Genomic DNA, 57494 nt, shown 5'->3' with positions numbered 1-57494 from the left:
TGGCGAATATAGAGATAAACAGTATGTTTAGAGATATTTAGGCGATCTGCAACTTGGTTTATCGCATCTTTGATATCAAAAATCCCTTTTTCATAAAGATTCAGGACAACCTGTTTATTTTTCGCATTATTTGACACATTACGATCAGAGCTAACTTCTTCAATTGTATATTCTAATGTTTGTGCAACCAAATCATCGACTGAGGAGGCAAAGTTAACGTCTGAAGTCACATCTTGCTTCTCTTCAGGGACAAAACTTTTGATGATTTCTGAGAATGGCACATCAAGATTCATGTTAATACACAGTAAGCCAATGACACGCTGATTGCGGTTACGAATGGCAATCGTAACCGATTTCATTAAATCACCGCTTTTAGCCTTGGTGAAATAGGCTTTTGATACATTAGATTCTTCATCAGCCATGTCATGCAGCATACGCAATGCAAGATCCGTGATTGGTGAACCAATTTTACGCCCTGTATGTTGCCCGTTGGCTATTCTGACGGCTGAACATTTTAAATCTTCCAGAGAATGAAGGACAATTTCACAATGTGCACCTATCAACATAGCTAAGCCATCAACGGCCGCTTCATACGATTTTAGAATTTCATGATCGGTTTGGGTGAAAGGCTCATTATTAAGTAAATTAATATCACTGTGATCATTTGAAAGTACTGAGTTAGACATTTTTAAACACCATCCTTCAAGTGTACGAAAATTCACCAATCTGACTAATGAGGCGTTAATTGTTAGAGGCTTTTGCCTGCATTTCATTATAAAGCGTCAGTAAATAAGGCGAAGAAATAATAAAACGTTATATAGTGAAGTTAAAACTACGGGGCGCTGCCGTCAAGCGATTGCATGCAAGACAGTTTGTTTTATCACAAGTTTTAAACAAAATAAGCATTATTTTTAGCAAATAATCAATAAACTTATTCGAAATCAAATTCCAGATGGCTTTTCTTAAATATGTCAGTATAATCAACTAATTATTTATTATATCTTGTTTAACTTTTTCTTCGCAAAAAATAAGTTGATCCCGCCTTAACGTAAAAAACCCAGACAATGCTGGGTTTTTTAAACTACTGCTTAAAAGTTATTTGCCTGTTGGCTTGATATCTAACAATTCAACATCAAACACCAGTGTGGAGTTAGCAGGAATACCTGGAACACCATTTTCACCGTACGCCAGTTCTGCAGGGATCACTAACTGGATTTTCCCGCCTTTTTTCACGTTAACTAGACCTTCGGTCCAACCTTTAATCACTGAATTCAGTGGGATTGTCAGAGGTTCATTACGTGAATATGAGCTATCGAACTCAGTACCGTCAACTAATGTACCTTTATAATGAACAACAACGGTATCATCTGCTTTAGGTTTAGCGCCAGTACCTTCTTTTTCAATTTTGTATAACAGACCAGATTTCGTTTTCACTACGCCTTTTTCTTTCGCGTATTTTTCACGATATTCAGCACCTGCTTTTTCGTTAGCCGCTGACTCATCTTTCATTTTTTTTTCAGCTGCTTCTTTCACTTGGCCTTCAAACTGACGCAAAGTTTCTTCAACTTCTGCATCCGTCATTTTACTTTTGTTGTTAAACGCATCTTGAACGCCTGCAAGCAGTTGCGCTTTATCTAAATTGATACCAATATTTTTCTGCTCATCCAGTGAGTTTTGCATATAGCGGCCTAAAGATGCCCCTAACGCATAGGCATTACGCTCTTCGGCTGATTTAAATGCGCTACTTGTTGGCGCTTTCGTTGTCGTTTCAGCGGCCATAACTTGTGGTGCTCCGAAAGCTAGCGCCAATGTCGTTGCCAGAAGACTTGCCTTAAACAGTGATTTCATCCTAATCTCCGATATCTATTATAAGTATGCGTTGTTACTTACTTCATAATCTTTAGTATAGAATAGTAAGCAACAGAATTGACTACTTAGACAACATTAACAAAAAGAGGTTTCAACGCCTATCCTTTTAACTAAAACTTATCTATTGATTTGTAATGTTCAGTTATTATGATGATTTTTTTATGATGAAAAACCATAAGGAGCCACTAAATGGATTCATCGGACGCTTTTGAACAACGCCTTGAGCTTTTGGAAAGCAAAGTTGCTTTTCAAGAGGTAACGATAGAACAGCTCAACCAAGTCATTACGGACCAACAAATGCAACTGTCTAAATTACAAGAGCATATCCGTATTGTGGCTGAAAGACTAAAATCTTCACAATCCTCGCACCTTGCGAGGCCTGAAGAAGAAACACCACCGCCACACTATTAAGTTTTCACCCATTATAAAAACAAAAAAGGAAAGCTATTTCAATGCTTTCCTTTTTTAATATTGATTAATTAGTGGCAGCCACAACCGCCGTGTTTGTGACCATGTCCGTGACCTTCGCCACCACCACAGCAACCACCTTCTTCGCCATGGCTATGACCGTGACCACCGCCACAGCAACCCCCTTCATGGTCATGATCATGACCGTGAGCGCCATGTGCGTGACCATGAGCTAATTCTTCTTCTGTTGCTTCACGAATTGCGATGATCTCAACATTGAATTTTAGGTTTTGGCCAGCCAACATGTGGTTACCATCAACGATCACTTCATCACCTTCAATACCGGTAATTTCAACTGGCACTGGTCCCATATCTGTATCAGCCAAGAAGCGCATACCAACTTGTAGTTCTTCAACGCCCATAAACACATCTTTTGGAACACGCTGAACTAAATTTTCATCGTATTGACCATATGCGTCGTCTGATGCCACTTCAACGTCAAAGTGATCACCCACCGCACGGCCTTCTAGCGCTTTTTCCAAACCTGAAATTAAAGAACCACGGCCATGTAGATAGTCGAGTGGCGCATTTGCCGGGGACTCATCAACTAAAACACCGTCTTCTGTTCTTACTTGATAAGCCAAGCTGACTACCAAATCGTTTGCTACTTTCATGACATCTCCTACTACCCATAGAGGGGGAAAAAATTTTGCTAATTGTACCGGAAAACAAGACGGCTGTATTGAGAATTGACAAAATTCTCTTACTCAGGTGTAAAAATTCCGATAACTTGTTCCTGCTTGCGTACATGAGGCGTTGCACTATCGTCAACTTGGCGCTGCTGATCCCCACAATTCACACATTCGACGACATCAATTTTATCTTCACGCCACATCATAAGAGTGTCTTGTGACTGACATTTAGGGCATGTTGCCCCTGCAATAAATCGCTTACGTGTTGACGACATTGTCCTATCCTTTATTCATCGTGATTCCAGCTATGAGGCTGGCGGTGCTCTCTAAGCATCTCTTTTTCGAACAGCTCATTTAATTCTCTACGAGCCTCTTTCACACGGGAAATTTGACCACTATCCCCTTCATTTTCAGGGATAATCTCTCTTAATACCCGCATATCTAAGCGCCTAAAATGCTGTTTTGCACGATAGGCTTTATGAGGGTGCATTCCCGTACTGATTAACGCCTTGCTGCCAAGCTCTAGAGCACTGGAGAACGTTTCACGGCTGAAATCTTTAACGCCGCTTTGCAATAATTCATGGGCTTCAACGCGCCCTTTCGCTCTAGCAATAATATGCAGGTTAGGGAAATTTTCTTGGCATAAATGAACAATTTCCATGACCTCTTCGGGAACATCGCTCGTGATCACAATCGCCTTCGCTTTATCTGCCCCAGCAGAGCGTAGCAGTTGTAATTCGCGCGCATCCCCATAATACACCGTATAACCATAACGGCGCATGGTACTAATTGCCGTGACATCCTGCTCAAGTACCGTAATTTTAACTTTGTTCGCCATCAATAAACGCCCGACGACTTGCCCCATCCGCCCAAAGCCAACCAAAATAACGTGTGGGTCGTTATCTTCCACAAAGGGCTTCTCCGTGGACGTTGGCTGGCGATTATAACGGTAGTTGAGGTAGGCATCTATCAACTGCATCACAAGTGGCGTCGTCATCATAGACAAGGTGACGACGACTAACAGTAAATCCATTTGCCTTTCATCAATCACGCTTGCCCCAGAGGCGGTCGCAAAAATAACAAAAGCAAATTCACCACCTTGGCTTAATACCCCTGAAAATTGAGCTCTCGCGCCACCGCGTAATCTTGCTATCCAACTTAAGATATATAAAACCAATGCTTTAACCGTGACTAAAGCCAACACCCCAAGCAAAACTTGCGGTAGGTATGACCAAAGGACTTGTAAATTTAACGACATCCCTACTGAGATAAAAAATAGCCCCAATAATAGCCCTTTAAATGGCTCTATATTGATCTCTAATTCATGACGAAATTCCGTTTCCGCCAGCATTACACCAGCCATAAACGTACCTAATGCCATAGAGAAGCCAAGGCTTTCCATAATCAGTGCAGAGCCAAGCACCACGAGCAATGCCGCCGCGGTAAAAATTTCATGTACGCCAGATTTTGCAGCAAGACGGAACATTGGGCGTAACAGATAGCGTCCTACAACCCAAAGGCCAGCGAATGCCACCACTTTTATCCCTATACGATACCAATCATTACTTGCTGTATCGCCGGCTAACAGTGGGATCAACGCCATTATCGGGATCACCGCCATATCTTGGAATAGCAAAACCGAAAACCCTAGCTGCCCGCTCTCTTTGTTGGACATCCCTTTTTCGTTCATGAGTTGCAATGCCATTGCGGTTGATGACATCGCCATACCAAGACCACCCACAACGGCAGCTTGCCAAGAGAACTTAGCTAAAAAGAGTAAACCTGCCATTAAAGCAGCCGTCACAACGACTTGAGCCGTTCCTACCCCGAAAATTGAGCGGCGTAGCTCCCACAATTTGGATGGTTTCAGTTCCAATCCAATCAGAAACATCAAAAAGACAACGCCCATTTCTGAGAAATGGAGAATATCGTCAACGTTATGGATAAAGCCAAATACAAATGGCCCGATCACAATCCCTGCGAGAAGGTAACCCAGTACCGCCCCTAAACGAATTTTTTGTGCGATGGGCACCATCACTACACCAGCACACAAGAAAATAATCACAGATTCAAAGATATCGAGTTGCCCCATTAGGATAGCCCCCCAATTTGTAGCGGCTGTTGAATCCACTCGCGATATCCCGCAATAATCTGTTGTAACTGTTTTTTATCTTGCCGACGTGCTGCATAAATCACACTTGGCTCTAACCATTGCATATCACACATCGCTGCCGTTAATTCAAAAGGCCGTAAAATATCGCTCAAAGGGTAATGGTTATACCCTCCGTATTGATAGGCCTCTTGAGGTTCCCCTGTAGTAATAATGGAACGCCAATATTTCCCTTTTAGCTTTTGATATCCCATATCCGTTGCGAAACGGCGAGTTAATACCCTATCAAACCACTCTTTTAATAAGGCCGGACAGCTATAGGTATAAAGTGGGTGTTGAAATACAATAATATCGTGCTGGCATAACAATTTTTGCTCTGCCGTCACATCAATAAAATAGTCAGGATACGTCGCATACAGATCATGAATTGTGACATGTTCTAAATCCTCAACGGCTTTGAGTAAAGCTTTATTGGCGACGGATTCATCAGGATCTGGGTGTGCATAGAGCACCAGTATTTTCAATTTATTTGACATCTTTCCCTCCTCAAAGGCGTGTCAGACGGATAATTTTCCGTTACCATGCAGCTTTTGGTAAAGCGCTTTTATTTTTACGCCCCGTCATTTTCATATGGCCATACGCTTGTTGAAAATCTGAGGGTATTCATTATTTAATTTAACATATTTTCAACTGACGGCTGCTATGATTGTTTTCTCTTCCTTACAAATTCGCCGTGGCGTACGTGTTCTTCTGGACAATGCCACCGCTACAGTTAACCCCGGTCAAAAAGTTGGGCTCGTGGGGAAAAATGGCTGTGGCAAATCCACACTGCTTGCGTTACTCAAAGGTGAATTACAAGCAGAAGCAGGCTCAGCTAGCTTTCCCAGCACATGGTCACTGGCATGGGTTAATCAAGAAACACCTGCGCTGGATGTTCCTGCTCTAGAATATGTCATTGATGGTGATCGCGAATTTCGTGCGCTTGAACAACAGCTACAACTTGCCAACGAAAAAAATGATGGTAATGCAATCGCGGCCTTGCATGGTCAACTTGATGCAATTAATGCTTGGAGCATCCGCTCTCGCGCCTCTAGCCTATTACATGGCCTAGGTTTTAGCCAAAACCAGTTACAAGAGCCTGTAAAATCTTTTTCAGGTGGATGGCGTATGCGCCTTAACCTTGCTCAAGCGCTGCTATGTCGCTCAGACCTCTTGCTGTTGGACGAACCGACCAACCACCTTGATTTAGATGCTGTTATTTGGCTAGAAAAATGGCTCAAAAGCTATCCCGGCACATTAATATTAATTTCTCATGACCGAGACTTCCTCGATCCTATTATCGATAAAGTGCTGCATATTGAACAAGAAACAATGTTCGAATATACGGGCAACTACTCCTCATTTGAACGTCAACGCGCCACGAAACTCGCTCAGCAACAATCTCTCTATGAGAGTCAGCAGGCTAAAGCGGCTCACTTACAAAGTTATATCGACCGATTTAGAGCAAAAGCCACCAAAGCGAAACAAGCACAAAGCCGTATTAAGATGTTAGAGCGTATGGAAATGGTGGCACCTGCACATGTGGATAATCCGTTTCATTTTTCATTCCGCCAGCCAGAGAGTTTGCCAAATCCATTATTAAAAATGGAGAAAGTCAGCGCGGGTTATGGTGATAAAGTCATCCTAAACTCAATCAAATTGAATTTAGTACCAGGCTCTCGTATTGGTTTATTGGGCCGTAATGGCGCAGGTAAATCGACACTGATTAAACTACTTGCAGGTGATTTGCAGCCTCTGCAAGGCGTAGTATCGCTAGCGAAAGGGATTAAACTCGGCTATTTCGCACAGCATCAGCTTGAGTACTTGCATGCGGATGAATCCCCTTTACAGCACCTAGCACGAATTGCGCCACAAGAGACTGAACAACAGTTACGTGATTATTTGGGAGGGTTTGGTTTTAAAGGCGATCAAGTTACTGATCCTAGCGGGCGTTTTTCTGGAGGGGAAAAAGCACGCTTAGTGTTGGCATTGATTGTTTGGCAACGGCCGAATCTGTTACTACTCGATGAGCCAACCAACCATCTTGATTTAGATATGCGCCAAGCCTTAACAGAAGCTTTAATTGATTTTGAAGGTGCATTAGTTGTCGTTTCCCATGATAGGCACTTATTACGCTCAACAACGGATGATTTGTATCTCGTGCACGACGGTTTAGTAGAGCCTTTTGATGGTGATTTAGATGATTACCAGCAATGGCTAGCAGAGCAAAATAAACTGGAGTTGCAGCAGGTTCGTGAATTGCAAGAAAAAGAGCGACCAACCAATAACGCAACGGTCACTGCGCAAGATAGGAAAGATCAAAAGCGCCGCGAAGCAGAATTTCGCCAACAAACTCAGCCTATCCGTAAAAAATTGATTGAGTTGGAAAAGAAAATGGAGAAACATTCAGCGCTGCTAGCAGAATTGGAAGCAACATTATCTGACGCTGCAATTTATGAGCAAGAGCGTAAAGCTGAATTGACCGAGTGCCTGAAAAAGCAAACGGAGCAAAAAAACGCATTAGAAGAGGTAGAAATGGCGTGGATGGAGTTGCAAGAGCAGCTTGAAACCATGACTAGCGAATTTGAGGCCAACGCATAATTGTTTGATTAAGATAGCCCATTTAATATCGGGCTATCTTTTATCGCTTATTCATCACATGTTTTCACACACATCACATAATATTGGCCATCAATAATTTCTGTTCCTTCTGTTTCATGCTCAAACCCGGGAAATTCACTATCCCATGCCTGTAAACTCCGTAGATAATGAATATGCGGGCTATTTTCATCACCAAAGTTCTCCCCCGATAAGAGCATCGGGATCCCCGGTGGATAAGGGATAATCGAGTTTGCAGCCACTCTCCCCATGAGCTGATCAACGGGTACGGCTTCAACACGGTTAGCGACTATTTGTTGATAGGCATCGCGTGGAGTCATCATCACTTGAGGTAATTGCGAATAGGCCTGATTTAATCGTGCACCCGGATTATTTTTTTGTAGATAGGCAAACATTTTATCGCCGAGATCACGTAACCCCATTTCACCATAAATTTCAGGTGCTGACGCCACGACTTCGGGTAACACCTTTTTCAAGGCAGTGTTGTTATCATAATGGCGTTTAAAGGAAAGTAACGTATTAACTAATGTTCCCCATTTTCCTTTGGTGATGCCCATGGAGAATAAGAACATAATTTGGAAATCCGTCGTTCTTGTTGGCACAATGCCATAGTGATTCAGCCATGCTGTCACGAGAGCGGCAGGAACCCCTGTATCTAACAGCTTTCCATCGTCTCCCATACCGGGAGCAAGAATACTCACTTTAATGGGGTCTAGCATGGCCCAATTATCAGGAATATCATTAAAACCATGCCATTTATCTTCAGGGTGCATTACCCAACAACTCTGTTCCCTCATCAATAATTCAACAGGTGCATCTTCAAAGGCGTATCGTTTCCCTGTTGCGGGGTCTTTCACCATCTCCTGATTCCAAGGTTTGAAAAACCATTCATCATCATTGAGAAACTCTTTATATAGGTAGGCTAAAGATTGCCTAAAGTCGATAGATTCTCGGATCACTTCATCCGTCAGTGAACGTCCACTATTGCCGTCCATCATGTCGGCAGCAATATCATTAGATGCACAAATAGCATATAGCGGTGAGGTTGTTGAGTGCATTAGATAGGCTTGATTAAAACGATTAAAGTCAATGGCGTTACGCCCGTTACGCACATGAATAAACGACGCTTGAGACAGCGCATTGAGTAATTTATGGGTGGAATGGGTAGCGAAGATAGTCGGCTCGTTTTCTGTCCGCTCTTCGTCACGCATGGCAAAGTGGTTACGATAAAGCGGGTTAAAGCGCGCGTAACCATACCAAGCCTCATCAAAATGAATACGGTCTAAAGAGCCATCGAGCAAATCTTGCACTTTACGTGCGTTATAGCAGACACCATCATAAGTACAGTTAGTCACCACACTATAAGCGGGTTTTTGCTTTACTTTACCTTTCGTTAACGGGTTAGCCGCGATTTTAAATTTAATCGCATCTGGGGTCATTTCTTTTGGGTAAATTGGCCCGATAATACCGTAACGGTTACGACTTGGGATCATATAAACGGGTTTTGCTCCCGTTAAAATCAAGCCCTGCTCGATCGATTTATGGCAGTTACGGTCAATCACCACCACATCATCATCGGTCATACAGGCCTGCATAATTGTCCGATTAGAGCCGGACGTACCGACCACCACGGAATAAGATTGGTCGGCGCCAAAAATGCGAGCGGCGTTCTTTTCACACTCACCAAATGCACCGGTATGATCCAGTAGCGATCCCACTGCCACCCGTTCAATACCAATATCTGTACGAAAGAGATTTTCACCAAAGAAATCATGGTAAATACGTCCAGCAGGCGTTTTGGTAAAACCAACACCTCCTTGGTGCCCCGGCGCTGCCCATGAATATTCATGAACATCACTGTATTTAATGAGGCTTTTCATGAGCGGCGGGAGTAGTTGTGAGCGATAACGTTGGATAGCGGCAAGTACTCGACCCGCAATAAAGTCGGCAGAGTCCTCCAATATCCATGCGAACTCGTCAACTTGCTCCATCATATTGCGGTCAAAGGCGACCAATGCCTCTTCACGGTCACTAAGCAAGAAAACCGGTACATCTTCTTGCCTTCGGTGTAATTGCGTAATTAAGCGATGTGCTTGGATTTGTTCGTCACGATCCGACATATCGCGACCGTATAACAAGCAATCAATACTGGTATTTGAACGGATATAAGCGAGGCCATCTTCAAAGTCACGAATAATGACAGTTTCCACATGCTCATCATTCAACTCACTGGCAAGTCTTGCTACGGCATGGCTAATCACGGAATCTTTATCCGTTAGCTCGGTATAAACAATTAGTGCCCTCATTAATAATGCCCCTATAAATTACGTCAAATTATTCACTCACTACATTAGTCTTAACGCAAATAGGTACTTTTTGCAAAAACAAGCGGATTACTAATTGATAAAAAACAGCTTTATTTTTATTCATCTAGCCTGTTGATCATGACTCGCGCATTCATCACCAACATTTTCGCCCGTGCTTCACGTTTTTGTAATAGCGCCATAAACAGCAGATCGGTTAAGGTATTTTGTGCCGTGCGTGAGGAAATCGATGAACTGCGCCATTCATTTTCTTCCGCGATACTCTCAAGCACATAATCAGCTAATTGAGCAAGCGGTGACAGCCGACTACGGGTGATTGCAATCACATTCGCACCTTGCTTACGCGCAATACTCGCGGCGGTCAGCATGTCTTTACGTTTGCCCGTAAAAGAAATGACAATCTGTGTATCTTGTGGGGTCAATGTCAACGCTGCAGCAATTTGCACATGATGATCGGACTCCACCAATGTGGTAATGCCTATCTTTTGTAATTTATAGCTTAAATCCTTCGCGGTTAACCCCGAGCCGCCAATGCCAACAATTTGTACACGCTGGGATTTATCAATGGCATCCACAATTTTTTCAAACAGTTTGAAATCGATATGGCGAGTTGTTTCAGTAATCGAATAATTTTTTTCTAATGCTAATTTTTGTGCAACTACCATCAAGTTATCATTTTGCGTGATACGGTTATGCAACGCCGTATGCGGATTGGCCTCATCAAATTGCTGCCGTCCGATGATCTCACTTAACGCTAACTTCAATGCTGGATACCCTTTGACACCGACTTTTTGGCTAAATTTCACCACAGCGGATTGGCTCACATTTAATGTTTCCGCTAACTGCTGTGACGATAAGCTCAGTACACGCTCTGGCTTCTCAAGAATAAACTGAGCGATCCTACGTTGGTTTTCCGCAAGTCTTGGCAGCAAACAAGTGATGGTATCCAGTAAAGTCATCCTTAATTCCTTATTTGTTGAATATAATAAAAAATAAATTATTCCTATTAGAATAACTTCATTACTTAGTTTTAATCCTTTAAATTCAATAAGTAATTTATTTAAGCAATCTAAATTATCCGAAAATATTCTTTCATATTGGCAATTCAGAATAGAGAACGCCGTGATCATTATCACATCACTGGAATAAATAATTCCTTAATATCGCCTCATTAACTGAGGTAGGAGTAATTTATTATGACCATTGACTTAAGCAGAATGGTAACTGAAAGCCGTAACGCCGCGAGCACCAATATCGATCAACTGTCGACCATCGATATGTTGCAAGTCATTAATAACGAAGACAAGCAAGTGCCTTTAGCGGTTGAGAAAGTCCTGCCGCAAGTTGCCCAACTTGTCGATAAGGTGGCCCAAGCATTTCTTAATGGTGGCCGCTTAATTTATGTTGGTGCTGGCACTTCTGGCCGTTTAGGAATTTTAGATGCCAGTGAATGCCCTCCTACCTACGGTACACCTCATGAGCAGGTGGTCGGCTTAATCGCTGGCGGTCACCAAGCTATTTTTCGCGCTGTGGAAAATGCCGAAGATAAGCCAGAGCTGGGTGAGCAAGACCTGCTTAATATTCAATTTAACGATAAAGATGTTTTAGTGGGTATCGCGGCAAGTGGGCGTACACCTTATGTACTCGGGGCACTGGCTTATGCGCGCAAGGTCGGCGCAGTTACCGCTTCAATCAGCTGTAATCCGAATAGCCCTGTCGCAAATGCTGCCGATATCGCCATCACCCCTATTGTCGGGCCTGAAGTCGTGACTGGCTCTTCACGTATGAAAGCAGGTACTGCACAAAAACTGGTGCTCAATATGATCACGACTGGCGCCATGATCCGTATCGGAAAGGTTTTCGGTAATTTAATGGTGGATGTCGAAGCAACCAATGCCAAATTGGTTGAGAGACAAGTCAAAATTGTCATGGAGGCAACTGAGTGTGACAGGCAAACTGCGGAGCTAGCACTACAACAATGCCAAAGACACTGTAAGACTGCAATTTTGATGATCTTATCTGGGCTTGATGCTCAGGAAGCGCGTCAATTGCTATCGGACAACCAAGGTTTTATTCGTACAGCTCTTAATGTCGCAAAGTCCGTTTAATACACGGGAACTGATAGGGTAAATGGCATGGCTAAAATAACAAAAGAAATGATGCAGGCAATCCTGCAAAATGTCGGGGGTAGTGAAAATATTCGTCATGCAGGAAACTGTATGACACGTTTACGTTTGACCCTCAACAATGACCAACTTGTCGATAAAACAGCAATTAAACAGATCCCCGGCGTTCTTGGTGTGATTGAAAGTGAAGATCAATTGCAGATTGTACTCGGCCCCGGCAAAGCACAAACCGCCTCTGATCTCATGAATCAGCTCTTAGAAAGCGATGAATCTGGTTTCTTTTCTAACATCGATACATCATTAGAAAATAACTTAAATGCCCTCGCTTCATCCAATAAACAGCAAATGAAGCAAAAGCAAACAAGTGCAATTCATCGTTTTTTATCTAAGTTTGCGACCATTTTTACCCCTCTTATTCCGGGCTTTATTGCAGCAGGCTTATTACTCGGTTTTGCTACGTTAGCAACTCAAACCCTTTACCCTGGGGGTTTACCGAAGTCGCCTGAACAACAGACATTCGCAGTTCATCTGATCCTGTATATGTCAGTGTTTAGTAAGGGGCTATTTAGCTTTTTAAGCATTCTGATTGGTTATAACGCGCAAAAAGCATTCGGTGGAAGTGGCGTCAATGGTGCTATCATCGCTGCACTATTCGTCCTTGGTTATGACCCAAATGCCACTTCAGGGGTCTTTTCTGGAATGACCAACTTCTTTGGTTGGGATATCGACCCGCGTGGTAGCATTATTGGCGTGTTAATCGCTTGTATTTTCGGTGCATCGGTTGAAAAACAAGTCCGTAAAATCATTCCTTCTAACCTCGATATGATTTTAACATCAACCATCACGTTGCTTATTGTTGGTGCTGCCGCTTATGTTGTCATTATGCCACTAGGAAGCTGGTTATTTAATGGCATGTCATGGCTGTTTATGCACTTAAACGGTAATCCTTTCGGAACGGCAATATTAGCGGGTTTATTCTTGATTGCGGTGATGTTTGGTGTACACCAAGGGTTTGTTCCCGTCTATTTTGCCCTAGTGGATGCACAAGGCTTCAACTCCCTATTCCCTATTTTAGCAATGGCGGGGGCAGGACAAGTCGGTGCAGCATTAGCGCTCTATGCGAAAGCGAAGAAAGGCTCTATCTTACGTAATCAAATTCGTGGCGCTATCATTCCGGGTTTCCTCGGTATCGGCGAACCGCTGATTTATGGTGTCACCTTGCCTCGAGTAAAACCTTTTGTAACGGCTTGCTTGGGGGGTGCTGCGGGTGGTTTCTTCATTGGGCTAATCGCTTGGATGGGGTTACCTGTCGGGCTTAATACCGTATTCGGGCCATCGGGTCTTGTCGCCATTCCGCTAATGACATCAGCCCAAGGCGTATTTGCTGGAATGGCTGTGTATGTTGGTGGTATTGCTGTTGCTTATGTGTGTGGATTTATTTTCACTTACTTATTTGGCAGCAAAAATATCGATTTAACATAAAGCCAATCAATGCAATGGGGGGTTGTCTATCCCCCCTTTTTTATTCGAGCCAAATTAATGGCACACACGCCGCGGTTAATAGCCCCATCACTAAGTTGAAAATAAACCACGCTCTGCGACTTTTTAGAAAATGGCCGATCAACGCTCCGCCCGCCATCCAGATTAGCCCTGCCACAAAATTAACGGTAACCACCGCAATACTCATGATGATAATGGATTGCACAAACAGTTCTCCGGGTAGACTATAGCTCCCCACAGCACCTAACCCCATCATCCATGCTTTAGGATTTAAAAATTGTAACAAACCACCTTGATACCATTTGATATTTTTTGTTGCTGTCGTTTCTGTTTTTAGTGGCGAATAACGAGCCGTAGCGGTTTTCCATGCTAACCACAATAGGTACGTACTACCCGCGATTTTCATCGCCACATGCAAAGCAGGATAAAGCAATAAAAGCGCTGCAACACCGAAAGCGGAGAGGTAAAGTATTGATTGCATGCCTAACATAATCCCTAATAATAAGGGAATACTGCGACGAAACCCATAATTTGCCGTGCTTGATGTTAATAGCATGTTATTAGGGCCAGGTGTTATTGCTGCAATGAATAGAAATGTAAAAAGAGAAAAAACCAGCCCTAGACTCATTTATAATCAATCCTCAAAAATTGAGCATACTTGCATCATAAAAAAATAACAGTATGTTATGTGCCCTACAAGGGAATTACTAAATTAAATTAAGGCTATGTCAGAAAACTTTCGCCCTATTAATTGGGCTAAAAATCCACATCTTCAAACATTATTGCCAAGAATTTTTCGTAGAACGCCGAAAATCAAACCAATTTGGCAACGGCTAGAGCTACCTGATGGCGACTTTATTGATCTTGCATGGAGTGAAGCTCCCGAACAGGCAAGCAAAAAACCTCGTTTAGTCATCTTTCATGGCTTAGAAGGTAACTTTAAAAGCCCCTATGCGCATGGGATGCTTGAAAGTGCCCAAAAGCAGGGATGGCTGGGTGTGATTATGCATTTTCGCGGTTGCAGCGGCGAGCCTAACCGCCAAAAACGGATCTATCACTCTGGCGAAACCAGTGATGCACGTTACTTTTTGCATTGGTTAAAGCAGACTTGGGGGGATGTTCCGACAGCGGCTGTTGGTTATTCTCTTGGTGGCAATATGTTAGCCTGCTATTTAGCAGAAAATGGTGATGACGCCGATATTGATGCAGGTGTTGTTGTTTCCGCACCTTTAATGCTAGAGCCTTGCTCAATCCGTATGGAAAAAGGGTTTTCTCAATTTTACCAACGCTATTTACTTAATGGATTAAAGCGTAACGCAACACGTAAACTCGTTCGCTACCCGGGTTCATTACCGCTTAATTTGCTACAATTAAAGCAGCTAAAACGTATTCGTGAATTTGATGATGTGATCACCGCAAGAATTCATGGTTTTGAGAATGCGACTGACTATTACCAGAAATGCAGTGCATTACCAAGGCTGCCTCGTATTACAAAACCAACATTAATTATTCACGCAAAAGATGACCCTTTTATGGCACCTGAAGTCGTGCCAGATATCTCACGTTTACCTGCTAATATTGAATACCAAATGACAGAGCATGGTGGGCATGTTGGTTTTGTTAGTGGTAGTTTAAGAAAGCCAGAAATGTGGCTAGAGAAACGTATTCCACAGTGGCTAACACCGTATTTGGATAAACAATCATGATTATTCCTTGGAAAGATTTAGCACCTGAAACTTTGGAAAACCTAATTGAAGCTTATGTGCTCCGTGAAGGAACGGATTACGGCGAGCATGAAAAGACGTTACAGCAGAAAGTGGATGATGTGAAACGGCTGTTAGTTTCTGGGGAAATTGTGCTAGTCTGGTCAGAATTGCACGAATCTGTTAATTTTATGCCTAAAAATCAGTTTCGCCCGTAACCCCGTTTCGCTCATGGCTTAAACAGCGTGGACGTAACGCAACACAGGGAGTCCACGATGTCAAAAAAGCACCCCATTATTGCAATTACCGGTTCTAGTGGTGCTGGAACCACCTCAACAAGTCTGGCATTTCGTAAAATATTCCACCAATTAAATATTCAAGCCGCAACCTTAGAAGGTGATAGTTTCCATCGTTATACTCGGCCTGAAATGGACATGGCTATTCGCAAGGCGAGAGAGCAAGGCCGCCATATCAGCTACTTTGGTCCAGAAGCCAATGACTTCGCCTTATTAGAGCAGACACTGTTAGAGTATGGCTTACATGGTAATGGTAAATCGCGTAAGTACCTGCATACCTATGATGAAGCGGTACCGTATGGACTTCAACCCGGTACATTTACGCCATGGGAGTCCCTGCCTGCGAACAGTGATATTCTTTTTTATGAAGGCTTGCATGGCGGGGTGGTGACGCCAGAAAATGATGTTGCACAACATGTTGATTTATTGGTGGGCGTTGTACCAATTGTTAACCTTGAATGGATTCAAAAGTTGATCCGCGATACGACCGAACGCGGCCATTCACGTGAAGCCGTCATGGACTCCGTCGTTCGTTCAATGGGGGATTACATCAACTATATTACGCCGCAATTTTCACGTACGCATATTAATTTCCAACGCGTCCCCACTGTCGACACATCAAACCCATTTTCTGCGAAAGCGATCCCTTCACAAGATGAAAGTTTTATTGTGATCCGTTTTAGGGGGCTAGAACAAATTGACTTCCCATATTTACTGTCCATGTTAAACGGCTCATTTATATCAGCAATGAATACCATTGTTGTTCCTGGCGGTAAATTAGGCTTAGCCATGGAATTAATTATGACACCTCTCGTTGAAAAATTAATAAAGCAGAAACACGATTAAGCGCCGATGATGCTTATTATTATTTAATAAATAAGCATCATGAATTAAAAAAATTATATAATTAATAAATAAATTATTGATTCTGGATTTCAAAACTGTGGGTAACTTTAACCGCTTTTTCTAACATTAAAGAGACTGAGCAATATTTTTCAGCCGAAAGTTGAACTGCACGTTCAACCGCTTTTTCCGTTAAATCCGTTCCAGTTACAATAAAATGTAAGTTGATATGGGTAAAATAACGTGGAGCTTCATCGCGGCGTTGTGAGGTTAATTTAACTTCACAACCTTTTACGTCATGGCGGCCTTTTTGTAGAATAGACACAACATCCACTGAACTACACCCCCCAACCGCCATTAACACCATTTCCATTGGACTTGGAGCTTTATCACCTGAATTGCCATCCATCATAACTTGATGGCCTGATGCTGATTCTCCTAAAAATGAGAGACCTTCAACCCATTTAACTCTTGCTTCCATATTTAATTCCCCTAGGAAAATATTTTCTAAAAGATAACATTGTTGCATAAATACTTTCAATCAAATAGCTGCTTTAAGATGCTGAACCGATAAAAGCAAGACTTTCTCGGTTGAATATGTTACAAACAAAGTTCCACCTGATAGGGTTAAGATCAAAACTCAAGGTTTCAATTGATAATATTATAGTGTTGGTATTAACTTGCTCTATAATGCGAATTAATATGCTAAGCTAGTGACTTTAAAAACCAGCCGTTCTCGTTACAATTAACTGAATGGCTGTATTAACATACAGAGGATAACGCTAATGGTTCTCGGCAAGCCACAAACAGACCCTACTCTTGAATGGTTTTTGTCACACTGCCATATTCATAAATATCCATCCAAGAGCACTCTGATTCATCAGGGTGAAAAAGCAGAAACCCTTTACTATATCGTTAAAGGCTCAGTGGCTGTTTTAATCAAAGATGAAGAAGGCAAAGAAATGATCCTCTCCTATTTAAATCAGGGAGATTTCATTGGTGAACTAGGGTTATTTGAAGAAGGACAAGAACGTTCAGCTTGGGTTAGAGCAAAAAGTGCCTGCGAAGTCGCTGAAATTTCTTACAAAAAATTCCGTCAACTTATTCAGGTCAATCCTGATATTCTTATGCGCCTTTCTGCGCAAATGGCAAGTCGCCTGCAAACCACCTCAGAAAAAGTAGGTAACCTTGCTTTCCTTGATGTGACAGGCCGTATTGCACAAACTCTGCTTAATTTAGCGAAACAGCCCGATGCGATGACGCATCCAGATGGGATGCAAATTAAGATCACTCGCCAAGAAATTGGCCAAATCGTTGGTTGTTCACGCGAAACCGTTGGTCGCATTTTGAAAATGCTAGAAGACCAAAATCTGATCTCCGCACACGGTAAAACGATTGTCGTGTACGGTACTCGTTAACCGATATTAGTCTCACCACTTTGGTAAGACCGCGATTGCATAATGGCTTTATATCTTTGATATAGAGCCATTTTTGCTTCAACATCACCGAAAAACCAGAAAATAGCATTAATATCGTTATTTTATATTATTCATATCTACTAAAAAATAAAATCTAGAATAATTAATATACTATTATTTGAAGGTTTTATTAAAATGAAAATAAGTGAACATCGTCCATCCCTAAAATATATCAACCAAACAATCACGGCTCATGCAGAGATGCTAAAGCGTGGCAATATGACCCCTGAGACAATCTCTGAATCATGCCGGATAAAAAGAAATAATTTAGAGGCAAAATATAAGTTTCTTAACGAAACAAATAGCATTAAGCCAATATCAATCACCTTACCTACACCAGTAAAATTCGATGACAACGCATTTAAAGAGCGACAAGCTAAAATCGATGCGGCAATGAATATCGCCAATATCCTAAAGGAGAGTCGACTCCCTTCTCTGCCCTCATTATCGTTACCATTGAACTATTCATTAAAATCGAAGCATTCAGCAAATACGATTAAAGAGCATGATTGTAATATGAGTGGTAACCAGTCAGCTCATTCGCTAAATATACCTAGACCCACAACGGATCTTCGACAAAAACTTGAGCAGTTGAGATCTAAATGTGAGAGGGTTGCTGCTAATTTAGATGCTAATAGTTATTCTGCTGAATCACTAAAGGTGAATTCAATGATCCACCTGAAAAAATTAGAACTCAATGCAAGCCTTATTGGCACTGACTACTCAGAACTGGATTTAGTATGGTATATGGATAAAAAAGCACAAACTCAATCCGAGAAAGAGGCAATAATTAAAAATTTCACGCCCCCAAAACCAATCGCACATCAAAAAGGAAGCCGAATTCCCCTCAAGATACCGACTATCACTCAGGAATTAGATCAACCTAGAAAAAAACGTTCCATTCATCAGGCTACTGACATTATTTCATCTCATTCTCAGGGCAAGGGGCGAGTGATTATCAATGGGCAGGTAAAAAGAGACCTGAGTGGAATGGCATTATCCCCTTCGACTGCCGATCCGCGCAAAACAAATATCGATAAAATGTCCAAGAAAGAAATTAGCATTAATCATACAAAAAATATCAATACAAAAAGTGCTAGGGCATGTTGACCTTTGCTGTTTATTTTTTAATAAATCATATAGGGAGCCACATGACTGAACATGCTAAGGCAATCATGTTTTCATAATTGCTTGTTAATTTGTGATACCGAGTTGCGACGGCTCGGTATTTCTAAATTTACAGGAAGGCATTTTCAACTACGTGCCAATATTACTTGTCCACAGCTCCTTAATTGAGACAGCGATAATTAGATTTTTAGCCCGAAAAATATAACGCTTGTTGCCGACATCCAGTGTGTGGGCTGGCTGAATCATGCCAATGAAGTTATTTATTGAATAAGTGAAATCAAATCTCAGTAGATAAAATTAACTACTGGTAACGGATTGAACAGTTAAGGATTTTTAAGTCTATAGTCGAGGTGATTGTACTGTAAAAACACAAACAGCTAAAGAACACGCGGTAAAATCAAGACAGTATACCATGGGGTACTTGCGCCCCCGCCCATAGCTGATTATTAGTGGTCAGTGGCAGAATGAGCTCGGGTTTACGGCAGGCAGTCACTTTACCCTCACACACCAAGCCGAGTCGTTGATTATCCGGCTGACTGATAATTTCAATCCTTCTTTATCTGCCATTGCGGCAATATCCACATACAGGCTCTTTTGTCACCCTCATATTCATATCTCGACTAACGGTAATAATCTTCATATGCTTACGAATAGTACCAACTTCAGCATGAGCAGAAGCCATATTTCCATTCGATACATATTTGCTAGGATTTTTTCTACTTTAGTTTCATTCTATCGTTAATTAACGTTGGACGATTTTTATCACCTAAAAAATAATCCGGTCTATTTCCTTGGTTAGTCTCTTTAAATATTTCCCCTGTTTCTTTATTTATTAATTCCGCTTTCACCTTCGGAATAGATGTATGTGTAGTGGCATAGTTAATTTGACCACCTAAATAGAGCTGTTATTATACACAGCATAACTTAACAGGTGACATGTATAACAAAGCAAATTCGACGTAACTTCAGGGCGGAATTTAAACGAGAAGCGGCTCAATCAGTTCACTCGACGGCTGACTAAACTGATCGTTGAAACAACATTAAATATGGAATTGACTGAACACCTTGAGCATGAAAAAATCCCCCTCAATCAGGCTCTAATGATCCTGTGCGTAAAGCCATTTATTTAGCGATTGAATCGGCCTCTAAAAAGTAGAGTATGCCAATTCAAAACAGAAAACAGACAATGAGCCGTTTTATTATTGTATTTGGTGACCGCCTAAACGGTCACCTTTAATGAAAGGCAAATACCCCAAATTATTTATAGGGTCAAAAAGACTCAAAGAGGTATTAACCTCTTTGAGTGTTAAAAATGTATTTATTTCAGAATACGTTCAATCGCTTTTTCTAATTTCAACATACCACTATTAATTTCTTCTTCCGAAATAATTAACGATGGCGTAAAACGTAATACATTAGCGCCAGCATTAAGCATCATTAATCCTTCATTGGCACAAGCTTGTAAAATATCTTTCGAACGATCTTTTAATTCTCCTTTAAGCTCTGCACCAATTAATAGCCCCATACCTCTAATTTCAGCAAAAATATTATATTTCTCATTCAGCTTATTCAAATGAGCAACAAATAATTCACGACGCTTTGTCACACCATCAAGTACCTCTTTTGTATTGATAATATCAAATGCTGCATTACCAACCGCACAGGCTAATGGGTTACCACCATAAGTGGTACCGTGAGTTCCCAACCCCATAGCTTGCGCAATTTCATGGGTTGTTAACATTGCACTGATAGGGAAACCGCCACCTAAAGCCTTAGCTGTAGTCAGAATATCCGGTGTCACGCCGTAGTGCATATAAGAGAATAACTGCCCAGTGCGCCCCATACCACTTTGTACTTCATCAAATACCAGTAATGCATTGTTATCATCACATAGCTTACGCACACCTTGCATAAACTCTTGCGTGGCAGCAGTCACACCACCTTCCCCTTGAACAGGCTCTAATACCACCGCACAAGTATTTTCATCTATCACCGCTTTCACGGCATCGAGATCATTAAATGGCACATGAATAATATCAGCAGGTTTCGGCCCAAAACCATCCGCATATTTCGCTTGGCCTCCAACTGAAACCGTAAAGAAAGTACGTCCGTGGAAAGCTTGTTTGAACGCAATAATTTTGGTTTTATATGGGCTGTGCTTGGTAATGGCATAATGGCGTGCTAACTTAAACGCAGCTTCATTAGCTTCCGCCCCTGAATTGGCGAAGAACACTCGCTCAGCAAACGTCGCATTGATCAGCTTCTGTGCCAATCTTAAGGTTGGCTCATTAGTAAAAATATTACTGACATGCCATAGTTTCTCACTTTGCTCACGAACAGCAGCAACTAATGCAGGATGACAATGGCCTAATGCCAATACCGCGATCCCACCAGCAAAATCGATATATTCTTTACCTTGCTGATCCCAAACTCGGCTACCTTCCCCACGGACAGGAATAAATTCCGCTGGAGAATAAATAGGTAAAATAACCTGATCATAAGTTTGCCGATTTACTGCTTGTGGTTCTTTCATACCCCTCACCTGCCTTATCCAATGCCTAAGTGAAAATATAATCATTAAATATGAATAAAAAATCACAAAAGAGCAATAGCAAAGCGAGTGATGGGGATGAATTTATTTTTTTATAGATACAGTGAGTAACTAATATTTTAAAAAATTATTCAGCAATTCATGGCCTTGTTCACTCAGAATACTTTCTGGGTGAAACTGAACTCCCTCAATTGGCAGAGTTTTATGACGTATTCCCATAATTTCATCTACGTCACCGTTATTCAGTGACCATGCGGAGACATCAAAAGACGCTGGTAATGTTTCTGCGGCAATAACGAGAGAATGATAACGTGTAACTGTTAGTGGCCGATTTAAACCTTTAAATACCCCTTGGTGGTTATGATGAATAGCCGATGTTTTGCCATGCATCACTTCTCTAGCCTTCACAACCGTTGCACCAAAGGCTTGACCGATCGCTTGATGACCAAGACAAATGCCTAAGATAGGGATTTTCCCTGCAAAATATTTAATTGCTTCAAGAGAGATCCCTGCCTCATCAGGCGTACAAGGGCCTGGTGAGATCACTAGGTGTGTAGGCGCTAACAACTCTATCTCTTCGATAGAAATTTCATCATTACGTTTAACGAGTACTTCCGCCCCTAATTCACAGAAGTATTGATATAGGTTATAAGTAAATGAATCGTAATTATCAATAAGTAAAAGCATAGTAGCCTATCCGACTGATTTTTATCATTATATGTTATATTCCCATACACAGTTTTTTGCGCTTAGCAATCAGAACTCTGACTAAAAAATAGCAAAAAATAGTCGGGGGCAGGTATCATAACACAGCCGAAGCAGGAAAATAGCCTATTTAAATCAAGTAATCTGATTTACTGAAGCCAGTTTCCATAGAAAAATCATGGAATTATATTCACATACTGATAACAAGTTATTCTTAATTAATAAGAATAACAACGTTCCATTCTACATCTATTCATACAATTGCAAGACAACCGCTTAGGGCATGGCGTTTCATACCCTAAATCTGTTTATCGTTGAAAAACCCGCTTACCGTTTACAAAGGTTGCTTGTATTTCGCCTGCTGTATCACAGAGCGTTAAATTCGCTTGCTTGTTGGGGGCGATTGATCCCAGACGATCCGCAATACCTAATGCTTTTGCTGGATATAAACTGCCATGTAACCATGCTTGTGCGAATGATATGTCGCAAGCTTGCTGCAATGTTTTCACTCCTTGTTCGAGGGTTAAGGTACTCCCTGCGAGGCTACCACTTTCTGTTCTGACAACCCCCTTTTTCATCTGCACAGTCATTTCACCGAGAGAGTATTCACCATCAGGCATGCCAGTAGCACGCATCGCATCTGTAATCAGTAGTAACCGCTCCCCACAGCAGCGGTAAACCACTTTGATAGCGGCAGGATGTACATGATGACCATCACAGATTAATTCAACCTGACATTGGTCGTTGGTTAAGGCTGCACCGACCATGCCTGGCTCACGATGATGTAGGCCATTCATGCCGTTATAGCAATGAACAACCCCATCCGCACCTTGATTTAGCCCATCCTGAGTCAATGCATAATCCGCACTGGAGTGGCCAAGCATGACACGGATCCCTTGTGATTTTAACCAAGGTATTAGCTCAAGAGAGGTTGGATGCTCGGGTGCGAGAGCTACACATTTTAAACTTCCTTCAGCAAGTGATATCCATTGCTGTAATAGGGCTTTCTCAGGTTGGTGCAATAAGCTTTCTGGGTGAGCTCCTTTATGTTGGGCCGTAAAAAATGGCCCTTCAAGATAACTTCCTAGAATTTCGGCGCCATCTACCCCTTGCTTCTGGCTATCTTTCACTTGAACCAATGCTCGCTCAATATCTTTATGCTGGGCGGTCACTGTTGTTGCTAAAAATGCGCCAACGCCTTTCGATGCTAAGAAACGAGATATATTATTGAGCGATTCATGGGTCGCATCCATCACATCGGCACCAGCACTACCATGAATGTGGGTATCAATAAGTGCAGGCAATAATGTGAATGGCAATAGCTCTTCAGCAGACTTCGTATTCGGGATAACGTGTTGGATACACCCATTATCATTCAATACGACTAAAACATTATCAGCCCACCCAGAAGGCAATAATGCCCTACGAACATATATCTGTTTATCTGATTTCATCATCTTACATCCTATCAGTGCCTCTTGTATGCGTCAGTAAACACGGCTTACATCATACCAGCACTGCCACAAATATTGATTTTACTTTCAACGACTTTACGCATTGCCTCTTTACCTGGTGTAATATATTTACGAGGGTCATTAGCGTCTGGGTGCTCAGCAAAATGCGCTTTGACAGCATCCGCAAAAGCAATTTTTAAATCTGTTGCCACATTCACTTTGCACACACCAAGTGAAATCGCTCGTTTAATCATCTCTTCAGGGATACCAGAAGCACCGTGTAGGACCAAAGGAATATCGACTTGCTGTTTAATCGCCGCTAAACGCTCAAAATCAAGGTGAGGTTCACCATGATATAAGCCATGGGCGGATCCTATCGCGACGGCCAATGAATCAATACCTGTACGCGTGATATACTCTTTCGCCGCCATAGGATCAGTATAGAAGCTATCTTTGCTATCAACGACTAAATCGTCCTCTTGCCCCCCTAATCGCCCTAACTCCGCCTCAACGCTGACATCATAATTTTGGCAATATTTCACGACTCTACTGACGGCTTCGATATTCTGTTCGAAAGCAAAGTGAGAGCCATCAATCATCACAGAACGAATACCGGCACGTACTTTACGGCAAATATCGTCATACTCCTCATGGTGATCAAGATGTAATGCAATCGGTAAGTGATTCACTCGTGCAGCTTCACGACAAATCGATACCATGTATTCCAATCCTGCATAAGTAAACGTGCTCGGTGTTCCTGCTAAAATAACGGGGGATGACATTGCTGCTGCTGTTTCGACAACAACTTGAACAGTTTCAAGGTTATGTACATTAAAAGCGGGAACTGCATAACCATTACGTTGTGCTTTTTTCAACATTTCACGGTTAGAAATTAAATACATATGCTCTCCTTAAATGCCATCATCATGAGCAACAGATTGTTTTTCACGTTGCTGCTCATGCCACAAACTGGTTAAACCCCGATGCCCACACTCCAATGCCATATCGCGGAATTCTGTTACTGACATTCCATCCCTCTCCAGCATCATTTCTGCGACCATTTGCATATTGGTTCCAGTGATAACTTGGTAGTTTTGATTTTCCAAGGCCATCAATGACGCTTGCCGAAATGGTGAGCCACCTAATAAATCTGTTAAAAAAACGACACCATCACCTTGATCACATTGCTGACTTGCCTTTCTTAATGCTTGTTGAAGCGAATCGGTACACATTCCCTCAGGAAAATCTATCGCAACACATTGTTCTTGTGGGCCAATAACCTGTTGTACTGCTTGTAACAGGCCACTCGCAAAACCTCCATGGCCTGTAATGACGACACCTAACATTTGCCATTCCTCTTATAAGAATCCAACTAATTTACCAAGCACGCCAAATACCACGGTGACACCAATTAATTTCACAGGTGAAAAACCTTTTTTCATTAGCCAGTAGACAAGTAACGTAAAGCTTAATGGCAATAAATTTGGCATCAGTTTGTCTAAAACGTCTGTCTGTAAAGCCACTTTTGCTTCACCAGCCGTCATGATTAGTGGTGTAGAAAGATGCACATAAGAGGCAACTAGGGCGCCGATAACCGTCATTCCAACAATAGAAGCGGCATGTGAGATATTTTTGGTATGTGCTTTTAGCATGGCTATCGCTTTTGTTCCCGCGCGATAACCATAATGAGCCAGTCCAAAACGCAATGCGAAATGCACGATATTGAACATAAGCAGAAAAATAATCGGCCCAAATAAACTGCCTTGTAGTGCGAGTGATGCCCCAATACCAGCACAGATGGGCAATAAGGTTAGCCAGAACAACGCATCGCCGATGCCGCCTAGCGGCCCCATTAACGCTATTTTCACTGCACGAATGGTGGAAATCTTCTCCTTGCTACGCTCCATCGCTAGCACTAAACCGGATAAAAATGTCACATCAAATGGATGCACATTGATAAATTCCATGTGCATTTTCATAGAATTAGATAAATCTTCCGGTTTTTTATGAATTTTACGTAACGCTGGGATCAAGGTATAAAGCCAACCGCCAGCTTGCATACGTTCATAGTTAAAAGAAGCTTGTAGTAATAGCGAACGCAGTGCCATAACGTTAATATCACGGTGAGTCAGTGCTGTTGCAGGTTCGCTATCAAGGTAATCATCACGCTCAACCTGACTAGTTGCCATCGCTTGAGCCATTCGTTGCTCCGCTTTTGCTGCCAGAGCTTCATCATTGTCATTAAATGCCATCATTCATCTCCTGAGCAACTTTAGGTGAGCTGCCGTTATCATTGTTGTCATTACGTGTGCGGTTGAAGAAATCAATCAGTGCGATTGCAAACGCGCCAAGTGCGACCGCAATAATGGGCATATTCAGGAAAGTCACTGAAATAAAACCAAGAATAAAATAGGCAACATACGTCTTTTTCATCATGATTTTCATCAGTAGTGAGAAACCAATCGCAGGCATCATGCCACCCGCCACAGCTAAGCCATCCAATAGCCATTGAGGTGCTTTTTGTACCATGGCGCTTGCGGCATCAGCACCAAAGTAGATGGGTAAGAAAGCAACAATAAAGTAGAAAGAAAACAGAATCAGGATCCCAAAATAGTTCACCATCTCAATACCGCGCCAATTGAGCTTTTTCACCATTTCGTCGCATTTATGCATCATGGGTGAATAGAGTGTGAACAGTAATGTGATACAGCCTTGTACCGCGATAGAAAACGGTACAGCAATACCGATAGCAACTTTAGGATCCGCATGTGTCATGATGGCAAATGTCGTGCCAATAATACCGCCAATCACGACATTGGGGGGCTGAGCACCAGCAAGTGGCACCATCCCCATCCAAACCAGCTCTAACGTTCCTCCGACTAATAACCCCGTTTGCACATCACCTAAAATCAATCCAACAATAGGCCCAATAACCACAGGTCGATGGAAGTGTGTCAAACCATTAAATAAATCGACCCCCGCGATCCCAGCAATCAAAGCGATAAGTAGTGCGTCAGTCATCATACTGACCTCCTTAGCTAATTAGCTTAGAGACGGCTTCCCCCGCCTCATCAGGTACACGACGAATTTCACAAGTGATCCCTAATTTTTCTAATTCGCGGAATGCATTAATATCGCTATCATCCACAGAGACCGTTTTATGAATTTGTTTTTTACCTTCGATAAAGTGCATATTGCCAACATTGACAAATTTGATAGGAACTCCACCTTGAACTAGGGTGAGTACATCTTGAGGCGTTTTACAAACGATAAAAATCTTTTGTCGATCCGCAGCCTTATGGATCACATCAATGGTTTTTTGCAGCGTAAAATAGCGAGTTTGTACACCATCGGAAACCACCATATCCATCAAAGATTGAGCAACGGGATCAACGGCGGCTTCATCATTTGCAACAACCACTAAATTAGCACCAAGAGAATTTGTCCAAGTCACGCCAACTTGACCATGGATCAAACGATTATCGATACGAGTCATCAATATATTTGGGGTAGACATACTCACTCCTATTATTATTTTGTTGATTTGTATGGGTATAGCTGAACACCTTTAACAACACGATTCACTTCCCCCGTCGGACAAGGGTTATCCGGTGATAAACCATGATTGAGAGAAGCTTCAAATGACAAAAGCTGTAAAAAGACGAGATAAGGAAATATCAACCAAATATCATTGAGTGGGCTATCAAGCACGACGGCCTGCTCTAAAGGTAAACTACTCAATGCCACAATGTGTTTTGCCCGCTGGTCATGTTTCAGCTCATTGAGCAAATCTATATCATAGTGACGGCAATACTCTTCGGCTGATAACATCACTATTACCAATGTTTCTTTATCAATCATAAATTTAGGGCCATGGCGAACCCCTAATGTTGAATCAAAGCGCGTTGCAACTTTCCCCGATGTGAGCTCTAACATCTTCAGCGCCCCTTCTTCGGCAATCCCCGTAAAACAACTTGAGCCAAGCACAACCATTCGACTAAAACCATTTCCTGTCATGCCTTGGATCATCGGCAACCATTGTGGAATGCCGGTTTCTGCAAGTGTGGCAATCTCTTCAACATAACTACGTGCTTGAGTAAAATCTTGAACACCAAATAGTAATAATGTCGCTAATGTCATACAGCTAAAGCTTGAGGTCATGGCAAAGCTGCTATCATGAGAACCATCGGGCATGATTAAAGAGCAAACATGCTTTTTCCCTTCCGCATAACGTGCCAAAGCGCCATCTGGATTACAGGTCAACATAAGGTGATAAACATCGTCGAGTAGCTCATCTGCCAGCTCTACGACACCAACACTTTCAGGACTGTTACCCGAGCGAGCATAAGAAACTAATAATGTCGGTTTATGTTTATCGAGGTAATGCCAAGGTGTTGGTACAATATCGGTAGATGCATACGCATGTACGTCTAATCCACAATATTCACGTAACCAAGGTGCCATGGCTTTCCCTGCAAAGGCAGACGACCCAGCACCACATAACACAATTTGTAAATCCGGCTTGGCGAGCAGTTCAGATAAAAACGGTTGCCATTGCTCCGATTTAGCCGCTAACTCCCGATATAATTCACGCCATAAGCGGGGCTGATGAGTAATTTCTTGTGCAGTAAACAGAGCGCCGTGCTGCTCTAACCATGATTGTGAATATGACAATATTTCCTTCATGCCACCGCTCCTTTTGACTGTGATTCACATGCCAACGCATATTGAAGTAATACGCTTCGAACCTTATCCATGACCCACGCTTTTGGGTCATTCTCTAAGTCACCGACTTTAACGGCTTCGGCCTGCTCTGGTAGGTATTGGCTCAGCATCGAAATCGGTACTGGGTTTTGCCGTAAATTGTCCAATAATTTCGCCACTGCTTTTTCAACTTCAGGCTCCGCCCAGTAATAGCGAATACGGTCACTTAAGCTATATTGTCTGTCGATGTATTGCTGATGAGCATTCCCTTTGTAATAAGGGCTCCAACGCTCTGGCTGCTCATTCATAATTTGTTCGAGGGTTGCGTGTAAATGGGCAGCATCACGCTCACCATTCCATTCACGATCTAATTTATCGAGTGCAAATAACCCTTCACGTAAAGCAAACGTTAATGCAGGGCCAACTTTTAAGATCGCAAAATGGTCGCGGACTAACTGACGATACGCCTTTAGTGCTTGGTAATCGGTAGAGTGTGCTTCATAAACAAGATGGGGAACTGATTCGATAAATTGGCTAAGTGCTTTCGCTTTTTCAGGTTGATAATGTTCAACATTGTGATGATCAAATTCGACCCCTGGCTGAACAACCAAGGCAATCACTCGGGGCCACACATCGGCTAACCCATGCTCTTGCCATTTATTTTTATGGATAGACAATGTGGTTTTAGCAGCTTCGGGCGATGTTACTTGTAATCCATCCATCGATTCTTTCGCACCGCCCGGCACAGGAACTTCTGTGCCAATAACATAAACAGGGGCTTCACCACCATGATCTTGCCAGCTACGTTCAGCCACTTGGCATAGCCTTGCCGCACGGGAAGCGACAACGTCATCGCTCAAAGGAATAGGGTCATCAGCACAAGACATTGAACAATCAAGGTGAATTTTACGAAAGCCTGCCGCAACATAATCATAAATGAGTGTTTCTGATAGTTGCATCGCCTCATCAGCGCAACGGTTTTGCCATGCATTAGGGCCTAAATGATCGCCGCCTAACCACACTTTTTCACGTGGGAAAGCCAATCGATCGGCGATTTTCCATACCATTTCACGAAAATCGCAAGGAAGCATACCGGTATAGCCACCGAACTGGTTAACTTGGTTAGAAGTGGCTTCAATTAATACTGAAGAGTTACGTTGTTTAGCAAAACGAATCGCACTTTCTAGAACCCAAGGGTGTGCGGAACAGACAGAGTAAACCCCAACGTCCTCGCCAGATTTATGGCGATGGATCAGCTGTAATAGCGGCTGCATAATATCTCCAAATAACTCAGATATGATTAAAAACGTTGCGTTTTTAATTAAGAATTAAAATAGATATGCCTTATTCATCAACAACAATGACTTCTACACCAAATGCCGTTAAAGCTTGGCGATAATGAAGTGGAATGCGGCTATCAGTAATAAGACGATGGATCAGTCTAGCTTCGCGTATTAAACAAAAACTCTTTCGCCCAAATTTAGTGCCATCTGCTACAGCGATAATTTGATGTGCCACATCACACATCACACGGTTGAGATGCGCTTCTCCGCTATTCGGTGTGGTGATCCCAGCTTCAAGATCAAAGCCATCTACCCCAAGAAACAACGTATCAAAACGGTACTGTGATAACTGCTGTTCGGCGGCAGGACCATAAAGGGAATAAGAATTTTTGCGTACGTGTCCACCAAGAACCATAACATCTACGCTGTCGAAACCGGCCAGTTCGTATGCGATATTGAGAGCATTAGTCATCACGACTAAATCACGGTGGTGTTTTAAAAAAGGAACGATTTCTGCTGTTGTTGAGCCTGAATCAATGATGAGAGAATCCCCATCATTCACAAATTCCGCCGCTTTTTTGGCAATACGAGTTTTAATTTCTCGATCCATGCGACCTTTCACTTGTAACGGTCTATCAAAAGCAAATTTATGATTCACCATTGCGCCGCCATAAGAGCGTAAGGCACAACCCTTTTTTTCCAGATAACGTAAATCATTACGAATAGTGACGCTAGAAACATTAAACTGTTTGCTTAAAGCATCGACACGAACACTCCCTTCTTGGCACAACATATCCATGATGCATTCACGTCTTTTTACGGTATCTGTACTCATGTTTATCACTCCGAAAAACATCACCTTGTTATCACGATTGACCATGCTAACAACATATCTGAATTACAGCAGAGTGAGTCAATCGAAAATGTGATCCTTGTTAAAGTTCATTTTTAGAGCAAAAAACCTCAAAAAACCTTTCGATTCCATTCAAATCGAAAGGCACCGCTTTCAATTGATTGACTTATTTTTTCATGCAAATGCCTAGCAAAGGCCAATATTTAAGTTAGTAAATGTATTAACAACGAAACACGAAGAAAAAATGTCAAACAAACCGTTTTCAAACCGCGCGGTGAGCAAGATCACAAAATTGAATTTATGTAAAAATAACTAGCAGGTTGATAAGAAGAAAAGAATGAAAAAAAGAGAAGGGAAAAAGAAAATAAATTCTAATTAATGAGGAAATATACTCTGTGAGTACATCACTACATAAATAGCACTCACAGTGATACAGCCTTATACATGAGAAATAATATAAGTGGGTAAATACTAGCGACCTACCCACTCTATCTATTATGGCTTTTTAATGACTTCCGCAGAAATAATTGATATTGGTTCAACAGGCACATTTTGATATGGACCAACATTCTCTGTTTTTACTTTAGAGATTTTATCCACTACATCCATGCCTTTTACCACTTTACCAAAAACAGCGTAACCAAAATCACGTTGACCGTGATCTAAGAAAGCATTGTCAGCGACATTAATAAAAAACTGGCTGGTCGCACTGTCTTTATTCGCTGTACGTGCCATAGAAATGGTTCCACGTAAATTGCGCAAACCGTTATCTGCTTCATTTTTAATTGGAGCACGAGTCTGCTTTTGCTGAAGATCTTTGTTAAAACCGCCACCCTGGATCATAAAACCAGGAATAACACGGTGAAACGTTGTTCCGTTGTAATAACCTTCATTCACATATTGTAGAAAGTTCTCAGTGGTCACAGGTGCTTTTTTATTATTCAGTTCTAATTCAATATTACCTGCTGAGGTGACTAATTTAACATACGTTTCACCCGCAGCTAATGCTAGAGAAGATGCGCTGATAGCACAGACCGCCAGTAAAGGCACAAAAATTCGTTTTAACATTCAAGATCCCTTTCGCTATAGCTAAATGACTTAATTATACTCGAAATAGTTCGAGGTGCAGCTAAGCGCATAAGCAAATATGTGACTCATGTGAATAGACATAGCCAACAAAGCTGCAACTGGAAGTATGACGAGTACAATTCACCAATTCTAGAGCTAAGCTGAATATATTGCTAAAGATTTACCTTTATTTACGTCAGATAAGCGAGTAATCATCAAAAACTGTCAGATGACGCCCAATATGTACGTAAAATCGTTGTTTCAAAAGCAAACAGCTACTGCTCTATCGCAATTTTGGCTTTGTTTGTCTGCCACCAGTCGCTATAATCCCTCAGCCTCAAAAGGTCAACTCAGGGAGAACAACCTATGACAATCAAAAACCATAACTACCATATGACAAAATTTGTCATCAGTGCACCCGATATCCGTCATCTACCAAAAGATACGGGTATAGAAGTTGCCTTTGCAGGCCGCTCCAATGCAGGTAAATCCAGCGCACTAAACGCGCTTACACAACAAAAAAGCCTTGCTCGCACCAGTAAAACGCCTGGACGGACACAGTTAATTAACCTGTTCGAAGTGGAAGAAGGCATTCGTCTTGTCGACTTACCGGGTTATGGCTATGCCGAAGTGCCGGAAGAGATGAAACGCAAATGGCAAAAAGCGCTTGGTGAATACCTACAAAAAAGGGAGTGTATTAAAGGTCTTGTCGTATTGATGGATATTCGTCATCCACTAAAAGACCTTGATATGCAAATGATTGAATGGTCTATTGCGATGGAAATTCCTGTATTAGTCCTTTTGACTAAGGCAGATAAACTCGCTTCTGGCGCACGCAAAAAACAATTAATGGAAGTCCGCCAAGCACTCTCTCCATTAGGGGGAGACGTCGAAGTCGAATATTTTTCAGCATTGAAAAAAATCGGTATTGATAAATTGCGTCTCAAACTTGATAGCTGGTATAGCACGCCAATTTGATCCATTTCGATCCTTGTGCGTCACTCGGCGCACAACGGCAAGCACGATAACTTTACACAAAGTTTGGATAAAAAAATGCTCCAGTCAAAATTTTGACTGGAGCAGCTAATATTCAGCTAAATCCGATTACGTGAAGTAAAAGGTCTGAAAGATAGAACATCTTACCTCTGTACCCTACGCCTTATACTTTACTTGATTTTTTACGCGAAAAAAAGCTTTTCTGTAATTTTTTTTCAATGCTTACTACGATTCAGCGAATAAAACATCATGATAATAGCCAAAAAACGTATTTTTATTACATATTTATGAGAGCCAAGTCGCATTAATATGTAATGTAAATTTTTTATCTCATTAGGTAATAACGCGTATTTTGTTCAAATAACAGACAGAAATAAGCTTTATCGCATCTATATGGCAACATGCGATAAAGAAAATAAGAAGAGTGTTTTATCGAATCGGCGAATAGGTTGACGCCATTATTGATGACTCAGAGAATAAGCAAGCTCGCCTCTATTGTTTTATATCCGCTGATGACAATACGCTTTCGGGAAGTAATGCTCCGCCATCAACGACAATAGTCTGTCCTGTCATATATCCCGCGGCTTGTGAGGCTAAAAATACCATAGCGGCAGCAATATCTTCTGCTTCCCCTAAACGCCCTAGTGGTACAGCACGAGCAATCCTTTGATTCAATTGCTCATCCCCTAAGTTTTCCATCGCAGGTGTTCGTATCATCCCCGGCTCAACGCCATTCACCGTTATCCCAAAAGGAGCCAACTCCAATGCGGCTGACTTAATAAAACCATTAACCCCCGCTTTAGAGGCGGCATAATGCGCAAGCCCTGGGTAAGCGACTTTAGGACCAGTGACAGATGAGGTGATTAAAATACGCCCTCTTCCCTGCCTTTTCATAATCGGTTGAGCCGCTTGAGCCAAATAAAAAGGCGCCATTAAATTAACACTCAGTGTCTGTTGTAATAAAGCCTCATCAATTTGCATAAATTCTGTTAGCGGAAAATAAGCTGCATTATGGATAACAACATCTAATTGATGATATTCGCGATCTATTTTTGCAACCAAGGCTGTTATTTGTTGCTGCTTTGCACAGTCACAACCTTCCGCCTGAACGTTAAACCCTTTTGCTACTAATGAAGCTGCGGCTGCTTGCGCCTTTTGTAACTGCAAATCAGCCATAATCACGCAAGCCCCTAATTGAGCAAAGGCTTCAACAATCGCTAAACCAATACCTTGAGCCCCACCAGTAACTAGCACGACCTGCCCTTGAAATGCAGTTGGAGAAAATAAGCGTTCCATGATTAATCCTTTGGCTCTGAGATAAGTCTGTCGCCATAAAAGATATTACGTTACATGAACGCTATATTGAGGTAAAAAAATGTACTGTGACAATCGTTCTTAGGTAGTAAATGCACATTACGTTCGACAGTAAAATAGTCTCATTTTTTACACTAACTTAATCAAGTTAGCTCATATAGCAAAACATATACATTAAATTAAACTTTTAAATGTGGTTTTTTATATTTACATTTTAATGGCTGAGCTATAATTTAATTAAAACCTCTTTCTTAAATCCCATTTAGACTAAACTGTAAAAAATTAATTAGGAATTAATACTAATGAATAAAATAATTAAATTATTTATTTTAATAATTTCAATAATTATAGGTTATAATTGTAACGCAGAGGATTTATTGCAAGTTTATAAAATAACGAAAGATAACAACCCCACATTAAAAAAAACAGAAAGTGAACGTTATCAAGCCTATAAAAAAATAGATGAAGAGCGTAGCTCATTACTCCCTCAATTAAAATTAAAAGCTAATTCAAACTATAAAAACAATGATGGTACAGATGATAATAAAAATATTAAAAACACCGAATTATCCCTACAAATGACACAATCTATAATTGATATATCTAAGTGGAAATCACTATCTATTCAAGAAAAACATGCAGCTATTTCAGATATTAACTATCAAATAAGCCAGCAAGATCTGCTGTTAGAAACGGCTATCTCTTACTTTAATATATTAAAGTCTATTGATGCCCTCACTTACATAAAAGCCCATAAACTCGCGGTTTATCATCAGTTAGATCAAACCACACAACGCTTTAATGTAGGGCTAACGACCATCACTGACGTACAAAATGCGAGAGCTAACTATGACAGTATCATTGCTCAAGAGGTTCTAGGTTACAACGAATTGAAGAATTCAGTTGAGGTATTAAGAAAAATCAGTGGAGTACGATATACTCAATTAGCAAAACTCAATATTAATAAGTTACAACTCACCAAACCAGATAATATCACATTTCTACTTGAAAATGCGCGAATTAAAAACCTGAGCTTATTAAAAGCTCGCCTGTCACAAGAAATATCAAATGATAAAATATCCCTCGCCAAAAGCGGGCATTTACCTATAGTCACTTTAGATGCTTCTACAGCCATCAATAACACTCGGCTAGATAAGAATAGTATCGAAAGCCAGCATAAAATAAATAACCATTCAGGGAAAAACAATGCAGCCCTCTCGTTAAATTTACCAATCTATCAAGGAAATACGGTTAATTCTCAAGTTAAGCAAGCTCAGTATGGTTTTGAGGCTGCAACAGAGCAACTTGAAAGTGATAATCGAAACGTCATCCAGCAAGTTAACTCTTCATACAATAATCTATTGTCGTCAATAAGTAGTATTAATGCCTATAAGCAACTAATCATTTCAACACAAAGCTCATTAGATGCCACAGAAGCGGGTTATCAAGTAGGAACACGCACTATTGTCGATGTACTATCTGCAACTGCCGCCCTCTATCAGTCGAAAAAAAATTTATCGAATGCCCAATATGATTATTTAATCAACCAATTAAAAATGGAATATTTACAAGGTTCCTTAAACGAAAATAGCATTCAGCGTATCAATAAAATGCTAGGCAATGAAATATCAATTTATGAACCAACAATGCAATAATTAGCATTCGAATTATTTAATATTAAATAATTTATTTTAATTAAAACTTAATAAATTTCATTTTTATCACTCATCATTTTCTATGCCATTATTGATTTTAAAGTAAAAATGAGCTCAAGGAAATAAACAGTGAAAGTAAATGAAATGTATTGCATTAAAAATGGAGAAGCGTTAATCATTTCTCCTTCACCACAAAAAAGGAAAATAACCATTCCAAAATTGATGGCATCGAGTAGAGGGCAAAAAACAAAAGCCCATCACCGTCTAGATATCAATGGAAAGCAAGTTGCAATTGCTGAAGTTGATACACGTTATAATCAATATGGAGTTACTTTAATCAGTATATCATCTTGGTCTGGAATTATTGAGCCTAATACCCAAATGAAAATCATGGCTAGTGAAAGAACATCCAAATATTCATCTGTACTTAGTTATGTATTAGTATTAATAGAATAATATATAATTTCACAATAGATAATATGACTAAATAAAACTGAGTCGAATTAAGCATTATCCGACTCAGTTCAGACTCTAACTAGTGGGCTTCATCCCAGTTATCACCAATACCGACATCAACCTTCAACGGTACATCAAGTTGCATACTTTGTTCCATCAACTCACGTATTTTGGTGGTCACACTATCAAGCTCTGACTCTTTGACTTCGAAAACTAATTCATCATGCACCTGCATTAGCATGTCTGCATGCGGTTTTTCGGCCTGTAACCAAGCATCCACCGCGATCATCGCTTTCTTGATAATATCTGCTGCCGTACCTTGCATCGGTGCGTTAATAGCCTCACGCTCAGCCGCTTTACGACGCATTCCATTACTTGACTTAATGTCGGCAAGATACAAGCGACGCCCTTCTAACGTTTCAACATACCCCTGCTCAGCCGCTTGATGGCGCGTATTTTCCATATAGCGCAGCACGCCTGGATAACGTTCAAAATAGAGGTCCATATAACGCTGAGCTTCACCACGAGGAATGCCTAACTGTCGAGCAAGACCAAATGCGCTCATACCATAAATCAAACCGAAGTTAATCGCTTTTGCACTACGACGCTGATCACTTGTCACTTCATCCAGTGGTACACCAAATACCTCTGCTGCCGTTGCACGGTGAATATCTTTGCCTTCAGCAAACGCCGTTAATAGCCCTTTATCTTGCGATAGATGCGCCATAATACGTAATTCGATTTGCGAATAGTCCGCGGCCACTACTTTGTAGCCTTTGCGTGCAATAAATGCTTGGCGGATACGGCGACCTTCTTCCGTCCTAACCGGAATATTTTGTAAATTGGGGTCTCGAGATGATAAGCGCCCTGTCGCTGTCACTGCTTGATGATACGAGGTGTGTACCCGTTGAGTTTTCGGGCTGATCATCAACGGCAACTTGTCGGTATAGGTTGATTTCAGTTTTGCGAGACTACGGTGCTCAAGCAAGAGTTTAGGTAGGGCGTGATTTAGAGCCAACTCCTCAAGCACTTCTTCGTTGGTAGACGGTGCACCACTCGGTGTTTTTTTCACTACAGGCAGTTGTAGCTTTTCAAACAGAATCGTTTGTAATTGTTTGGTTGAAGCAAGATTGAACTCTTCACCCGCAAGCTCAAATGCCTCTTTCTCCAATTCTGCCAAACGCGCAGTAATCTCTTTCGATTGGGCCGCTAGTACCGCAGCATCGATTAATACCCCTTTACGCTCCATTCTGACAAGAACAGGCACTAATGGCATTTCAATTTCACGAAAAACGTGATTCAGTTTAGGCTCAGCCTCTAATTGAGGATACAGTGCTTGATGAAGCAATAACGTCACATCGGCATCTTCTGCCGCGTAATTGGCTGCCTGCTCAAGCGCTATTTGATTGAATGTCAGCTGCTTTTTCCCCTTCCCTGCAATCTCTTCAAAAGAGACCGTTTTATGGTTAAGGTGCCGTTCAGCTAGGCTATCCATATCATGGCGCCCCATACCCGCTACGCTATTTAGCACATAGGATTCCAGCATGGTATCAAATGCAATACCTTTCAGTTCAATATCGTAGTTGAGTAAAACCTCAGCGTCATATTTTAAGTTCTGACCTATTTTGAGTATTTTATCATTTTCCAATATCGGCTTCATGGCAGCCAACACATCATTTAATGGGAGTTGCACTGGTGCATCAAGATAATCATGACCTAATGGCAAATAGGCCGCATAGCCGGGTTCAATGGCAAATGACATCCCAACTAAACGCGCTTCTTGTGTATCCAAACTGTCCGTTTCAGTATCAAAGGCAAAGATTGAGGCTGACGTGAGTTTTTCTATCCAGCGGTCTAAATCCGCTTTTTCCAAAATAGTTTGATAGTTTTCCGCACTCAACGTCGGTGCTGCCATGACGGCTTCAATTTTCTTTTCTGTTTTACTTGCCGCTGGCGCACTACTTTTACCACTTTTACCATCCATCCACGTGCCATTCTCAACATCCGCTAACCAGCGTTTAAACTCATAACGGCTAAACAACTGGTAAAGTTTGTCTGTGTCTGGCTCGGAGATCGCAAGTTCTTCGCAGCTTTTTTCTAGCTCCACATCGGTTTTGATGGTCGCTAATTGGTATGAAAGGAAAGCAACCTCGCGATTCTCTTCCATTTTCGGGGCTAATGTTTTCGAGCCTCTAAAGCCAAGTGGGGCGATTTTATCTAAAGAGTCGTAAATCTCTTTTAAACTGCCAATGCCTTGCAGCAAAGCAAGTGCCGTTTTTTCGCCCACACCGGGAACGCCTGGAATATTATCGGAAGAGTCGCCCATCAATGCGAGGAAGTCGATGATCAGCTCTGGCGGAACCCCATATTTATCCTCAACTTCTTGAGGGCCTAAAATGGTATTGGTCATGGTATTGATCAAGGTGATATTAGGCTCAACCAATTGAGCCATATCTTTATCGCCTGTGCTGATCAAGACAGGGATCCCTTTTTGACTCGCTTGCCTCGCAAGAGTACCAATGACATCGTCCGCTTCAACACCGGAAACCACCAGCAACGGTAGTCCCATCGCTTCGACCATTTCATGCAATGGCGCTATTTGCTCACGCAAATCATCTGGCATCGGTGGGCGGTGTGATTTATAACTCTCAAACAGCTCATCACGGAATGTTTTTCCTTTGGCATCAAAGACGACGGCCACATGACTTGGCTTATATTGCATAATCAAGCTACGCAACATATTGAGCACACCATACATGGCTCCTGTCGGTTCGCCCGCACTGTTAGTCAGTGGTGGGAATGCATGATAAGCACGGTACAGGTAAGATGAACCATCTACCAATATAAGGGGATTTTCTGCTATCTGAGCCATAATCTGTCATCATCTTTTTGTCAGGAATGAATAATAATAGGATGCCACAATGTGCGCTTAGATACACGTCGAGTTTCAACTTCATCAACAATCCTCCCCCTACTCAATTAAATAAATTAAATCGTCATTTTACTCCTTCGCTACCCTATTTTGACCGATATAACCTGTGGATAACTCTGTGAGCAAAATAATGTTATGCCTTAGATTCAATGACTAAGAAAAGATCAAGGGGTTAAACAAGAAAATAAAATCAATGAGTTAGACGAAAATCGCTTGATCTAGCTCAAAAAAAGGATTTTAAACGTATTGTGGATATTGATTACGGAACGTGAATAATTATGAATGTGGCGGCGAGTCACGCCGCCACAAGGAGAGATTATTTTTTGTCGAGCAGATAGTTCACAACTTTAGAAAACTCTTGCCCATAATCTTCGGCTTTATCGACCGCAATGCCATCATTACGGATTTGGTATTTACCATCAACAAACATCGCTGGCACACCACGTAGTTTTAGATCTTGCGCTGCGTTTTGTTGTTTAGCGACTAAAGATTTTACAACGAAGCTGTTTAGTGCAGCATCATACTCTTCACCACTCACACCTGCTTTAATAAAGGCGTTACGGATATCGTCTACCGTACGAATAGATTGTGTTTTTTGAATACCTTCAAACAGAATTGGCGTCACTTTATCTTCAACTTTTAGAACGATTGCCACTGCCCAAGATTGGGTGAGGTTTTTCCCTAATGGGCCTAAGAAATCAACGTGGTAACGTTCCATTTTGACGCCTTCAGGTAAGTTTTTCTCTACCGTTTGTGGCACTTTATACACATTTTCAAACTGATAGCAGTGAGGGCAATAGAAAGAGAAGAACTCTAAAACTTGTGGTAAGTTTTGTACTGGTTGTTTTAAAGCAACGTACTCTTTCCCTTCTGAATAGTTTGCGGCCGCTGCCCCAAATGACATGGCAATACCAATTAAAGCCAACATGATTTTTTTCATATACTACGTTCTCCAAAAAATACCACTTATTTATTAAAATTGAGGGTTTAACTGCAAAGGGGCTTCCTGCAATCGTTCAATTTGCTGAGCAAATTCGACGGATTGTTTTTGCCAAAAATCATCATCCTGCAACCATGAAAATGCTCTTGGAAAAGCGGGATCTTGCCAGCGGCGAATAATCCATCCTAAGTAATGAACCATTCTCATGGCTCTCAGTGGCTCGATTAATTTGAGCTCTTTTACATCAAAGTCACAAAACTCATTATAGGCTTCTAACAGCGTATCTAGTTGGACTAATTGATCCTGACGCGAGCCATTTAATAGCATCCACAAATCTTGTACCGCTGGGCCATTACGCGCATCATCAAAGTCCACCAGCCAAGCCTCATCACGCCACAAAATATTACCGGGATGGCAATCCCCCTGTAAACGTATTGGTGATGAGATAGTTGGCCAATACTGCTTCACTTGCGTAATCAATCTATCGAGTGATTCAATAATGGAGGCCTGCCACCTTGGAGCGATCAATTCACTTTGTACGATAATTTGGCGAGGTTGCTCAAGATACTCAGCAACACCCAGTGTTGGGCGAAAAACAAACGTTTCTTTCTTACCAATTTGGTGAATACGGCCTAATAAGCGCCCGACGTCTTCAAGCTGAAATAAATTATCGGTTTCATACTGGCGACCACCAATACTTGGAAAAACAGCAAAGATGAAACCACCAAATTCCAGCACGGTTTGCCCTGCAAACTCCAGTGGCGCAGCCACAGATAAACCCGCATCTTGTAATTCTAATGTGAAATCATGCTCTTCTTGAATTTGTGACCGGCTCCAACGCTCGGGGCGATAGAATTTCACGACAAAGCGTTTTCGGTTTTCATCCTGAAACTGATAAACCCGATTCTCATAGCTATTTAGCTCTGTTAATCCTGATTCAGGGTAAATGCCCGCTTCCATCAACGCATCAAGGATCAAATCAGGGGAAATCCCACTAAAGTGAAAATGAGAGTGTTCGATATTATTCATCTCTGATTAATCTTTTATGATGCCGCGAGCGCGCAATAACGCGGTTTTAAAGTCTTCTTCATAATCTTTTTTCAAGCCCGGTATCGCTTCATCACTGCTTTTTCCACGCATTTTCAGGTGATATATCAACACATCATCTGTTAGCTCAGACAATGGTCCTTTAAAACCTGCCTCATCGGCCAGCTTTTGTAGTAATTCCACTAAGTTTAAGTCTGAGTTGTCTTTCCATACAGGATGCAGCAGCTCAATAACTTCATTTAAGCGATGGCATTTCATGTTTATTCCTTCATCACGAATATTCGGGCTAAATTAATTGCTATCATACAAGAGAAAAAGCGAATTGATGTCAATCTAAGTAAAGTTTAACTTTAATTCGCATGAACATTCGTTGATTTTATAGGAAAATAGAATAAATTTTGGCAAATACTATAACGAAATTTATTTTCGAACATGTTGAAACCTTTTATTGAAGATAGTCAGGAAAATTGAATATGTTAGATACGCAGTCGATTACGGGTGTCATACTCGCAGGCGGTTTAGGTCGGCGTATGGGAGGCGAAGATAAAGGCTTGGTACCTTTACTCGGTAAGCCACTGTATCAACATATTATTGAACGTCTAATCCCACAGGTAGGCACGCTGATTATCAATGCTAATCGCAACCAAGAGCGCTACCAACAAAGTGGATTTACCGTCATCTCTGACCTCAATCATGATTTTGCAGGGCCACTAGCAGGCATGCAAGCAGGGTTACATCATGCAGCCACAGAGTGGGTACTGTTTGTGCCTTGTGATGTACCTGCTTTTCCACTCACGCTTGCAGCAACCATGTTTCAACACAAAGGTGATAGCTTGGCTTGTTATGCCAATGATACTGAACGTGACCACCCAACTTTTGCCTTACTCCATCGTTCATTAGCCCCCTCATTGGATGAGTACCTTGCAAAAGGAGAGCGCAAATTAATGTTTTTTATGCGGGAAATAGCAGCGAAATGTGTGATTTTCCCTCCACAATTAGGCTCTTTTGCTAATTTAAATACCCCTGAAGATAGCCTCAACTGGGAGCAACAACAAAAATAATCATGAAACAAAAATCTCTACCTCTACTCGGCATCACCGCCTATAGTGGCACTGGCAAAACCACACTATTAAAAAAAGTGATCCCATTATTACGGCAACGCAATGTTCGCGTCGGTTTAGTCAAACATACACATCACGATATGGATGTCGATAAACCCGGCAAGGACAGTTATGAATTACGTAAAGCGGGCGCTGATCAAACACTTGTCGCCAGCCAAAAGCGCTGGGCGCTGATGACCGAAACCCCAGCTCAGGATGACGAATTAGACCTGCATTATTTGGCGAGCCGTTTTGATCCTAGCTCCCTCGATCTGATTTTAGTCGAAGGGTTTAAGCATGAGACGATCGATAAGATCGCGCTGTTTAGATCGGAAGTGGGTAAACCATTAGATGGCTTAATTGACCAACATGTGATCGCCGTCGCCAGCAATCAAATTATTGATACCACCTTGCCACAATTAGATATCAATAACCCAGAACAAATCGCTGATTATATTGTGTCTTGGTGGCAAAAAAGCCAATAGCCCCCTGCCGCTGGATTTTGGGTGCATTAAAAGCAGGGAATCAATATGTTAAAAATGGAAACAGTGCGACTCAATAGTATAGCGGGAGCTATTAGGCATGACACAACGGGATTTAGCCAATAAGTAGAGGCACGGTAAATACGATCCATAAAATAGTATCAGCATAGCCCCTACGCTCAGGTATTTCACTGGCAATGATTTAAATGGATTCGTCGGAGTTTAGTTATTTGGAGTGAAATGTCTGAGGCTGAACGGATAACGTTCAGCCTTTTTAACGTGTTGTGACGGTGACTCTTAGCGCATTGTCACAAATTCTTCTGCCGCTGTTGGGTGGATAGCCACAGTATTATCGAAATCTTTCTTCGTTGCCCCCATCTTCAGTGCAACGGCAAAGCCTTGTAAGATTTCATCCATACCAAAGCCAATACCATGAATACCAACAATTTTCTCATCCGTTCCCACACACACCAATTTCATACGGCATGGCTGACGATGAGAAGTGACCGCGGTATACATCGCTGTAAATGAAGATTTATAACATTTAACCTGATCCGCCCCGTATTTTTCGATTGCTTCAGGCTCCGTCAAACCAACGGTACCAATAGGTGGATGGCTAAACACAACGGTTGGAATATTACTGTAATCTAAGTGTTCATCTGGCTTATTATTAAATAAACGTTCAGATAGACGACGACCCGCAGCAACCGCAACTGGTGTTAACTCAACAGCCCCCGTGTTATCACCTACCGCATACACACCCGCGACGTTGGTGTTTTGGTATTTATCGACTTTGATATAACCTTTTTCATTCAGCTCAACACCCGCTGCTTCAATATTCAGGTTATCAGTCATTGGTTCACGGCCAATCGCCCAAATCAATGCGTCGACAGTTTGTTCTTTGCCATTTTCCAATTTCAGCGTCAAAGAACCATCGGCATTTTTGACGACCTCTTTTGGTACAGATTCTGTATGCAGAGTTGGACCTTCGGTATTCATCACCTCAACCAAAGTTTCAACAATCAGAGGGTCAAACGAACGTAGCGGAGCATGTTTACGGACAAATAGATGAGCCTCACTGCCTAGGCCATTTAAGACACCCGCCAATTCAACCGCAATATAACCAGCACCAACAACCGCAACACGTTTTGGTAAATCTTCAAGCTCAAAGAAGCCGTCCGATGTCATGCCATATTCTGCACCAGGAATGGCAGGGATCACTGGACGGCCACCTGTTGCAATTAAAATATGATCAGCGGTATAAATTTCACCATCGACTTCAACAGTATGCGCATCGACAAAACGAGCAAACCCCTTGATCACATCGACCTTGTTATTACCTAATACACGGTCATAAGATTGATGGATACGATCAATATAAGCAGTACGACTTGCAATTAAGGTTTTCCAATCAAAACGGTTAATTGTGGTATCAAAACCATAGTCAGGGCCATAAGCACGGATCGCCTCAGAGATTTGTGCGGCATGCCACATCACTTTCTTCGGTACACATCCCACGTTCACACAGGTTCCACCTAACGCTTTCGCTTCAATTAGGGCACACTTTTGTCCATACATTGCCGCTCGGTTCATAGAAGCAATACCGCCACTTCCGCCACCAATCGCAATATAGTCGTAATGTTTGCTCATAACTTGGTTATTCCCATTTTTGATTAATTAAAAAGCTAATACTTACTATTATGCTATTTATCAATTTGATCACAATAGCAATAAAAGATAGGTATCTCCTCTTAATGAAATAGAGGCTGCCTATTCAGGCACAATCCACTCGACTAAGGTATGCCCTGTTCCTTCTGGAACGAGGGTTTTGTGTAGCCAAGGGAGCACTTTTTGCATCTGCTGCTCTAATTTCCATGGTGGATTGATCACAATCATACCTGATGCCGTCATGCCTCGTTGATCGCTATCAGGACGTACAGCTAATTCAATTTGCAATATTTTACGGATCCCAGTCGCTTCCAATTGACTGATCATGCGCTTAATTTGTTGTCTCAATACAACAGGATACCAGATCGCATACGTTCCCGTCGCAAAGCGTTTATAGCCTTCGACGATCCCCTTCACGACAGCTTCATAATCAGATTTCAGCTCATAAGGCGGATCAATCAACATAAAACCGCGACGGCTTGGTGGCGGTAATTTCGCTTTCAGTTGTTGATAACCATCGTCTTTGGACACCTGAGCACGGTTATCGCGAGAAAATTCTGCACGCAATAGCGGGTAATCAGTAGGATGCAACTCAGTGAGCACCAATTTGTCTTGCTCACGCAATAAGTGCTTCGCTAATAGCGGCGAACCAGGGTAATAACGTAACCGCCCATTTTCATTCATGCGACGGACAATATTCATATAAGGAAGCAATTCCTCTGGTAAGTCCGGCTGTTCCCAAATGCGCGCAATCCCTTGTAGATATTCACCTGTTTTTTCTGCATGCTCACTGGTTAACTGATAGCGACCAGCCCCCGAGTGCGTATCCACATACAGGAAAGGTTTTTCTTTCTCTTTAAGAGATTCAATAATAAGGCTTTGAACAGTGTGTTTTAACACATCTGCATGGTTGCCTGCATGAAAACTATGGCGGTAACTTAACATGACACTTTTCTTTCCTGAGGAAATTCAACACTAGCCAAATATGACTATTATCAAATAGATTCTTTAAAGACAGCCTGTAAAATAAAACATAGACCGAATGATTTGTTCTGATTCTGAACCATTATAGCCAAATTTCGTTAAAATTAGCACTATTCCTAATTTGACAAAACGGCATGACTTCAACATGATAAAAAGCTATCCTAAACAAAATTAAAATATAATTAAGGACAAAAAAATGCATAAATCACTCATGACAACGATAACAGCGGTTTTACTTTTAGCAGGGACTTCGGCAACGGCAGGAAATAAACAAAATGGCTGTGAAATTAAAAAGCAGAAAATTGAAACTCAAATAAAATACGCCAAAAAACACGGTAACACTTACCGTGTTGCAGGTTTGCAAAGGGCTCTTGATAACGTTAATACCTATTGCACGCCGACATCGCTTTACCGTGACAGCCAAAAAAATGTGGCTGAAAAACGAGAAAAAGTACAAGAAAGAGAAGCTGAATTATTGGAAGCAAAACAAAAAGGAAATAGCGATAAAATCGCAAAGCGCGAACGTAAGCTAAAAGAGGCTCAAGAAGAGCTAAAAGAAGCACAAGCGGAGTTAGAGCTCTATAAAACAGGCCTATAAATTCTTCGTAACCTTCTATTTTTCCGACCAAATTCAGTCCTCATTTGCAATGAAATAACCGACCTTAAAGCCTATTTTGTAGATAAAAATGGGCTTTAAGGTGAAGAATTTTGCAAATTTACGCTATAGTATGGTGAAAATTAAGTAAAATTAGATACGGAGTCAAAGGGGAACGAATGTCGAATATGCATGAAGAAGAGCAAAAAGACGCCAGTAAATTAAAATCAAAGCTCAATAAAAGCATCGATAACAGTAAAAAAGCACTGACATTTTCTATGCGAGTAGTGAATTTTATTTGTGCAATTCCTTTTATTGCACACCTTATTCGTACTGCTCAACGATTCACTGATCGTATGGGGAACCAGTTCGGTGCTGCGATTACCTATTTTTCGTTTCTTTCTTTAATCCCTGTATTAATGTTTACCTTTGCAGCAGCGGGTTTTGTATTAGCCAGTAACCCAGAATTACTTGAACGGCTAGTTCGCGGTATTTCTGCCAGCATCAGTGACCCGACATTAGCCAATACATTAGAAAGAACCATTGATACCGCAATCCGCCAGCGGACTACCGTTGGTTTAACCGGTTTGGCATTAGCCGTTTACTCGGGCGTAAACTGGGTTAACAACTTACGATTAGCCATTTTGGCGCAATCACGCCCTGTTTGGGAGCGCAATGAAGATGAACATGAAAAAATTTATTTCCGCTATTTGCGCGATTTTCTATCCTTAATTGGCCTACTTATCGCCTTGATCGTAACAATTACGCTCACCTCTGTCGCAGGCTCCGCTCAAGCAACCATTGTTAGAACGCTTGGCCTAGATAATATCGAATGGTTAAAACCGGCTTGGACTCTGATTGGTCTGACGATTTCAATTATCGCTAACTTCTTGCTGTTCTTATGGATTTTCTGGATTTTACCGCGTATGCAGCACCGCCGCTCTTCCTTATTGAAAGGCACTCTACTCGCGGCTATTGGCTTTGAAGTGATTAAATCAATCATGACTTGGATTTTACCAAACTTAGCCTCATCCCCTTCTGGCGCGGCTTTCGGTTCGGTGCTGGGCTTAATGGCCTTCTTCTACTTCTTTGCTAGATTGACTCTATTTTGTGCTGCGTGGATCGCAACGGATGAGCCAAAGAACGCAAAAGAGAACGAAATTCTCACTTCTTAACGCATTGACAGGGTGGCAAAAGATCCATCATTTGCCACCCTTCAAAATTTCTCACATGTTACAACTTTACACATTATTTCGTCATTTCTGATACAAGCGTCTCTACCAATACGCTCGCTGGCATCTCTCGCGCTTTCAACGCATTTTGGCCCGCCCAATGTGCGGCAAAATCATCACTCCCCATTTTACTTGCTGCTGCATGCAACTGTTTTCCAAGATCATACGCTATCGGGTAATCCGGTATAGCAGGACAATCATCCGCTTGTGTCATACGAATAAATTGGTTCACAATCCCTCTTGCGGGTCGACCAGAGATAGCCGCTGTTAATGCCGTGTCCGCTGCATTTTGGCTTTTCAGCTTATGACGGTAACCTTCATTTGCTGCTGATTCAGGGCACAAAATAAACGCTGTACCAAGTTGAGCCGCCACGGCTCCTTGCTCTAAAGCTGTTTTAATTTCTTGCCCATCCATCAAGCCGCCCGCAGCAATAATCGGTAATTGGCTATTTTTCACTAGTAATTCAACCAAGTGGAATGTTGTTATCGCTTCATCTTCGGCATTAACATCAAACATTCCTCGGTGCCCACCCGCTTCAATGCCTTGAGCGATAATGGCATCAATACCTGCCTGCTCGATCAACTGAGCCTCTCGTAAGCAAGTTGCCGTCGCCATTGTATAGATCCCTTGGGCTTTTAACTGATCAATCACCTGTTTATCCGGAATATTAAAATGGAAACTGACAACTGCTGGCCTCATTTCTAGCAGTAGTGCCAACATGTGAGGATCATCTAAGAATGATGTGTAAACTTGGTTTAATTGCTGAGGTGGCAATACGTTAAACTGAGCTAATTGTTGGGCAAAGTAATGAATCCATGCTTGTTCAATCTCACGATTACGTACGGGGGTAGAATGGCAGAACACATTCACATTAAAAGGTTTGTCTGTTAAAGCATTAGTTTTCTCAATCAATGCTTTAGCTTGAGGTACAGAGCTAGCCCCAAGCCCTAATGAGCCTAGCCCCCCTGCCTCAGAAACTGCCGCAGCCAACTCAGGTGTTGAAACGCCCGCCATAGGGGCTTGAATGATTGGGTAACGTAAGCCCAAACGTTGGAGAAATACTTCAGAATGCTCCATTATCTTTCCTTTATCATCAAGTAGGGTTACACTTATTATTCTGTTATTAAGAATAAATATAGCATCATATTCACGAAAAAAGAAAATGAACTCTGAATCCCTAAAAATATTTTGCATGGTCGCAGAAGAACTCAGTATCACACGCGCAGCAATGCGCCTCGGTAGGGTTCCCTCAAATATTACAACGCGTATTCAACAGCTTGAGTCCGATCTGGGAGAGCCGCTGTTTATTCGTCAAGGTAAGCAGATGCAATTGTCAGAAGCCGGCACACGCTTCCTACAATACGCCTATCGTTTACTGGCGTTAGAGCAAGAAGCCCGCCATGTCACGAGTTTAGGCAGAGAAGGAGGACAACTAAGAATAGGTAGCATGGAGAGCACGGCGGCCTGCCGGTTACCTCAACCTTTGGCAGCCTACCACCAACAGCACCCAACAACCCAATTGTCATTATTAACCGGAACCTCACAAGCCCTAATTGAGCAAGTACGTCGTGAACAGTTAGATTGTGCTTTTGTGGCTCTTCCCCAAGATTTGTATGATATTAACCAACTCTGTGATATGGGCATTCAGTCACAAGTCGTTTGGCAGGAGCAGCTAGTCTTATTGCTTCCCGAGCAAGATAAATTAGCAAAGACCGCCTCAGATATTCAAACACGCTCACTTGCTACCTTCGCCCAAGGATGCAGCTACCGCTATATTGCTGAGCAGTGGCTAAATATCCCAAATCAACGAGATTGGCATATTCAGCAACTTAGCTCCTATCATGCGATGGTCGCATGCGTCAGTGCAGGAAGCAGTATCGCGCTACTACCGGCTCAATTATTTCATTCTATGGGGGATGCTTCCTCATTGTTAGCCTCGCTCCCCGTCACAACATGTGATACCTATTTGATTTATCGTACTGGATACCAAGTGCCTGCTTTTACGGCTTTTAAGACATTAATTTTATCGCGTGAGGTTAATTAAAAATTCACCGCCTTTCTGGACACATGGCAAGCTGATTATTCAAGTATGTTATAAGTGAATATGAGCACTCACTCTATCTCTAAAGACCAAATGAGTTGGGAGAAAAATGATAACTACACAATATATTCAGCAGTTAGAAGACTTACCTTGCGGCGTTGTGCTTTACTATCACAACCAAAAAAAGGCGAGTATCAGTACATTTTGTGCTAGAGGAAGCGATCTGGCAGGTCGGCCATTGACAGTTGATACCCCATTACGCATTGCCAGTAACACAAAAACGTTTACCGCAGCAGCCATACTTAGGTTAGTTGAAATGGGGAAATTATCGTTAGATGATGCCATTTCACAACATATCACACCTGAATTTAACCAATTACTGTGTGACAGCTATGCCACCGATCATATCGCTATCCGTCATCTACTCAGCCATAGTAGCGGGCTTTTTGATCATGCAGATGATCACTACCTCAAGCGCGTACTTGCGAAACCGACACACCAGTGGACTCGGTTAGAGCAAATACAACTCTATGTGCGTAAAAAATTCCCCGTTGTCGCACCTTCAGACACATTTATTTATTCAGATACAGGTTACATACTGTTAGGCGATATCATTGAACGTGTTACGGGCCAATCGTTAGGCCACGCCGTTAGGGGGTTATTAAAACTCAATAAAATTGGATTAGATACCGCTTATTGGGAGTATTTAGAGCAACCTACGACAGATGCACCTCGTGCACGCCAATACCTAAAAGAGATAGAAGGTACACATATTCATGCTTCGATGGATGTGTATGGCGGGGGTGGTTTAATTACCTCATCTCAACAAATGGCTCGATTCCTTGAAGCCTTATTTAATGGCGAAATCTTTGAGAAACCAGAGACTCTACAGACAATGCTGAGTGTGGGTCACCATGTGGGCGCTCAAGAGTACCGATTAGGGTTGATGGCAAGTGTCGTAAATGGCATGACGCTATATTCACACCTTGGTTTTTGGGGATCTGCCGCCTATTACTCACCGGAAACCCAGACAAGTGCAGCCGGCTTTGTCGATGACAGGGATTCCCGAGAAACCTTAATTCGGGTGATTGAAGGGTTACTGACGCAACGTTAAAAAACAACAGGATGAAAAGCAAATAGCCCCTAAGTTGGGGCTATTTAATGACAGATTATTTCGCTGCTTTTGCAGGCTCCGCTTCAATTGCCGGCGTAGGCTCAACCTGTGGCCACAGCACCTTAGTAAATTTCTGGCGGATTTGCTCAGCATCCATCAACTGCTTCTCTTTCGGTTGAACCAACACAAAGGCAGCTTCTTGAGACAATAAACGACGCACTTCCATATTCACTTGATCCAGCGTTTGCCCCGCTAAGAAAGATTGCCTTAGTCGTTGATACTGCTCAGGAGCGATATCAACCACCCCATTTTGTTGAGAGATCAAGCGTTGGCCTGCTAACACATCCGTACTGGTACGAGCATAGGCCGCAAACAATTGTGATAATTGCACCTGTTTTTCATTGAGCATTTCATCAAACAATTCAGGTGAAATCCCATTTTGAACAGCGGTTGATAGCTCATTGAGAACAACATCTGTCACTGCTGCCATTTTTTCTGGCGCTGCTGCAACCGTTAACGTACAGCTAGCCTTCTGATATTGCACTCGGCAATCTAAGTTCGAATTCACTTCATCTTGGTTAAACTTTTGGCTAAAAGTTTTTTGTAATGAACGATAAAGTGCTTCACGGGCTAAATCACTTCCCCAATAGCGCATCAGTACGGCAGAGTCATTAATCGGTTGCCAATCGATATCCCAAATCAGGGATAAGCTATCTTTTGTTTGCTTATCTTGCAGAATGTCGATGGATTGAGGTTTCACCTGCGATAAAACAGCTACCGCAACAGGCTCTGAACGTTTACCTTCTAGTGAAGAGAACGTTTGAGTGATGTAATCAGATAACATGCGTGAATCAACATGACCTGCAACATACAGCGTCATAACATCTGGCGTATACCATTTTTGGTAAAACGAATTCACACTCTCTAAATCTACATTATCCTTAACCTTTTGCCCTGGGTCATAGCCCATCATTGCAGAGCCTTTCAGACGTGCGCGCCATACAGGATCCGTCGCATCAATAGGCAATGTAGCAACAGGAGCATTTGTCACACTCAGACCATTGTGCAGTGTGGTTTCAGTATAAGTTGCCCCAGCCGCGGAGGTTGCTAACCAGTTGAGTGCTTGTTTGAGAAGCTCTGGCTTATTGTGTGGTAAGCTCAAGCTATAGATTGTGTAGTCATATGAGACGACCGCTGGCGGAATGGGAACATCAGGATCGGTTGCCTGACGCCAAAAATTTTGCAACGTTGCGGTTGGAAATGCTTCTGTTTGATGTAACAGCGCCATTTTAGGGATTAAGTAGCTGTAACCTTTTTCATTTGCTTTTTCTGACAAAGACCCTGTTTTAATGGCCAATCTCAGTTGAATTCGGTCATTAGGACGCTGTGGAGTCTGCAATAGCTGCCAGCTAAAGCCATTTTCAAGCTTTCCTTGCTGCCATGCTGGATCAGGCTGCAATGGCTCAGCACTCGCAAGGCCAGCGACTGACAGTAGCACCACACTAAAGATATACCGAATTTTCAAACCCTGCATGTAAACCCCTATGTATTTTCTATCCTTGTATTTAACCGCAAAAATATGACTGATAAATTAACGAAAAACGCTAATTATAGGGTTAAACGATATGGTTTGGTCTCATACACTGTAAGTGACACCAATTATTAACGATATTAGACCACAAAGCTCGCCACATGTTCATGACTTAGTCTGAATTTTGCTGTTTTCTTTGGCGGTTATAATTCTTCGCCAATAAGCCTATCTCGTCATCCTTATGATAACCTGATACTTTGATGTCTTGATCGCCGCCATCTTGTAATTCTAGCGCAATTTTACGTAATGGCCTGACAATCATTCGACTTACACACCATGTCATCGCAATCGCAATGATCAAAACTAACAACAAATATGTCGTTATCATTAATGCCAACGTGTTGAAGGCGAATCGATAAACACGATTTGAATCAACTTGCAGCGTTAAATACCCTTGGGGTTTCGCCGTCAAGACGGTATTCCCATAGGCATACAAAGGTACTGTCATCTCTACTGGAATACCGGCAAATTTCACCGCCCAACTAGGAATTGGACGGGGTGTCGCAAAGTCTAAATGGATAACAGTCGCCCCATCGACTGTCACAATCGCTTTGCCCATAATACCCGATGTTTTCAAGCTCACGAGTAGCCGTTTAACTTCGTTCAGATCTGAACTTAATAATGATTCAGTCAATGGTTTTTGAATTTGTACAACCGCATTACTAAGCTGATTGAGATAGTCACCTTTTCTTTGCTCAAGTAAGTAACTAAATTGAATTGCCAAAAAAAGGGCGAGTGAGCTTAACGTGATCACAAAAAATACGATCATGCTTTTTAACGTTAGAGAACGTTGCACCCTGTTCTTCATGTTTCCGAAACCTTCTTTATCAAGCTTCTTTTGAATTGAATATTTTTCGCTTTAAAAAGCGGCCCTTTATCAACAAAGTCAGATAAACACCGACTAACATCCCCCCATTAACCCAACATATCACAATATTTTTTACCAATATTGCGAAACTGCAACTGGGCGCGAATCATTATTCAAGCCAAATAATCAATAAGTTTGGGTAGCGCGCCCAAAAAGGTAGGTTTTATGGGGCATTGGATGTCACTGAGTTATTCTCAGTATACTTGATTTTATCAATAAAGGAGCAGTTAAAAGTGAAAGTTTATGTAATTAAGACAAAGGGGGGATTTACGGAAACAACAACAACGTATCACACTGGATAACGGCAGAAAAGCAATATTTCTGCCGTCTTAGTGGGGATTAACTGGCTACAACGCTATTTTTTTCATCTTCATCGACGGCAAAACAGGCAACCAATTGCCCTCCGTACTCTTTAAGAGCCGGTTGGAATTGCGTGCATTGCCCGAATGCTCGGCGGCAACGAGCTGCAAAAGCGCACCCCGGTGGTGGATTCAGCGGGCTTGGTAACTCTCCCGTCAACTTGATCCTTTCACGCCGTGAATCAGGGTTTAACCTTGGTGTTGCTGATAGCAGTGCTTGAGTATAAGGGTGCAAAGGATTATTAAAGATCTGTTCTTTAGTTCCTTTTTCTACGCAACGCCCCAAATACATCACCATCACTTCATCAGCTATATGTTCAACCACGGATAGATCATGCGAAATGAACACATAAGATAGCCCTAGCTCTTGCTGCAAATCCATCATTAGGTTAAGCACTTGAGCGCGTACGGAAACGTCCAGTGCTGAAACTGGTTCATCAGCAACAACAACATCAGGATCTAACATTAACCCTCGTGCGATTGCGATGCGCTGGCGTTGCCCGCCCGAAAACATATGAGGATAGCGCTCATAATGCTCCGTTTTTAACCCAACCTTAGCCATCATCGATAACACCTTTTCTCTACGCTGCTCTTTAGATAACGAGGTGTTAATCAATAAAGGCTCCTCAAGTATTTGCCCGACTTTTTTACGAGGATTTAAAGAGCCATATGGGTTTTGAAAGACAATTTGAATTTTTTGGCGACGTAGCTTTTCAGCCGCCTTGTCTTTAACCAGTAGGTTTTGGTCTTGATAGTAAAGCTCCCCCTCTGTGGGTTGTTCAATCATGGTCAGTAAACGACCTAGTGTCGATTTACCACACCCAGATTCTCCAACAACGGCGAGTGTTTTCCCTTTTTCTAGCTCAAATGAAACGCCATCGAGAGCTTTGACTAACCTTTCTGCCGAAAATATACCGCTTTTCGCTGAATAATATTTCTTTAAATTAATAGCCTGTAGTAAAGGCTTATGTTGATTTTCACTCATAGTGTCGGCCTCCCCATATCATCCAGCGGCATGTGGCATTTCACCTGCCTATCTCCAACAGAGCGCAATTCAGGCTCCTCAATACGACAACGCTCTGTCGCATAGGGGCAGCGAGGATTCAACAGACAACCTTGTGGTCGGTCATATTTCCCCGGCACAACGCCCGGTAATGACGCTAACCGAGATTTATTAGTGGCAAACTCAGGCAAGGCACGTAACAGCGCTTGAGTATAGGGATGACGAGGATGTTTAAAGATATCAGAGGCCTTCGCTGATTCCACGACTTGGCCCGCATACATCACAATAATGTGATGTGCCGCTTCAGCAACCAAGGCAAGATCATGGGTGATCAAGACCAAGGCCATATTCTCTTGTTGTTGTAATTCAAGCAATAACTCAATAATTTGTGCTTGGATCGTCACATCAAGTGCGGTCGTCGGTTCGTCTGCAATCAATAACTTAGGCCGACATGCGATCGCCATCGCAATCATGACCCGCTGACTCATCCCACCTGATAGCTGGTGTGGATAAACATCAAGCCGCGATTTCGGGTCAGGGATCCCGACCATCGTCAGTAAATCAATTGCACGTTGTTTACGCGTACTTTTACTACCGCCTTGGTGCACTTTCAGCGCTTCCATTATCTGATAACCCACTGTAAAACAGGGGTTCAGACTGGTCATAGGGTCCTGAAATATCATCGCTACATCGGCACCAACAATTTGCCGACGCTCTTTTTCGGGAATAGACAATAAGTCACGCCCGTCAAATTGCAACGAATTAGCCATCACTTTCCCAGGATAGTCTATCAGCCCCATTATCGCTAAAGAGCTTACCGATTTCCCCGAGCCAGACTCACCCACTATGCCAACAACCTGACCTTTTTCAACGCTATAGCTGATGCGGTCAACGGCACGGAACGGGGTACTTTCATCACCAAAGTGTACCGAGAGTTGTTCTACATTTAACAATGCCATTAGATTACCTCATCACTGCTTGAGTTTTGGATCAAATGCATCACGCAAACCATCACCCATCAGGTTAAACGCTAATACAGTTAACAAGATTGCCAGACCAGGGAAGGTGACGACCCACCACGCACTTTGAGCGAATTGCAGCACGTCAGACAACATTGTGCCCCATTCAGGTGTTGGTGGCTGTGCTCCCATACCAAGAAAACCCAAAGCAGCCATATCTAAGATGGCATTAGAAAAGCCAAGTGATGCTTGAACAATTAGCGGTGCCAAGCAGTTCGGTAAAATATTAACAAACATCTGACGCGTAGCACCGGCGCCTGCCACACGTGAAGCGGTGACATAATCGCGATTCACTTCTACCAACACCGCGGCGCGAGTAAGCCGGATATAGTGAGGCAATGCAACGAAGGTCAGTGCAAGTGAGGCATTAACGATTGAAGGGCCAAAGATTGCCACCAATACTAAAGCCAGCAATAAACTCGGTAGGGCTAACATGATGTCAACGATACGCATAATCACAGCATCGACCACACCACCAAAATAGCCAGCAATAACGCCGACCGTCACCCCCATAATCAATGAGAGCACCACCACAAGGCAGCCGACTAACAGAGATAAGCGTGCACCATACATTAAGCGAGATAACAGATCTCGACCAACGTCATCCGTACCTAAGATAAATTGCCAACTTCCGCCGGATTCCCAAACAGGTGGTACCAATAAGAAATCGCGGAACTGCTCATCTGGTGCATGAGGGGCTAAAACACCTGCAAAAATAGCCACTAAGATCATTAAAATGATATATGCCATTCCGGCAACCGCACCTTTATTACGCTTAAAGTAGTGCCAGAATTCTTGGAATGGGGTCATCGGCTTAGGGGCGCTGACAACCGTTGGCTCAGTAGATTGAGACATGTAAGCGCTCCTTATTTTTTATGACGAATACGTGGGTTAACAATGCCGTACAGCAGATCAACCACGAGGTTAACAAAAATAATCAAAGTTGCGACTAATAAAACCCCACCTTGAACCACTGGGTAATCACGACGTTGAAGCCCTTCAATCAGCCAACGACCTAGACCTGGCCACGAAAAAATAGTTTCCGTTAGAATTGCGCCAGCGAGCATAACACCCACTTGTAAACCAATCACGGTGACAACAGGCAGCATCGCATTTCTCAGCGCATGAATAAGAATAACGCGTGCACGGCTAACCCCTTTGGCTCGAGCCGTACGAATGTAATCTTCCCCTAGTACTTCTAGCATCGATGAGCGAGTCATACGGACTATCACCGCCAGAGGTATGGTTCCAAGCACAATGGAAGGAAGTATGAGATGCTCAACCGCATCAATAAAGTTCCCTTCATCCCCCCAAATTAAGGTATCAATCAGCATAAAACCAGTCAGCGGATAGGAGTCATCCAAAAATACACTGTCGCTAACGCGCCCAGATACAGGGGTCAAATCCAACTGCACTGACACCAGCATGATTAACATGATCCCCCACCAGAAAATTGGCATTGAGTAACCTGTTAGGGATAAGCCAATTGCTGTGTGATCGAAAATAGAGCCACGCTTCACTGCGGCTAAAACACCGACAGGGATCCCCACTGAAATTGCAAAAATCATCGCACAGATTGCCAGTTCCATCGTGGCTTTAAAACGGGGGAAAAATTCATCCCAAACCGCTATCCGGCTTTTCAATGAAATCCCTAAGTCACCATGAAATATGCCATTAATATAGTGAAGATATTGTTTCCACAATGGCTGGTCTAAGCCCAATTCAGCCATTAAATAAGCGTGTCGTTCGGGCGATAAGCCTCTTTCACCTGCCATAATCATCACGGGGTCACCCGGGATCATATGCACAAATGCGAACGTGAGTAATGTGATACCGATAAACGTAGGGATAACTAGCCCCAAACGTCGGAGGATAAATTGCAACATATCCTGAATCTCTTTTAATAATGCCTTTGACGGCTCTGAGTCCGTTTGGCTAATCAGAAGAGTGTGACTCTTCTGTCTGCTCACAAAGAACTGAGTTTTCTGTTTCCCTGAAATTCAGAGGTGAAAACGCCCTTCGCTATCAAAAAGATGGCGAAGGGCTGATACAAATTAACAACGATTATTTTTCAATATCGACGTTTTCAAAGTGGTGTTTGCCGAGAGGGTCGACAACATAGCCCTTCACTTCTTTACGGACTGGTTCATATACCGTTGAGTGAGCAATGATCAGGGCTGGTGCTTGTTCATTCATAACAACCTGTGCTTGCTTGTAGAGATCAATACGTTTGTTATGATCTGCTGTCATACGAGCAGGCTGGATCAAGTCTTCAAAGCCTTGATAACACCATTTCGAATAGTTAGAGCCTTGCTCTTTCGCCGCACAGCTAAACAGTGTCGCG

The 57494-nt window shown here is 42.2% G+C and carries 57 protein-coding genes and 2 pseudogenes (2 of these 59 cut by a window edge); 19 read left to right on the top strand and 40 right to left on the bottom strand.

The window, feature by feature from the left end; genetic code table 11:
• Both PSF11_RS16990 and fkpA read right to left on the bottom strand, forming a co-directional pair.
• Positions 1-686 carry the 5' portion of a helix-turn-helix transcriptional regulator gene (locus tag PSF11_RS16990; RefSeq protein ID WP_014656963.1) on the bottom strand. The gene continues 19 nt to the left of window position 1, outside the view, so 686 of the gene's 705 nt are visible here — the first part of the coding sequence; its start codon is at positions 684-686; its stop codon lies off the left edge, out of view.
• Between the two features lie 409 nt (positions 687-1095).
• Complete coding sequence (gene fkpA, locus PSF11_RS16985) at positions 1096-1848, bottom strand: FKBP-type peptidyl-prolyl cis-trans isomerase (RefSeq protein WP_004923907.1); 753 nt, start codon at positions 1846-1848, stop codon at positions 1096-1098.
• Positions 1849-2058: 210 nt separating this feature from the next.
• Between fkpA and PSF11_RS16980 the strand changes: the two genes are divergently transcribed.
• Entirely contained in the window at positions 2059-2280 is a 222-nt protein-coding gene (locus tag PSF11_RS16980; RefSeq protein ID WP_004923904.1) for a SlyX family protein, read from the top strand.
• 68 nt (positions 2281-2348) lie between these two features.
• Here PSF11_RS16980 and slyD read toward each other — a convergent pair whose 3' ends face one another.
• From slyD to kefG, 4 genes are all read right to left on the bottom strand, one after another.
• Positions 2349-2951 (bottom strand): peptidylprolyl isomerase, encoded by a 603-nt coding sequence (gene slyD, locus PSF11_RS16975; protein WP_004923903.1) that lies wholly within the window; start codon positions 2949-2951, stop codon positions 2349-2351.
• Between the two features lie 89 nt (positions 2952-3040).
• Positions 3041-3244, bottom strand: a complete 204-nt coding sequence (locus PSF11_RS16970; RefSeq protein WP_004923902.1) for a YheV family putative zinc ribbon protein — start codon at positions 3242-3244, stop codon at positions 3041-3043.
• A gap of 11 nt (positions 3245-3255) precedes the next feature.
• A complete protein-coding gene (gene kefB / locus PSF11_RS16965; protein ID WP_004923898.1) occupies positions 3256-5061 on the bottom strand; it encodes a glutathione-regulated potassium-efflux system protein KefB in 1806 nt (601 codons plus the stop codon).
• Positions 5061-5615, bottom strand: coding sequence for a glutathione-regulated potassium-efflux system ancillary protein KefG (gene kefG / locus PSF11_RS16960; protein ID WP_004923894.1), 555 nt, complete (start codon positions 5613-5615; stop codon positions 5061-5063). The genes kefB and kefG overlap by 1 nt, the downstream gene beginning before the upstream one ends.
• A 166-nt stretch (positions 5616-5781) precedes the next feature.
• Between kefG and PSF11_RS16955 the strand changes: the two genes are divergently transcribed.
• Complete coding sequence (locus PSF11_RS16955; RefSeq protein WP_072502587.1) at positions 5782-7719, top strand: ABC transporter ATP-binding protein; 1938 nt, start codon at positions 5782-5784, stop codon at positions 7717-7719.
• Positions 7720-7766: 47 nt separating this feature from the next.
• On the opposite strand, the gene adiA is transcribed toward PSF11_RS16955, so the two are convergent.
• Both adiA and PSF11_RS16945 read right to left on the bottom strand, forming a co-directional pair.
• Complete coding sequence (adiA, locus tag PSF11_RS16950) at positions 7767-10043, bottom strand: arginine decarboxylase (protein ID WP_004923888.1); 2277 nt, start codon at positions 10041-10043, stop codon at positions 7767-7769.
• A 116-nt stretch (positions 10044-10159) separates the two neighbouring features.
• Positions 10160-11020: a MurR/RpiR family transcriptional regulator gene (locus tag PSF11_RS16945; RefSeq protein ID WP_014656964.1), complete on the bottom strand. Its 861-nt coding sequence runs from the start codon at positions 11018-11020 to the stop codon at positions 10160-10162.
• A 237-nt stretch (positions 11021-11257) separates the two neighbouring features.
• Here PSF11_RS16945 and murQ point away from each other — a divergent pair, with 237 nt between their 5' ends.
• Together murQ and murP are read left to right on the top strand one after the other, a co-directional pair.
• Complete coding sequence (gene murQ, locus PSF11_RS16940) at positions 11258-12169, top strand: N-acetylmuramic acid 6-phosphate etherase (RefSeq protein WP_040132705.1); 912 nt, start codon at positions 11258-11260, stop codon at positions 12167-12169.
• Positions 12170-12196: 27 nt separating this feature from the next.
• Positions 12197-13669, top strand: coding sequence for a PTS N-acetylmuramic acid transporter subunit IIBC (murP, locus tag PSF11_RS16935; protein ID WP_004923877.1), 1473 nt, complete (start codon positions 12197-12199; stop codon positions 13667-13669).
• A gap of 40 nt (positions 13670-13709) precedes the next feature.
• On the opposite strand, the gene PSF11_RS16930 is transcribed toward murP, so the two are convergent.
• Complete coding sequence (locus tag PSF11_RS16930; RefSeq protein ID WP_004923874.1) at positions 13710-14315, bottom strand: LysE family translocator; 606 nt, start codon at positions 14313-14315, stop codon at positions 13710-13712.
• A 97-nt stretch (positions 14316-14412) separates the two neighbouring features.
• Between PSF11_RS16930 and PSF11_RS16925 the strand changes: the two genes are divergently transcribed.
• The 3 genes from PSF11_RS16925 to PSF11_RS16915 are packed head-to-tail and all read left to right on the top strand — an operon-like array spanning position 14413 to position 16532.
• Entirely contained in the window at positions 14413-15393 is a 981-nt protein-coding gene (locus tag PSF11_RS16925; protein WP_004923872.1) for a hydrolase, read from the top strand.
• Complete coding sequence (locus tag PSF11_RS16920) at positions 15390-15608, top strand: YheU family protein (protein ID WP_004923869.1); 219 nt, start codon at positions 15390-15392, stop codon at positions 15606-15608. Before PSF11_RS16925 ends, PSF11_RS16920 begins: the two co-directional genes overlap by 4 nt.
• Before the next feature lie 57 nt (positions 15609-15665).
• On the top strand, positions 15666-16532 hold the full coding sequence (locus PSF11_RS16915; RefSeq protein ID WP_004923866.1) for a phosphoribulokinase: 867 nt from the start codon (positions 15666-15668) through the stop codon (positions 16530-16532).
• 73 nt (positions 16533-16605) lie between these two features.
• Here PSF11_RS16915 and PSF11_RS16910 read toward each other — a convergent pair whose 3' ends face one another.
• Positions 16606-17010 (bottom strand): OsmC family protein, encoded by a 405-nt coding sequence (locus tag PSF11_RS16910; protein WP_014656965.1) that lies wholly within the window; start codon positions 17008-17010, stop codon positions 16606-16608.
• A gap of 304 nt (positions 17011-17314) precedes the next feature.
• Here PSF11_RS16910 and crp point away from each other — a divergent pair, with 304 nt between their 5' ends.
• Positions 17315-17947: a cAMP-activated global transcriptional regulator CRP gene (crp, locus tag PSF11_RS16905; RefSeq protein WP_004923862.1), complete on the top strand. Its 633-nt coding sequence runs from the start codon at positions 17315-17317 to the stop codon at positions 17945-17947.
• 195 nt (positions 17948-18142) lie between these two features.
• Positions 18143-19117 carry a hypothetical protein gene (locus PSF11_RS16900; protein WP_072502588.1) on the top strand — a complete coding sequence of 325 codons (975 nt, stop codon included), beginning with the start codon at positions 18143-18145 and terminating at the stop codon, positions 19115-19117.
• A 25-nt stretch (positions 19118-19142) separates the two neighbouring features.
• Here the strand turns inward: PSF11_RS16900 and PSF11_RS16895 are convergent.
• Positions 19143-19277 (bottom strand): annotated as a pseudogene (locus PSF11_RS16895) (IS5/IS1182 family transposase); the annotation flags it as partial.
• 414 nt (positions 19278-19691) lie between these two features.
• Positions 19692-19817: a cytidine deaminase-like fold-containing protein gene (locus tag PSF11_RS21390; protein ID WP_419177201.1), complete on the bottom strand. Its 126-nt coding sequence runs from the start codon at positions 19815-19817 to the stop codon at positions 19692-19694.
• Between the two features lie 414 nt (positions 19818-20231).
• Between PSF11_RS21390 and PSF11_RS16890 the strand changes: the two are divergent.
• A pseudogene (locus PSF11_RS16890) lies at positions 20232-20372 on the top strand (IS256 family transposase); the annotation flags it as partial.
• Positions 20373-20453: 81 nt separating this feature from the next.
• Here the strand turns inward: PSF11_RS16890 and argD are convergent.
• The 12 genes from argD to ppiA form a co-directional block, all read right to left on the bottom strand.
• Positions 20454-21668: a bifunctional acetylornithine/succinyldiaminopimelate transaminase gene (argD, locus tag PSF11_RS16885; protein WP_042117047.1), complete on the bottom strand. Its 1215-nt coding sequence runs from the start codon at positions 21666-21668 to the stop codon at positions 20454-20456.
• 129 nt (positions 21669-21797) lie between these two features.
• The gene (locus PSF11_RS16880; RefSeq protein WP_004923848.1) at positions 21798-22373 is read right to left on the bottom strand and encodes an aminodeoxychorismate synthase component II; all 576 of its coding nucleotides are present in this window, start codon (positions 22371-22373) and stop codon (positions 21798-21800) included.
• 326 nt (positions 22374-22699) lie between these two features.
• Positions 22700-23848, bottom strand: a complete 1149-nt coding sequence (nagA, locus tag PSF11_RS16875) for an N-acetylglucosamine-6-phosphate deacetylase (RefSeq protein WP_081368639.1) — start codon at positions 23846-23848, stop codon at positions 22700-22702.
• Positions 23849-23892: 44 nt separating this feature from the next.
• On the bottom strand, positions 23893-24747 hold the full coding sequence (locus PSF11_RS16870) for a tagatose bisphosphate family class II aldolase (RefSeq protein WP_014656969.1): 855 nt from the start codon (positions 24745-24747) through the stop codon (positions 23893-23895).
• 9 nt (positions 24748-24756) lie between these two features.
• Positions 24757-25191 carry a PTS galactosamine/N-acetylgalactosamine transporter subunit IIA gene (gene agaF, locus PSF11_RS16865; RefSeq protein ID WP_004923836.1) on the bottom strand — a complete coding sequence of 145 codons (435 nt, stop codon included), beginning with the start codon at positions 25189-25191 and terminating at the stop codon, positions 24757-24759.
• Positions 25192-25203: 12 nt separating this feature from the next.
• The gene (locus PSF11_RS16860) at positions 25204-26097 is read right to left on the bottom strand and encodes a PTS system mannose/fructose/sorbose family transporter subunit IID (protein ID WP_036942174.1); all 894 of its coding nucleotides are present in this window, start codon (positions 26095-26097) and stop codon (positions 25204-25206) included.
• Positions 26087-26869 (bottom strand): PTS N-acetylgalactosamine transporter subunit IIC, encoded by a 783-nt coding sequence (agaW, locus tag PSF11_RS16855; protein WP_004923830.1) that lies wholly within the window; start codon positions 26867-26869, stop codon positions 26087-26089. The genes PSF11_RS16860 and agaW overlap by 11 nt, the downstream gene beginning before the upstream one ends.
• 10 nt (positions 26870-26879) lie before the next feature.
• A complete protein-coding gene (gene agaV, locus PSF11_RS16850; protein ID WP_014656972.1) occupies positions 26880-27362 on the bottom strand; it encodes a PTS N-acetylgalactosamine transporter subunit IIB in 483 nt (160 codons plus the stop codon).
• A gap of 14 nt (positions 27363-27376) precedes the next feature.
• Positions 27377-28531, bottom strand: coding sequence for an SIS domain-containing protein (locus PSF11_RS16845; protein WP_004923826.1), 1155 nt, complete (start codon positions 28529-28531; stop codon positions 27377-27379).
• Positions 28528-29823, bottom strand: a complete 1296-nt coding sequence (locus tag PSF11_RS16840; protein WP_061064624.1) for a D-tagatose-bisphosphate aldolase, class II, non-catalytic subunit — start codon at positions 29821-29823, stop codon at positions 28528-28530. The genes PSF11_RS16845 and PSF11_RS16840 overlap by 4 nt, the downstream gene beginning before the upstream one ends.
• Before the next feature lie 70 nt (positions 29824-29893).
• The gene (gene agaR / locus PSF11_RS16835) at positions 29894-30667 is read right to left on the bottom strand and encodes a transcriptional repressor AgaR (RefSeq protein WP_014656973.1); all 774 of its coding nucleotides are present in this window, start codon (positions 30665-30667) and stop codon (positions 29894-29896) included.
• Between the two features lie 513 nt (positions 30668-31180).
• Positions 31181-31753, bottom strand: a complete 573-nt coding sequence (ppiA, locus tag PSF11_RS16830; RefSeq protein ID WP_014656974.1) for a peptidylprolyl isomerase A — start codon at positions 31751-31753, stop codon at positions 31181-31183.
• A 366-nt stretch (positions 31754-32119) separates the two neighbouring features.
• On the opposite strand from ppiA, the gene yihA reads away from it, so the two are divergent.
• Positions 32120-32731: a ribosome biogenesis GTP-binding protein YihA/YsxC gene (yihA, locus tag PSF11_RS16825; RefSeq protein WP_004923816.1), complete on the top strand. Its 612-nt coding sequence runs from the start codon at positions 32120-32122 to the stop codon at positions 32729-32731.
• Between the two features lie 112 nt (positions 32732-32843).
• On the opposite strand, the gene PSF11_RS21385 is transcribed toward yihA, so the two are convergent.
• Both PSF11_RS21385 and PSF11_RS16820 read right to left on the bottom strand, forming a co-directional pair.
• Complete coding sequence (locus PSF11_RS21385) at positions 32844-32891, bottom strand: hypothetical protein (protein WP_438361642.1); 48 nt, start codon at positions 32889-32891, stop codon at positions 32844-32846.
• Between the two features lie 350 nt (positions 32892-33241).
• The gene (locus PSF11_RS16820; RefSeq protein ID WP_072502589.1) at positions 33242-34045 is read right to left on the bottom strand and encodes an SDR family oxidoreductase; all 804 of its coding nucleotides are present in this window, start codon (positions 34043-34045) and stop codon (positions 33242-33244) included.
• Between the two features lie 320 nt (positions 34046-34365).
• Here PSF11_RS16820 and tolC point away from each other — a divergent pair, with 320 nt between their 5' ends.
• Positions 34366-35718 (top strand): outer membrane channel protein TolC, encoded by a 1353-nt coding sequence (gene tolC, locus PSF11_RS16815; RefSeq protein WP_272682838.1) that lies wholly within the window; start codon positions 34366-34368, stop codon positions 35716-35718.
• Positions 35719-35847: 129 nt separating this feature from the next.
• Complete coding sequence (locus tag PSF11_RS16810) at positions 35848-36174, top strand: hypothetical protein (RefSeq protein WP_004923806.1); 327 nt, start codon at positions 35848-35850, stop codon at positions 36172-36174.
• A gap of 79 nt (positions 36175-36253) precedes the next feature.
• Here PSF11_RS16810 and polA read toward each other — a convergent pair whose 3' ends face one another.
• From polA to PSF11_RS16790, 4 genes are all read right to left on the bottom strand, one after another.
• Positions 36254-39046, bottom strand: a complete 2793-nt coding sequence (gene polA / locus PSF11_RS16805; RefSeq protein WP_072502590.1) for a DNA polymerase I — start codon at positions 39044-39046, stop codon at positions 36254-36256.
• 376 nt (positions 39047-39422) lie between these two features.
• Positions 39423-40046, bottom strand: a complete 624-nt coding sequence (gene dsbA / locus PSF11_RS16800) for a thiol:disulfide interchange protein DsbA (RefSeq protein WP_004923800.1) — start codon at positions 40044-40046, stop codon at positions 39423-39425.
• A gap of 33 nt (positions 40047-40079) precedes the next feature.
• Complete coding sequence (locus PSF11_RS16795; RefSeq protein ID WP_004923797.1) at positions 40080-41075, bottom strand: serine/threonine protein kinase; 996 nt, start codon at positions 41073-41075, stop codon at positions 40080-40082.
• A 6-nt stretch (positions 41076-41081) separates the two neighbouring features.
• The gene (locus tag PSF11_RS16790) at positions 41082-41351 is read right to left on the bottom strand and encodes a YihD family protein (protein ID WP_004923794.1); all 270 of its coding nucleotides are present in this window, start codon (positions 41349-41351) and stop codon (positions 41082-41084) included.
• A gap of 215 nt (positions 41352-41566) precedes the next feature.
• Between PSF11_RS16790 and mobA the strand changes: the two genes are divergently transcribed.
• A complete protein-coding gene (gene mobA, locus PSF11_RS16785; RefSeq protein WP_004923792.1) occupies positions 41567-42154 on the top strand; it encodes a molybdenum cofactor guanylyltransferase MobA in 588 nt (195 codons plus the stop codon).
• A 2-nt stretch (positions 42155-42156) separates the two neighbouring features.
• Positions 42157-42678, top strand: a complete 522-nt coding sequence (mobB, locus tag PSF11_RS16780) for a molybdopterin-guanine dinucleotide biosynthesis protein MobB (RefSeq protein WP_004923791.1) — start codon at positions 42157-42159, stop codon at positions 42676-42678.
• Between the two features lie 294 nt (positions 42679-42972).
• On the opposite strand, the gene gorA is transcribed toward mobB, so the two are convergent.
• Both gorA and PSF11_RS16770 read right to left on the bottom strand, forming a co-directional pair.
• On the bottom strand, positions 42973-44325 hold the full coding sequence (gene gorA / locus PSF11_RS16775) for a glutathione-disulfide reductase (RefSeq protein ID WP_004923788.1): 1353 nt from the start codon (positions 44323-44325) through the stop codon (positions 42973-42975).
• 120 nt (positions 44326-44445) lie between these two features.
• Positions 44446-45288: a 23S rRNA (adenine(2030)-N(6))-methyltransferase RlmJ gene (locus PSF11_RS16770; protein ID WP_004923787.1), complete on the bottom strand. Its 843-nt coding sequence runs from the start codon at positions 45286-45288 to the stop codon at positions 44446-44448.
• A gap of 235 nt (positions 45289-45523) precedes the next feature.
• Between PSF11_RS16770 and PSF11_RS16765 the strand changes: the two genes are divergently transcribed.
• Both PSF11_RS16765 and yhjD read left to right on the top strand, forming a co-directional pair.
• Positions 45524-45925: a DUF1090 domain-containing protein gene (locus PSF11_RS16765; RefSeq protein ID WP_004923780.1), complete on the top strand. Its 402-nt coding sequence runs from the start codon at positions 45524-45526 to the stop codon at positions 45923-45925.
• Positions 45926-46101: 176 nt separating this feature from the next.
• On the top strand, positions 46102-47097 hold the full coding sequence (gene yhjD, locus PSF11_RS16760; protein ID WP_014656980.1) for an inner membrane protein YhjD: 996 nt from the start codon (positions 46102-46104) through the stop codon (positions 47095-47097).
• A gap of 73 nt (positions 47098-47170) precedes the next feature.
• Here the strand turns inward: yhjD and PSF11_RS16755 are convergent, their stop codons facing one another.
• Positions 47171-48232, bottom strand: a complete 1062-nt coding sequence (locus PSF11_RS16755) for an NAD(P)H-dependent flavin oxidoreductase (RefSeq protein ID WP_036942188.1) — start codon at positions 48230-48232, stop codon at positions 47171-47173.
• An 85-nt stretch (positions 48233-48317) separates the two neighbouring features.
• Between PSF11_RS16755 and PSF11_RS16750 the strand changes: the two genes are divergently transcribed.
• Together PSF11_RS16750 and PSF11_RS16745 are read left to right on the top strand one after the other, a co-directional pair.
• Positions 48318-49199: a LysR family transcriptional regulator gene (locus tag PSF11_RS16750; protein ID WP_071599670.1), complete on the top strand. Its 882-nt coding sequence runs from the start codon at positions 48318-48320 to the stop codon at positions 49197-49199.
• A 106-nt stretch (positions 49200-49305) separates the two neighbouring features.
• On the top strand, positions 49306-50310 hold the full coding sequence (locus PSF11_RS16745; RefSeq protein ID WP_072502591.1) for a serine hydrolase domain-containing protein: 1005 nt from the start codon (positions 49306-49308) through the stop codon (positions 50308-50310).
• Positions 50311-50365: 55 nt separating this feature from the next.
• On the opposite strand, the gene PSF11_RS16740 is transcribed toward PSF11_RS16745, so the two are convergent.
• From PSF11_RS16740 to dppA, 7 genes are all read right to left on the bottom strand, one after another.
• Entirely contained in the window at positions 50366-51844 is a 1479-nt protein-coding gene (locus tag PSF11_RS16740; protein ID WP_014656983.1) for a M16 family metallopeptidase, read from the bottom strand.
• A 169-nt stretch (positions 51845-52013) separates the two neighbouring features.
• Entirely contained in the window at positions 52014-52709 is a 696-nt protein-coding gene (locus tag PSF11_RS16735) for a HAMP domain-containing protein (protein ID WP_004923758.1), read from the bottom strand.
• A 399-nt stretch (positions 52710-53108) separates the two neighbouring features.
• Positions 53109-54113 carry a dipeptide ABC transporter ATP-binding subunit DppF gene (gene dppF, locus PSF11_RS16730; RefSeq protein WP_004923755.1) on the bottom strand — a complete coding sequence of 335 codons (1005 nt, stop codon included), beginning with the start codon at positions 54111-54113 and terminating at the stop codon, positions 53109-53111.
• Entirely contained in the window at positions 54110-55090 is a 981-nt protein-coding gene (dppD, locus tag PSF11_RS16725; RefSeq protein WP_004923750.1) for a dipeptide ABC transporter ATP-binding protein, read from the bottom strand. Before dppD ends, dppF begins: the two co-directional genes overlap by 4 nt.
• Before the next feature lie 12 nt (positions 55091-55102).
• Entirely contained in the window at positions 55103-56005 is a 903-nt protein-coding gene (gene dppC / locus PSF11_RS16720) for a dipeptide ABC transporter permease DppC (RefSeq protein ID WP_004923748.1), read from the bottom strand.
• Between the two features lie 11 nt (positions 56006-56016).
• Complete coding sequence (dppB, locus tag PSF11_RS16715; RefSeq protein ID WP_040132698.1) at positions 56017-57036, bottom strand: dipeptide ABC transporter permease DppB; 1020 nt, start codon at positions 57034-57036, stop codon at positions 56017-56019.
• A 178-nt stretch (positions 57037-57214) separates the two neighbouring features.
• Positions 57215-57494: the 3' end of a dipeptide ABC transporter periplasmic-binding protein DppA gene (gene dppA, locus PSF11_RS16710; protein WP_014656985.1), read on the bottom strand. 1328 nt of this gene lie beyond the right edge of the window; the window shows 280 of its 1608 coding nt (coding positions 1329-1608); its start codon lies beyond the right edge, outside the window — the gene reads right to left on this strand; its stop codon occupies positions 57215-57217.

The organism is Providencia sp. PROV119 (assembly GCF_028482435.1).
Lineage (GTDB): Bacteria > Pseudomonadota > Gammaproteobacteria > Enterobacterales > Enterobacteriaceae > Providencia > Providencia stuartii.
The sequence above is the reverse complement of the archived record's forward strand: the minus strand, read 5'-3'. Positions and strand labels throughout refer to the sequence as shown.

Excerpts from the sequence above, each read along its gene's own strand:
- fkpA (WP_004923907.1), bottom strand. The coding sequence starts at position 1,848 with ATGAAATCACTGTTTAAGGCAAGTCTTCTGGCAACGACATTGGCGCTA.
- PSF11_RS16980 (WP_004923904.1), top strand. The coding sequence starts at position 2,059 with ATGGATTCATCGGACGCTTTTGAACAACGCCTTGAGCTTTTGGAAAGC.
- slyD (WP_004923903.1), bottom strand. The coding sequence starts at position 2,951 with ATGAAAGTAGCAAACGATTTGGTAGTCAGCTTGGCTTATCAAGTAAGA.
- PSF11_RS16970 (WP_004923902.1), bottom strand. The coding sequence starts at position 3,244 with ATGTCGTCAACACGTAAGCGATTTATTGCAGGGGCAACATGCCCTAAA.
- kefB (WP_004923898.1), bottom strand. The coding sequence starts at position 5,061 with ATGGGGCAACTCGATATCTTTGAATCTGTGATTATTTTCTTGTGTGCT.
- kefG (WP_004923894.1), bottom strand. The coding sequence starts at position 5,615 with ATGTCAAATAAATTGAAAATACTGGTGCTCTATGCACACCCAGATCCT.
- PSF11_RS16955 (WP_072502587.1), top strand. The coding sequence starts at position 5,782 with ATGATTGTTTTCTCTTCCTTACAAATTCGCCGTGGCGTACGTGTTCTT.
- adiA (WP_004923888.1), bottom strand. The coding sequence starts at position 10,043 with ATGAGGGCACTAATTGTTTATACCGAGCTAACGGATAAAGATTCCGTG.
- PSF11_RS16945 (WP_014656964.1), bottom strand. The coding sequence starts at position 11,020 with ATGACTTTACTGGATACCATCACTTGTTTGCTGCCAAGACTTGCGGAA.
- murQ (WP_040132705.1), top strand. The coding sequence starts at position 11,258 with ATGACCATTGACTTAAGCAGAATGGTAACTGAAAGCCGTAACGCCGCG.
- murP (WP_004923877.1), top strand. The coding sequence starts at position 12,197 with ATGGCTAAAATAACAAAAGAAATGATGCAGGCAATCCTGCAAAATGTC.
- PSF11_RS16930 (WP_004923874.1), bottom strand. The coding sequence starts at position 14,315 with ATGAGTCTAGGGCTGGTTTTTTCTCTTTTTACATTTCTATTCATTGCA.
- PSF11_RS16925 (WP_004923872.1), top strand. The coding sequence starts at position 14,413 with ATGTCAGAAAACTTTCGCCCTATTAATTGGGCTAAAAATCCACATCTT.
- PSF11_RS16920 (WP_004923869.1), top strand. The coding sequence starts at position 15,390 with ATGATTATTCCTTGGAAAGATTTAGCACCTGAAACTTTGGAAAACCTA.
- PSF11_RS16915 (WP_004923866.1), top strand. The coding sequence starts at position 15,666 with ATGTCAAAAAAGCACCCCATTATTGCAATTACCGGTTCTAGTGGTGCT.
- PSF11_RS16910 (WP_014656965.1), bottom strand. The coding sequence starts at position 17,010 with ATGGAAGCAAGAGTTAAATGGGTTGAAGGTCTCTCATTTTTAGGAGAA.
- crp (WP_004923862.1), top strand. The coding sequence starts at position 17,315 with ATGGTTCTCGGCAAGCCACAAACAGACCCTACTCTTGAATGGTTTTTG.
- PSF11_RS16900 (WP_072502588.1), top strand. The coding sequence starts at position 18,143 with ATGAAAATAAGTGAACATCGTCCATCCCTAAAATATATCAACCAAACA.
- PSF11_RS21390 (WP_419177201.1), bottom strand. The coding sequence starts at position 19,817 with ATGGCTTCTGCTCATGCTGAAGTTGGTACTATTCGTAAGCATATGAAG.
- argD (WP_042117047.1), bottom strand. The coding sequence starts at position 21,668 with ATGAAAGAACCACAAGCAGTAAATCGGCAAACTTATGATCAGGTTATT.
- PSF11_RS16880 (WP_004923848.1), bottom strand. The coding sequence starts at position 22,373 with ATGCTTTTACTTATTGATAATTACGATTCATTTACTTATAACCTATAT.
- nagA (WP_081368639.1), bottom strand. The coding sequence starts at position 23,848 with ATGATGAAATCAGATAAACAGATATATGTTCGTAGGGCATTATTGCCT.
- PSF11_RS16870 (WP_014656969.1), bottom strand. The coding sequence starts at position 24,747 with ATGTATTTAATTTCTAACCGTGAAATGTTGAAAAAAGCACAACGTAAT.
- agaF (WP_004923836.1), bottom strand. The coding sequence starts at position 25,191 with ATGTTAGGTGTCGTCATTACAGGCCATGGAGGTTTTGCGAGTGGCCTG.
- PSF11_RS16860 (WP_036942174.1), bottom strand. The coding sequence starts at position 26,097 with ATGGCATTTAATGACAATGATGAAGCTCTGGCAGCAAAAGCGGAGCAA.
- agaW (WP_004923830.1), bottom strand. The coding sequence starts at position 26,869 with ATGATGACTGACGCACTACTTATCGCTTTGATTGCTGGGATCGCGGGG.
- agaV (WP_014656972.1), bottom strand. The coding sequence starts at position 27,362 with ATGTCTACCCCAAATATATTGATGACTCGTATCGATAATCGTTTGATC.
- PSF11_RS16845 (WP_004923826.1), bottom strand. The coding sequence starts at position 28,531 with ATGAAGGAAATATTGTCATATTCACAATCATGGTTAGAGCAGCACGGC.
- PSF11_RS16840 (WP_061064624.1), bottom strand. The coding sequence starts at position 29,823 with ATGCAGCCGCTATTACAGCTGATCCATCGCCATAAATCTGGCGAGGAC.
- agaR (WP_014656973.1), bottom strand. The coding sequence starts at position 30,667 with ATGAGTACAGATACCGTAAAAAGACGTGAATGCATCATGGATATGTTG.
- ppiA (WP_014656974.1), bottom strand. The coding sequence starts at position 31,753 with ATGTTAAAACGAATTTTTGTGCCTTTACTGGCGGTCTGTGCTATCAGC.
- yihA (WP_004923816.1), top strand. The coding sequence starts at position 32,120 with ATGACAATCAAAAACCATAACTACCATATGACAAAATTTGTCATCAGT.
- PSF11_RS16820 (WP_072502589.1), bottom strand. The coding sequence starts at position 34,045 with ATGGAACGCTTATTTTCTCCAACTGCATTTCAAGGGCAGGTCGTGCTA.
- tolC (WP_272682838.1), top strand. The coding sequence starts at position 34,366 with ATGAATAAAATAATTAAATTATTTATTTTAATAATTTCAATAATTATA.
- polA (WP_072502590.1), bottom strand. The coding sequence starts at position 39,046 with ATGGCTCAGATAGCAGAAAATCCCCTTATATTGGTAGATGGTTCATCT.
- dsbA (WP_004923800.1), bottom strand. The coding sequence starts at position 40,046 with ATGAAAAAAATCATGTTGGCTTTAATTGGTATTGCCATGTCATTTGGG.
- PSF11_RS16795 (WP_004923797.1), bottom strand. The coding sequence starts at position 41,075 with ATGAATAATATCGAACACTCTCATTTTCACTTTAGTGGGATTTCCCCT.
- PSF11_RS16790 (WP_004923794.1), bottom strand. The coding sequence starts at position 41,351 with ATGAAATGCCATCGCTTAAATGAAGTTATTGAGCTGCTGCATCCTGTA.
- mobA (WP_004923792.1), top strand. The coding sequence starts at position 41,567 with ATGTTAGATACGCAGTCGATTACGGGTGTCATACTCGCAGGCGGTTTA.
- mobB (WP_004923791.1), top strand. The coding sequence starts at position 42,157 with ATGAAACAAAAATCTCTACCTCTACTCGGCATCACCGCCTATAGTGGC.
- gorA (WP_004923788.1), bottom strand. The coding sequence starts at position 44,325 with ATGAGCAAACATTACGACTATATTGCGATTGGTGGCGGAAGTGGCGGT.
- PSF11_RS16770 (WP_004923787.1), bottom strand. The coding sequence starts at position 45,288 with ATGTTAAGTTACCGCCATAGTTTTCATGCAGGCAACCATGCAGATGTG.
- PSF11_RS16765 (WP_004923780.1), top strand. The coding sequence starts at position 45,524 with ATGCATAAATCACTCATGACAACGATAACAGCGGTTTTACTTTTAGCA.
- yhjD (WP_014656980.1), top strand. The coding sequence starts at position 46,102 with ATGTCGAATATGCATGAAGAAGAGCAAAAAGACGCCAGTAAATTAAAA.
- PSF11_RS16755 (WP_036942188.1), bottom strand. The coding sequence starts at position 48,232 with ATGGAGCATTCTGAAGTATTTCTCCAACGTTTGGGCTTACGTTACCCA.
- PSF11_RS16750 (WP_071599670.1), top strand. The coding sequence starts at position 48,318 with ATGAACTCTGAATCCCTAAAAATATTTTGCATGGTCGCAGAAGAACTC.
- PSF11_RS16745 (WP_072502591.1), top strand. The coding sequence starts at position 49,306 with ATGATAACTACACAATATATTCAGCAGTTAGAAGACTTACCTTGCGGC.
- PSF11_RS16740 (WP_014656983.1), bottom strand. The coding sequence starts at position 51,844 with ATGCAGGGTTTGAAAATTCGGTATATCTTTAGTGTGGTGCTACTGTCA.
- PSF11_RS16735 (WP_004923758.1), bottom strand. The coding sequence starts at position 52,709 with ATGAAGAACAGGGTGCAACGTTCTCTAACGTTAAAAAGCATGATCGTA.
- dppF (WP_004923755.1), bottom strand. The coding sequence starts at position 54,113 with ATGAGTGAAAATCAACATAAGCCTTTACTACAGGCTATTAATTTAAAG.
- dppD (WP_004923750.1), bottom strand. The coding sequence starts at position 55,090 with ATGGCATTGTTAAATGTAGAACAACTCTCGGTACACTTTGGTGATGAA.
- dppC (WP_004923748.1), bottom strand. The coding sequence starts at position 56,005 with ATGTCTCAATCTACTGAGCCAACGGTTGTCAGCGCCCCTAAGCCGATG.
- dppB (WP_040132698.1), bottom strand. The coding sequence starts at position 57,036 with ATGTTGCAATTTATCCTCCGACGTTTGGGGCTAGTTATCCCTACGTTT.